Raw genomic sequence first — 44,541 nt, forward strand, 5'->3', positions numbered from 1 at the left:
ATTAGAAGCGACGGTCTACTAGCTACCTCAACGCCAACTACCCCAACGCCAACTACCGCAGCGCTAGCTACCTCAACGCCAACTACCCGCAAAGCACCCACCGCAGAACGACTACCGAGATGACTACCGAGGAGTGAGGACGCAGAACACGCCACCCTCGGGGTCGACGAGCACCTTCCACGGCGAGTCGCCCTGGCCGATGTCGATGTGCTTCGCGCCGAGCGCGACGAGTCCGGCGACATCGGCGTCGTGGTCGTCGCCCTTGAACGGCGCGGTGTCGAGGTGGATCCGGTGCTTGACCACGTTGACGCCATCGTTGCGCAGGAACTCCAGCCACGGTCCCCGGCCCGACGCGTGGCGCAGCGAGACAATGCGGTCCGAGCTGCGCGCCACCGACATTCCGGCAGCGACGGACCAGAACTCGGCCATCGCGGCCGGGTCGGCCGCCTCCACGATCACGGCCGCCACCGACCCGCACTCCCGGTACTCCTCGCGCGGGTCGAGCACGCAGAACTCGTTGCCCTCCGGGTCGGCCAACACGACCCACGGCACGTCGCCCTGGCCGACGTCGATGGGCTTCGCGCCGAGGTCGACGGCCCGCTCCACGATCGCCGCCTGGTCCTCCAGCGACGCGCTGGCCAGGTCGAGGTGGCGACTGTTCTTCGCCACCCTGGGCTCCGAGTTCGGCACGAACGCCACCTCGCCGAGCCAGCCCTCCGCCGACGGGTCGACGATGCAGCACTCGTCAGCCGACTCGTAGCTGAGCTCCCATCCGATCAGCGCCGCCCAGAACCGGCTGAGCGCCGCCGGGTCGGCTGCGTCAACGACAACCTCTGTAAGACGTGTAGCCATGCAAACAGGCTAACCACCCACCCCCGCACGCACCGCCTACTTATCTCTCTCGCATCTTTCTCACACCGCCCACCTATTTCGTACCAAGCCGCAGCAACGCCCACAGTTGCGCCACAGCGTCGGCGTCCCCGTCGATCCGCACGATCTCCGGCCTGGTCGGCAGCCGCCCCCACAGCCACAGGTAGACGTCCCGAGGCTCCCCCGACACGGTCGCCTGCGCCTGTCCCAGCTCCTCTGGCACGGCACGCCAGGCCGCCGATCCGGCCGGCCCCGCCCGCGCCAGCCACGCCTCGCCGCCGGTGCGCACGGCCACCAGCCCGTTCCTGGTCCCGGCCACGCCGAGCACCGAGAGCCGGTGGGTGAACCACAGCGTCAGCACCTCATCCACGCCGTCGATGGCGACGTCGTCGGCGATCGGGTCCGGCGCGACCCCGGCGGCGTCCTGCGCGTCGATCCGGTGCACGGTGGTCTCGTGCGCCATCCGGCGACGCCAGAACCCGTAACTGGTGTCGCGAGGCCACCAGGTCGGGCACGACTCCTCCGGCCGGTGCGCGGCCAGCTCGTCGAGCAACTCTCGCAGCCCGGCGAGCAGGTAGTCGGCGGTGTCCTCGCCGGCCCCCGGATCCTGTTGCCACTGACCGGGTTGGCGTCCGTCGCGCAGCCAGGACAGCACCATCCGGTAGGTGCTGCCGACGTGCCGCGCGGTTTCCCCGAGGGTCAGCCCGGGACAGTTGGGCACCGGGCGGCCCGGCGGCCGCCCGCGCGTCGTCTCGGCCAGCAGCTCGCCCTCGACGGCGAGCACGTCGAGCAGCCGGCCGTACTCCAGCAGGGCGCGGCCGCGACCCGCAGGGGTCACGGCTGCTCCCCCGGCAGGATCTGGTCCCCTGGCAGGATCTGAACCCCCGGCAGGATCCGGTCGATCAGGGACAGGAACTCACTTGCCTGCCGCACCAGGTCGTCGGCCGTCCTCGGGTTGACCAGGCGGGTGACGCCGGCCTGCACGCTGGCCCTCGTCGCGGAGTTGGCCGCGAAGAACTCGGCCCACTCGCGCAGTTCCGGTGCCATCGACGCCAGCAGCACCCAGACGCTCGTCGGGCGGGCGCGCCCCCGGTGCGGCCTGCCGCGCAACGCCAGCACGGCAGCCGAGGCGCGCAGCGCGGCCAGGTAGGCACCGGCGAACCGGTCGGCGGGCTCCGCCGCGCGCTCGGCCTCGGCCAGCCCCTCGTGCGCCTGTTCGAGCAGCGCGATGGCGGTCGCCGGCGGCAACGGCAGCGGCACCGACGGCAGCGCGCGTAACGGCATCCGCCGTTGCCTCGGCACGGGGTGCTCGCCGTGAACAGAGCGATCACCGTGGACGGGGTGCTCGCTGTGGTCGGAGTGGACGGGGTTCTGGCTGTGGATGGGGAAGTCGATCGAAGCTGACATCGGCGGCCTCCTCGCGGCGTCGTGAAATGCGACGTCACCGCCGAGGGGAAGCCGGCGGCTCCCGGTGGTGGGGTGCTTCCCCCACCCCACCACCGGGGCATTGGTGTTCGAACACCTGTTCGAACCGGTTCAGATTAACCCGAGACACCGACAACTCTCAAGCCGCTGCGGGGACCACCCCCGCCACGGGCTGGTGTGACGTGGTCTGATGAACAGGCATCTAGCCCGAGGAGTTCGCGTGAGTTCACTGGATCACCCGGGGATCCGCAAGGTCGTCGCGGCCCTGTCCGAGGCGGGGCACACCGAGGCGGCGAACGGTATCCGCGTGCTGGCCGACGACGTCCGCACGGCCGCGCAGGCGGCCGACGCGCTCGGCGTGCCGGTCGGCGCGATCGCCAACAGCCTCGTGTTCGCCGCCGAGCACCGCGGCGTGCGCAGCGCTCTGCTGGTGTTGACCTCCGGCGCGCACCGCGCCGACACCGGGCTGCTCGCCGGCCTCGCCGGGGTCACCAGCGTCGAGCGGGCCGACGCGGAGTTCGTCAGGGAGCAGACCGGTCAGCCGATCGGCGGGGTCTCCCCGGTGGGGCATCCCGCGCCGATCCACACGATCGTCGACACCGCGCTCGCCGACCACGAGGTGGTCTGGGCCGCCGCGGGCCATCCCAAGGCGGTCTTCCCCACCACCTTCGCCGGCCTGGTCGAGCTGACCGGCGGCGCGCCCGAGACAGTCGCGGAGGACGCCCGATGACGGCACTGCCCGCACCGCGCGGTGACCGGGTGGTCGAGCTGTCCCGCGACGGGCTGCACGCGCGGCTCAGCGAGGCGCTGTCGCTGTACGTGCGGGCCATGGGCTATCCGCCGGCCACGGTGGAGCAGCGGGCGCCGATGTGGTTGGCGCACATGCTGCGCGAGGACTGGCGCTGCGTGGCCGCGCTCGGCGAGGACGACACGCTGCTCGGCGTCTGCTACGGCTACCGGGGCGGCGCGGGCCAGTGGTGGCACGAGCAGGTGCGCAGGGGCCTGACGTCGGTGGCCAGCCCCGAGCTGGTGGACGAGTGGATGCGGGACTACTTCGAGCTGACCGAGCTGCACGTGCGGCCGGACGCGCAGGGTCGGGGCATCGGCGAGACGCTGCTGCGGCGGCTGCTCGACGGCGTCGACGCGGACCGGGTGCTGCTGTCCACGCCGGAAGGCCCGAGCAAGGCGTGGCGGCTGTACCGCAGGGTCGGTTTCGTCGATGTGCTGCGGCACTACCAGTTCACCGGCGACCCCCGGCCGTTCGCCGTCCTCGGCCGCATCCTTCCGGTGTCGTGAGGCGGGGAACCGGTGCCGCAACACCGGTTCCCGCCCACGAAAGGGATCAGAGCTCGGCGAGCCGCTCGCGCAGCGTGTCCAGCCCCATCGCGCCCATCTCCAGCGCCTGCTTGTGGAACTTCTTGAGGTCGAACGAGGAACCGTGCCGCGCGCGGGCGTCCTCGCGGGCGGACAGCCACAGCCGCTCGCCGAGCTTGTAGGACGGCGCCTGGCCCGGCCAGCCGAGGTAGCGGTCGATCTCGTCCCGCACGTGCGTCTGGTCGGTGATCGTCCTGGTGAGCATGAACTCCAGGCCCAGCTCCGGCGTCCAGCGCTCGCCCTCGTGGAAGCCGGTGCCCTTGGGGATCTCCAGCTCAAGGTGCATGCCGATGTCGATGATCACCCGCGCGGCCCGGAACAGGTGCGCGTCGAGCATGCCGAGCAGGTCGCCGTCGTTGTCCAGGTAGCCGAGCTCGTGCATCAGCCGCTCGGAGTACAGCGCCCAGCCCTCGCCGTGCCCGGAGACCCAGCACATCAGCCGCTGGAAGCGGTTGAGCTTGGCGGCCTGGTAGACGGCGGTCGCCACCTGGAGGTGATGGCCGGGCACGCCCTCGTGATAGACGGTGGTGACCTCGCGCCAGGTGGAGAACTCCTCCTTGTCCGCCGGCACGGACCACCACATGCGGCCGGGGCGGGTGAAGTCGTCGGTCGGGCCGGTGTAGTACGCGCCGACGCCGCCGCCGGGCGGGGCGATCCGGCACTCCAGCTTCATCAGCTCCTCGGGGAGCTCGAAGTGCACGTCGCGGAGGTCGACCAGCGCCTTGTCGGACAGCTGCTGCATCCACGCCTGCAACGCGGGCTGGCCCTGCACCAGGTATCTCGGGTCGGCGTCGAGCGCCGCGGCGGCCTCGGCGAGCGTCGCGCCCGGCTTGATCCGCCCGGCGACCTGCTTCATCTCCGCCTCGAGCCGGGAGAACTCCTCCCAACCCCACTGGTACGCCTCGGCGAGGTCGAGCTTCGCGCCGGTGAAGTAGCGCGACCACAGCCGGTAGACGTCCTCGCCGACCGCGTCCTTCTTGGGGGCCTTGGGCGCGAGTTCGTTGCGCAGGAAGCTGCCGAGGTCGGCGTACGCCTCGGCGGCGGCCTTCGCGCCGGTCTCCAGCTCGGTGCGCAGGGCGCTGGTGACGCCCTCGGTCTTGCTCGCGTCGGCGATCAGGCTGGCGAAGAACGACCGGCCGCCGCGCAGCCCGGCCCAGGTGTCGCACTGCTCGGCGACCCTGGTGACCTGGCGCAGCGCGGCCAGCTTGCCCTTGTCGGCTGAGTATCCGAGCGACGCGCGCAGCCCGACGATCGCGTTGGGCATCGCGGCCAGCCGCTTGGCGATCACCGCCCACTGCTCGGGGGTGTCGGTCGGCATCAGGTCGAACACGTCGCGCAGGGCCTGCACCGGGCTCGCGATCACGTTCAGCGCGGACTCGTCCTGGCCGGCCTCGTGCAGCTCGGTCATCAGGCCGACCCGCTCGCGGAACACGGCCTTGGCGGCCCGCTCGGAGTCGTCGGCCGGCTCGGCGGCCTCGATGTCGCGCAGCGCCCGCGCGGAGACCTCGTGTCGGGCCTGGTGGCCCTCCGGGGAGAAGTCCGTCAGCGCGTCGTCGTGCCCGGTGATCCCGAGGTGGGTCGCCTCGATCGGATCGAGCGCCGCGTACTCGTCCACATACTGATCGCTGATGCCGTGCACGCCGGCCCGAGATGAAGACATGCCGGCACGCTACCTGCTGGGCCAGGGACATCGTCAGCCCAATTAGTTCGGCTTCAGATGTGACGCAAACCGCTACGCCGAAGGGTCGACGCGTGACCAAGCTGGCAGGATGATCGCGTGCACGTAGGCCGTGGGCGCCCCACCCGTCAAGCAGCTCTCCTGCTGTCGTTGTTTGTGCTGCTCACACTCACCCTGACCGGATGTGTCCGGCTGCACGCCGCGATGGCGGTGACAGAGGACGACCGGGTGTCCGGCGAGATCGTGGCGGCGACCCCGCCGACGCAGGACGCGGATCCCGGGCCCCAGTTGAAGGTGCCACAGGAGCTTGCCAGCCGGGTCAGCGTCAAGGCGTACAAGGCGGACGGGTACACCGGCACCGAGCTGTACTTCAACGGGCTGACCTTCGAGGAGGTCCGCAGCCTGTCCACCGCGGCGAGTTCGACGACGAGCCACTACCAGCTCAACTTCCGCCGTTCGGGTGATCTTGTCACGGTGTCCGGCTCGGTGGACCTGACCCAGGTGACCGCCGACCGGGCGGACATCCAGGTGAAGATCAGCTTCCCTGGCCCGGTGCTCAGCACCAACGGCAAGATCGATACCGACAACAGCACGGTCGGCTGGACCCCCAAGCCCGGCCAGGCGTCGATGCTCACCGCCACCGTCCAGTACTCCAGCAACCCGACGACGTCCTGGCAGGGCTGGGCGCTGCTGGTCGGCGGCCTGACCGGCGGCGCGGCGCTGATCGTCATCGTGCTGGCACTGGTCGCCCACCGCCGCAGCCTCCGCGCGCTGGAAACCGGCTAGCGCAACGGTGTCCTGGTCTAGGCCCTTCTTGGTCTAGGCCGTTCCTGGTCTAGGCCCTTCCTGGTCTAGGTCCTGGCGGGGACCAGGCCGAGCCTGGCCACGACCTCCCTGGTCGCCTTGGACCGGTTGAGCGTGTAGAAGTGCACGCCGGGCACACCCTCGGCGAGCAGCCGCTCGCACAGCTCGGTGACGTGGTCGATGCCGGCGGCGCGGAAGCCGGCAGGGTCGTCGGCGTAGCGCTCCAGCTTCGCCGCGATGTGCGGCGGTACAGGGACCCCGGCCAGCTCGGCGGTCTTGTGCAGCATCCTGAGCGTGGTCAACGGCATCACCCCGGGCAGCAGCACCGTCTCGCAGCCCTTGGCGAGCACGCGGTCGCGCAGCCGCAGGAAGTCCTCTGGCTGGAAGAACAGCTGGGCGATGGCGAAGTCGGCCCCGGCGCGGAGTTTGCGCACCAGGTGCACGGTGTCGTCGTCCAGGTCGGCCGAGCGCGGGTGCCCGTAGGGCCACGCCGCGACCCCGACGCAGAAGTCGCCGAGCTCCCGGCACAGCCGGACCAGTTCCTCCGCGTAGGTGAGGCCGTCGGGGTGCCTGATCCACTCGCCGTAGGGATCGCCGGGCGGGTCGCCCCGGACCGCGAGGATGTTGCGCACGCCGACCGCCGCGTACCAGCCGATCACGTTGCGCAGCTCGGCGACGGAGTGGTCGACGGCGGTGAGGTGCGCCATCGGCACCAGCGTGGTCTCCTGCGCGATGCGCCCGGTCGTGCGGATGGTGCGGTCGCGGCTGGAGCCGCCAGCGCCGTAGGTGATCGAGACGAACGCCGGGTCGAGCGGCTCGAGTTCGCGGACGGCACGCCACAGAACCTGCTCGTCCTCGGCATCGCGGGGCGGAAAAAACTCGACGGAGAACACGGGACCGTCCCCGCGCAGCCGCTCGACCACCGAACTCATGCCATCAGCCTAGAGGCAGGTCCGGTGCCTGAGAGACGCCGTTCACCTGGTGAGACCAACCTGATTGAGAACGCCGGTGGCAACCCCGGTGCGGCGGCAAACCGGGCGACGACGGACGATAGACAGGTGTCCACACCACACCGACTCCACCCGACCGACCTGGAACTGCCGAAACACGTCGAGCACCGGCTGTTCGGCTATCTGGGTGAGCGGCGGGACGCGGGGCTGCGGATGGAGGAGAGCTTCGCCGGCGCGGTGGACGCGCTCAGTGGCTTCGTGCTCGGCGGCGGCAAGCGCATCCGCCCCACCTTCGCCTGGTGGGGGTGGCGCGGCGCGGGCGGCGACCCGGACGGCCCGCTGGCCGACGCCGTGCTCACCGCGGCCAGCTCGCTGGAGCTGATCCAGGCGTGCGCGCTGATCCACGACGACCTGATGGACGCCTCAGCGGTGCGGCGCGGCTCGCCGACCGTGCACGTGGCGTTCGCGGAGCGGCACCGCACCCAGCGGTGGCTCGGCGAGCCGGAGCGCTTCGGGCTGGCCGCCGCGCTGCTGATCGGCGATGTCGCCCTGGCCTGGGCCGACGACATGCTGTTCGACTCTGGCCTGCCCGACGACGCGCTGCGCCGGATGCGCGAGCCGTGGCAGTACATGCGCTCGGAAATGCTGGCCGGGCAGTACCTCGACATGCTCACGCAGGCGCGCGGCGACTCCTCGACGCAGGCCGCGCTGCGCATCGACCGGCTCAAGACGGCCGCGTACACGGTGGAACGGCCGCTGCACCTCGGCGCGGCCATCGGCGGCGGTTCGCCGGAGCTGATCGCCGGGCTGCGGACGTTCGGCGCGGACATCGGCGTCGCGTTCCAGCTGCGCGACGACCTGCTCGGCGTCTTCGGCGACCCGGAGGTCACCGGCAAGCCCGCCGGCGACGACCTGCGGGAGGGCAAGCGGACGCTGTTGGTCGCGCTCGGCCTGGAACTGGCGCAGGCGAGCGGCGCGCACGCGGCGACCGCGGCCCTGCACGCCGCCATCGGCCGCCCCGACCTGGACACCGGGACCGTGGACGAGGTGCGGGCGCTGCTGCACGAACTCGGCGCGGTCGACGCGGTCGAGCAGCGGATCACCGCGCTGACCGACACGGCGCTGGCCGCGCTGCGCGCCGCGCCCGTCGCGGAGCCCGCGGCGACCAGGCTGGCCGAACTGGCGGTCAGCGCGACGAAACGGAACCACTGACCGTGTCGTCCTTCACCGGCAGGACCGTCCCTGGCCGCACCGACCACGTCGTGGTGGTCGGTGCGGGTCTCGCCGGGCTGTCCGCCGCGCTGCACCTGCTTGGCGCCGGCCGCGAGGTCACCGTCGTCGAGCGGGACGCGCACCCCGGCGGCCGCGCCGGAAGGCTCGACCTGGACGGCTACCGCGTCGACACGGGCCCGACGGTGCTGACGATGCCCGAACTCGTCGAGGACGCGCTCGGCGCGGTCGGCGAGTCTATGGCCGACTGTCTCGACCTGCTGCCGGTGCGGCCCGCCTACCGGGCGCGGTTCGCCGACGGCAGCTCCATCGACGTGCACCACGAGGCCGAGGCGATGGAGGCCGAGGTGCGCAGGGTGGCCGGGCCGAGGGAGGCCGAGGGCTACCGGCGGCTGCGGGACTGGCTGACCGAGCTGTACCGGGTGGAGCGGGACACGTTCATCGGGGCGAACTTCGACTCGCCGCTCGACCTCGCCGGCAGTTCACTGGCGAAGCTGGCCGCGTTGCGCGGGTTCGGCAGGCTGGGGCCGTCGGTCGGCCGGTTCGTCCGGGACGAGCGGCTGCGGCGGATCTTCTCGTTCCAGTCGCTCTACGCCGGGGTGGCACCGCGCCGCGCGCTGGCCGCGTACGCGGTGATCGCCTACATGGACACCGTCAACGGCGTGCACTTCCCGCGCGGCGGCATGCGGGCGCTGCCCGACGCGCTGGCCGGGGCGGCGACGCGCGCGGGTGCGCGGTTCCGCTACGACACGTCGGTGGCGTGGCTGGAGCGGATCGGCAGCAGGGTCACGGCCGTGCGCACCACGCAGGGCGAGCGGATCCCCTGCGACGCCGTGGTGCTCACCCCGGACCTGCCGGCCGCGTACCAGATGCTGGGCCACGCGCCGCGCCGGCCGCGGCCGGTGCGCTGGTCGCCGTCGGCGGTGGTGCTGCACGCCGGCACCGACCGCACGTGGCGGGAACTGGGCCACCACACCATTTTCTTCGGCGACGCCTGGGACCGGACGTTCGACGAGGTGATCGGCGAGGGCCGGCTGATGAGCGATCCATCCCTGTTGGTGAGCCGCCCGACGGCGACGGACCCCTCGCTCGCGCCGGAGGGTCGGCACCTGCACTACGTGCTCGCGCCGTGCCCGAACCTGGCGACCGGATCCCTTGACTGGCAACGAATCGGCCCCGCCTACCGGGACGAGCTGGTGCGCACCCTCGAGGCGCGGGGACTGACCGGTTTCGGCGATTCGGTCGAGATGGAGCGGTTGGTCACCCCGGAAGACTGGGCGGCGATGGGCCTGGCCGCCGGAACCCCGTTCTCGGCGGCGCACACCGTCGGCCAGACGGGACCGTTCCGGCCGAGGAACCTGTTGCGGGGCGTGGACAACGCGGTGCTGGCCGGCTGCGGAACCACGCCGGGTGTCGGCGTGCCGCCGGTGCTGATCTCGGGCAAGATCGCCGCCCAGCGCATCGCGGGCGACGGCCTCGGTCGACGCCGAGTCTCTGGCGGCACGCCAGTTTCCGCCCATCCGACCGGCTGACGTCACGCCCTGTCGGAGGTGATCGTTCCCGTTGGGCTCGTCCGAGATCAGCTGAGCTGGCTTGACACGGTCGCCAAACGCGAGCCTGCGCAAGTCCCGGCCTGGCGGCGGCGGTGGCGCAGGTGGTCCTTGAGCAGCAGGGCGAGCTGCGCAAGGTCGTGCCGGCGCTGCGCGGCGAGATCCCTGCGCTGACGGCGATCGCCACCCGCAAGGGCTCCGGCACGCTGCCGACGTCCGCCCGCCGCCTGCACGCCCTGCTGACGTCGTGAGCACCGCGCTCGCGGTCAGAGGGCGGTGAGGATCACCGGGCCGTCGTCGGTGACGGCGACGGTGTGTTCGGCGTGCGCGGCGCGGGTGCCGTCGATGGTGTGCAGGGCCCAGCCGTCGTCGGCCGTGCGGTAGGCGCGGTGCCCGCCGGCCATCAGCATCGGCTCGATGGCGATCGCCAGGCCGTGGCGCAAACGCATGCCTCGGCCCGGCTTGCCGTCGTTGGGCACCGAAGGGTCCTCGTGCATCTGGCGGCCGATGCCGTGGCCGCCGAAGTCGATGGGCACGCCGTAGCCCGCCTCCCGCGCCACGCTGCCGATGGCGTGCGCGATGTCGCCGAGCTTGGCGCCGACCTTGGCGGCCGCGATGCCGGCGGCGAGGGCGGCCTCGGTGCGTTCGATCAGGATCAGGTCGGCGTCCCGTGGCGTGCCGACGGTGAAGGTGATCGCGGAGTCGCCGTTGAAGCCGCCAAGCTCGGCTCCGCAGTCGATGCTGACCACGTCGCCGTCGCGGAGCCGGTAGTCGTTCGGGATGCCGTGCACGACAACGTCGTTCACCGACGCGCAGATGACGCCGGGAAACGGCGTCGGCGCGAAGTGCGGGCGGTAGTTGAGGAACGGGGAGCGCGCGTCGTGCGCGGCGAGGACCTCGGCGGCGACCCGGTCGAGTTCCAGCAGTGTCACGCCGACGGCGGCGTGTTCGCGGACCGCGCTGAGTGCGCGGGCGACGACGCGGCCCGCCTCCCGCATCAGGGCCAGCTCGGCGTTCGTCTTCAACTCGACCATCGTGTTCTCTCCCGGTAGATGCACCAATAACTATACCGGTATTACTATCACACGTATGGTGCGACCACCGCTGACGGCGGCTGACTGGGAACGCGGCACTCGGCTCGGCGAGGTGCTGCGCGCGGCGAGAGGCGACCGCAGCATGGTCGAGGTCGCCGCGACGGCCGGCATCTCGGTCGAGACGCTCCGCAAGATTGAGACCGGACGCGTGCCGACGCCCGCGTTCTTCACGGTCGTCGCGCTCGCCGAGGCGCTCGAACTTCCGCTGGAAGTGTTGTCCCGCAACGTCGCGGGAGAACCGCCGACCAGCCTGTCGGCCTAGTACCGCACGTGCCGGTTCGGCGGGAGACACCCACCGAACCGGCACGTGACGGCGAACCGGGCTCCGGTCAGCCGTTGACCGGGAAGTTGCCGCGGATGACCCCGTGCGGGTCGCGGTCGGCCTTGATCTGCCGCAGCCGCGCGAGCGCCTCGGGGGCGAACGCGGCGGCGGCGCTCTCGGCCGGGTTGAGGAAGGTCAGCGGCTTACGGCCGCTCACCGCGCCGCCGAGCGAGTCGACGACGGCCTGCTGCTTGGCGGTGATCCCCGCCGCGGCCTCCTGCGTGATCGGCAGGCCGAACAGGTACACCAGGTAGGGCTCGCGCACCGCGCCGTGCGGGCTGTCGCTGGCCTGGGCCAGCGCGCCGCCGAGGTGGCGGATCTGGACGGCGAGCAGCGGGGCGATGGGTTCGGCCAGCAGTGCCTTGACGGTGAGGTCGTCCAGGTCGGTGAGCAGTTCGGCTCGGGAGCTGCCGGGGCCGGGGTCGGTGGGATCGGCGGTGATGGACCCGAGTTCGATCATCGGAAGCACGGCCCGGCTGTCGGAGAGCAGCCCGTCGACGCCGTCCAAAGGAGTCAGCAGCGCACGCGCATCGGCCTCGCCGCCCAGGTAGGTGACGTCCACCGAGACGATGGGCGAGGAGCCGGGGAACTGGAACAGGTCAGCCCACAGCGTCAGCTCCTGCGGCGCGTCGGCGGTGACGGCGCGGAACGCCGCCAGCACCTCAGGGGCCCGCTCAGCCGGCCAGACCATCCGCCCGCCGAACAGGTCGGGCTCGTGGTGCAGGCCGTACTCGATGGCGGTGACCAGCGCGATGTCACCGCCGCCCCCGCGCAGCGCCCAGAACAGGTCCGGGTCGGCGTCGGCGGTCACCCGGGACTGGTTGCCCTCGGCGTCCACGATCTCGAAGGCGGTGACGTGGTCGGCGGCCCAGCCGTACTTGCGGGCGAACCAGCCGAGACCACCGCCGAGGGTGTAGCCGGTCACGCTGACCACGGGGGAGCTGCCGGGCATCCCGGTCAGGCCGTGCGCGGTGGCGGCGGTCTGGACCGCCCGCGAGGCCACCCCGGCCCCGACTCGGGCGGTGCGCGCGGCCGCGTCCACCACGACCTCGTCCAGGCGTCGGGTGCGCAGCAGGATGACTCCGTCGGTGTTGCCGCTGGCGCCGTGCCCGCTGGGCTGGGCGGAGACCGCGACACCGATGGAGCGGGCGTAGCGGACCAGGGCGGACACGTCGTCGGCGTCGGCGGCCTCGACCACCGCGAGCACCGGCTGCTCGATGGCGAGGTTCCACGGGCGCCTGGCGTCGTCGAAGCCGTCGTCGCCGGCCAGCAGAACCGTGCCGCGGACGACAGAGCGTAGGTCAGACATTTCTCCCATGATCAAGAGCCTAAGCCGATACGGAACGTGGTCGTTCACGACTCTTACGGTGAAGATGAGGCCGCCATGACCTTGGCGAACACGCCGTCCGGGTCCTTGAGGAGGTCGTGAATGGTCTGGACTTCGCGGCACGGCCAGGATTCCCGCCGGAACTGCCGCCCGCCGGGAATGATTGAACAGACGGGACAGAATCCTTCCTTGTTCGGCACGTGGCGGGCGAGCATCCCGCGAATTGTCGTGACCAGGCCGGGCACGAGTTCACCGATCAGTCTCAGCTCAGGAGAATCGGCGTCGTCGAGGTCGTTGACCAGGAACTCTATCTCGTCGAGGTAGCCGTAGAGGTCGAAACGCAGGAGTCGGAACGCGTTGGCCAGTGCGGGTGACATGACAGGCATAACGCAAGCAGAAAGCTTCGGAACAACAAAAGCCAGGCACAGTAGGAGGAATCTTGGCCGCGCAACCAGGAAATCTCGACGGCCAACCCTAGAGTTCGACGGGTGCGGATGAAGGAGCAGGAGTCGACGGTACGGGCGCGGGAGTTGGGCGAAGCGCTGCGACAGGCCATGCAGCGGGCCGAACTGAACGGCCGAACCCTCGCGCGCAGGCTGGGTTGGTCCGAGCCGAAGGTCTCCAGCCTGTTGAACGGCCGGCACCTCGTCAGCGAGGTGGACCTGTCCAGTTTCTTGGCGCTGTGCGGTGTGATCGGAGCCGAGCGAGCCGAACTGCTCCGGCTCAATCGGGAGCAGAAGCACAGCGGCGAATACCTGACAACGAAGCTCCGCACGCTGGCCTCCTGCGAGGAGGCCGCCCTCGCGATCAGCAACTACGAAGCGCAGATGATCCCTGGCCTGCTTCAGACACCCGACTACATGTGGGGCCTGATGCGCCGGTCAAAGTTCGTGCGGGAGGAGAACATCGCGCCCCGCGTCGACCTTCGGATCGACCGGCAGACGATCTTCGACCGAACCAACCCTCCCCGGTGCACCTACTTCATCGAGGAAGCGGCGCTGCGTAGCTCTGTCGGCGCACCCGACGTGATGTCAGACCAACTGCACCATCTGCTGCGCATGTCGGTCCGGCCGTACATCAACATCCAGGTCGTGCCAAGTTCGGCGGGCGTGCATGCCGGTCTGTGCGGCGCCTTCGCCTTGATGAGGTTCGACCACGTCAACCCAGTCGTCTACCTGGAAACCTCCACATCCAACGTGTTCATCGAGCGGCCCGAAAGCATCGCGATCTACGAAGCCATTCTCTCGGACCTTTCACGGTTGGCTCTCAGCCCAGGAGAATCGGCGCATCGGGTCGCCACGATCGCAGCCGAGTTCGCCGGAGGGGAAACCGATGACCACGACTGACACAGGCGTCACCACCTGGCGGAAGAGCAGCCGCAGCGGGCCAGTCGAGCAGGGCAACTGCGTGGAGGTGGCGTTCGGGCCGCGCCGCGTGGCCGTCCGCGACTCCAAGAACGCGTCCGGCCCCACCCTCGACTTCACCCCCGCCGACTGGCTCGCTTTCCTGTCAGGGGCGAGCAAGTAGCGCCAGGGGCACGAGTCACGGGGTGCGGCGGCGCAGCGTCGCCGCACCCAACAGCAGCGCGACCAGCGCGCACGCCGCCACGATCACCAGGTTCCGCACCAAGGTCCCGTCGACCACGTTCGACCTGGTCACCTGCGTCAGCGCGTCCACCGCGTAGGACAGCGGCAGCACGTTCGACAGCCAGTGCAGCACGTCCGCCATCTGCCCCCGAGGCATGAACAGCCCGCACAGCAACACCTGCGGCATCACGAACGCCGGCATGAACTGCACGGCCTGGAACTCCGTGCGGGCAAAGGCGCTCGCGAACAACCCCAAAGCCATCCCGAGCAACGCGTCCAGCAGCGCGATCAGCAGCAGCACCCACACCGAGCCGCTGATGGTCAGGCCCAGCCAGCCCAACGCGAACGCCGCGGCGACCGCCACCTGCGCCACGGCGACCAGCCCGAACGCGATCGCGTAGCCGATCAGCAGGTCCAGCTTGCCGATCGGCATGGTCATCAGCCGTTCCAGCGTCGCGGTCAGCCGCTCGCGCAGCGTCGTCACCGACGTGACGATGAACATGATCGCGAACGGGAAGACCCCGAGCAGCGCGGGCGCGGCCTCGCTGAACGCGCGCTCCGAGTTGAACACGAACCGGAGCAGCACCAACAACAACGACGGCAGGATCACCATCAGCACGACCGTCCTCGGGTCGTGCCGCAGCTGTGCCAGGATCCGCCTCGCGGTCGCCAACACGATCGCCGGGTTCATGACCGCACCGCCTCCTCCCGCTCCCGCACCAACCGCAGGAACGCCTGTTCGAGATCCGTCGATTCGGTGCGTCTGCGCAGTTCGTCCGGTGTGCCGTCGGCGAGCAACTGCCCCTCCCGCATCAGCAGCAGGCGGTGACACCGCGCGGCCTCGTCCATCACGTGGCTGGACACCAACAGCGTCACGCCGCGCTCGGCCAACCCGTGGAACAGCGTCCACAGCTCCTCGCGCAGCACCGGGTCGAGGCCAACCGTCGGTTCGTCCAGCACCAGCAGCTCCGGCGAACCGAGCAACGCGACGGCGAGGCTGGCCCTGGACAGCTCTCCGCCGGACAACCGGCCGATCACCTTGCCGGCGTGCCTGCCGAGCCCGACCTCGTCGATCACCCGCGACACGTCCGACTTCGGCGCGCGCAGCACGGCGGCGAAGTACCGCAGGCTCTCCGTCACGGTCAGGTCCGCGTACACGGACGGGCTCTGCGTCGAGTAGCCGATCCGGTTGCGCAGGGCGGCGCTGCCGGCCGGCAGCCCGAGCACGGTGACGACCCCGCCCGCCACCACCTGGACGCCGACGACCGACCGCATCAGCGTCGTCTTCCCGCACCCGCTCGGCCCGATCAGGCCGGTCACCGTGCCCCTTGGCACCGTGAAGCCGAGGTCGCGCACCACCGCGCGGCCTCCCCTGTTGACCAGTAGTTCCTCAACCACGACGGCGTGCGTCATGACGTAATTCTGCACTCGTTGAATTACTCCGTCAACAGGCCATCAGCGTCAGTGGTGGACCACAGCGCGCGACCGCGCGAACACCCACCGAACGGCACTCGACCCCGCGCGACGCGCGTGCGACGATCTACCGAGCCGTTAAGAACACATGACGTGTTCCTGCCGTCGCCTGCTCGCGTGTGCGCGCGTTGTGCGACGATGGTCAACGCGATGCCCGCGACGCCTTCCCTTCCTCGATCTAGCACCGAACAGAGTGAGTCGGTGCCGTCTGCGCCTACCCAGGAGCAGGCTCAGAGCGCAGACATCAACGGTCTCCCCGTCCGCACGATCCTGCTCGGCGTCCTCGGCGTCATGCTGGTCGCGCTCGGCGGCACCGGTGCGGGCGCGACCCTGGTGCACGACCCGGTCCTCGCCGACAGCGGACTGAGCTGGATCCGCTACGGCCACGGCCTCGACCTGGCCACCGCCGTCCTCTACATCGGACTCGGCCTGCTCGTCTGGGCCTGGGTGCGGCTGGGCAGGGGCGTGCGAGCCAAGCGAGTCAACAGCCGGGGCATGCTGATCGCCATCGGCGCGTGGTCGCTGCCGCTGTTGGTCGCGCCGCCGCTGTTCAGCAAGGACGTCTACAGCTACCTGTCGCAGGGAATGCTGGCGCTCAAGGGCTTCGACCCCTACGTCGTCGGCCCGGCCGCGCTGCCCGGCCCGCTCACCGAGAACGTCAGCTGGGTCTGGCAGAACACCCCGGCGCCCTACGGCCCGCTGTTCATCCTCGTCGCCAAGGGCGTCGTGGCGATCACCGGCACCAGCCTGATCGGGGGCGTGCTGCTGCTGCGGCTGGCCACCGCGTTCGGGCTCGCGCTGCTGTGCTGGTCCGTCCCCGGCCTGGTCAGGCACCTCGGCGGCAACGCGGCGCTGGCGCTGTGGCTCGGCGTGGCCAACCCGCTGATGCTCGTGCACCTGATCGGCGGGGCGCACAACGACATGCTGATGGTCGGCCTGCTCGCGGCCGGGGTGCGGCTGATGCTCGACGGACGACATCTGACCGCCATCGCGCTGGTGACGCTGGCCTTCTCGGTCAAGGCGACGGCCGTGGTGGCGCTGCCGTTCCTGGTCTGGGTGTGGGCCGCGCGGCTGACGGGGACACGGCGCAACCGGTTCCTCAAGGCGGCGGGCGGCGGGCTCGCGGTGTTCGTGGTCGTGTTCACCCTGTGCACGCTGGCCGCGGGCGTCAGCCTCGGCTGGATCCCGGCGCTGAGCACGTCCTCGATGATCGTGAACTGGCTGTCGCTGCCCACCGCCCTCGGCCAGTTCACGCACACCCTGGTCAGCCTGGTCTTCACCGTCGACCAGGGCATCTTCCTCGGCATCGCGCGGGCGATCGGCGAGATCCTGCTGGTGTGGATCGCGGCTCGGCAGTGGTGGGCCGCGCGGGACGGTGGGCCGGAGGCCGTGCGCCGGGCCGCCTACACGCTGCTCGCCGTCGCGCTGCTGAGCCCGGCGACGCTGCCCTGGTACTTCAGCTGGCCGCTGGTCATCGGCGCCGGGCTGGCCTGGGGCACGTCCGCGCTGGTGGTCGCGGTGCTCGGCTCGGTGTGGCTGCTGCTGGTGACCTTCCCCAACGGCGACACCGCGCTGTACTCGTGGGGCTACCTCTTCCTGGCGCTGCTCGCGTCCGGCCTGGCCGCCGTGTCGCTGGTGCGGCCCGATCCGCTCCGGCTGTCCATCCGGAGCAAGACCCCGGCGCGAGCCGCCCGGTGAGCGCGCGGGAACTGGGCGCCGCCGGCATCGACGACCCGGTGGCGCGGGCCGCCTACCTGCGCTGCCGCGAGATCAACGCCAGCTACGGCAGGACGTTCTTCCTGGCCACCAGGCTGCTCACGCCGGGACGCCGGCCCTCGGTGCACGCGCTGTACGGCTTCGCGCGGCTGGCCGACGAGATCGTGGACGACACCGCCGTCGGCCACACGCCCGCGCAGCGGGCCGCCGCGCTCGACGGGCTGGAGCGGGAACTGAAGGCCGGGCTGGCCGGCGAGCCGGGCAGAAACCCGGTGATCACCGCGGTCGCGCACACCGCGCGGCGCTACCGCCTCGCCCCCGACCTGTTCACCGACTTCCTCGCCTCGATGCGGCTGGATCTGCGCGTCACCGAGTACCGCGACCTCGCGGCGCTGCGCGAGTACATGTACGGCTCGGCCGCCGTGATCGGGCTCCAGATGCTGCCGGTCTTCGGCACGGTCGGGCCGCGCGAGGAGGCCGAGCCGGCCGCGATCGCGCTCGGCGAGGCGTTCCAGCTGACCAACTTCCTCCGCGACATCGGCGAGGACCTCGACCGGGGACGCCTCTACCTGCCGACGGAGGAACTGGCCGCGTTCGGCGTCGACCGCGCGCTGCTGACCTGGTGCCGGCGCACCGGGCGCGCCGACCAGCGGGTGCGCCGCGCGCTCGCGCACCTCGCCGCCTACACCTACTCGATCTACCGCGACGCGAAGCGGGGCGTCGCCCTGCTCGAACCCGTGTCGCGGCCCTGTGTGGCGACCGCCCTGACGCTGTACCGGGAGATCCTGGACGGCATCGTGGCGGCCGACTACGACGTGTTGGACCGGCGCATCGTGGTGTCCCGTCAGCGCAGGCTCGCGGTGGCACTGCCCAGCCTCGGCCGGGCAGTGCTCGCCCGTCTCTGAGTAGCCCTAGCGGGCTAGAACGCCATGGCCTGCGCCCTTCGCTTCACCTCACGGCCGCGGTCGCCGCGCAACGCCTCGATCGGCGAGCCGGGCAGCGTGTCGTCCTCCGCGAAGAGCCAACGCAGGATCTCGTCGGTGGAGAAGCCGGAGTCGCGCAGCACGGTGATCGTGCCGGCCAACCCCTTCACGATGCCGCCATCGGCGATGAAGTCAGCGGGGATCACCAGGACACCGTCGCGGCGTTCCGCGAGCAGGTGACCGTCGCGAAGCATCTGGTGCACCCTGGTGACAGGGAGACCGAGGCGCTCGGCGACATCGGGGAGGGAAAGAACCTCCAGCTCAGGGGCCAGCACATGGGCAGCAGCAGGAATCGAACTCACGGCGGTCACGATGCCATAACCGCGCCGGACATGCCCTGCGCCAACCGGGTCAACTCGTCCGTACGATCGACGGTTGTGGACAGGCAGGGGACGAACGTGATCGGAGGGCTGCTCGAGCAGCGCTACCGGGTGGACGGCTTCCTGGCGCGCGGTGGCATGTCCACGGTGTACCGGGGCGTCGACACCAGGTTGGACCGTCCCGTCGCCATCAAGGTGATGGATCCCCAGTTCTCCGCCGACCGGTCGTTCGTGGCGCGGTTCGAGCAGGAGGCGCGCGCCGCCGCCCGGCTACATCACCCGAACGTGGTCGCCGTGTACGACCAGGGCGTCGACCGCGCGCCCGGCGGGGACAACGTGTTCCTCGTCATGGAGCTGGTCACCGGCGGCACCCTGCGCGACCTGCTCACCGAGCGCGGCAGGCTGCCGGTGCCGCTGGCGTTGAGCGTGCTCGAACCGGTGCTCTCCGCGCTGGCCGCCGCGCACCGCGCCGGGCTGATCCACCGCGACGTGAAGCCGGAGAACGTGCTGATCGGGCACAGCGGCGCCGTCAAGGTCGCCGACTTCGGCCTGGTCAGGGCCGTGGCGAGCGCCGGGACCACCAGCGACAGCGTGATCCTCGGCACGGTGGCCTACCTGTCCCCCGAGCAGGTCGCCACCGGCGCGTCGGACGCCCGCAGCGACGTGTATGCGGCGGGCCTGGTGCTCTTCGAGATGCTGACCGGCAAGCCGCCCTACACCGGGGACACGGCCATCTCGGTGGCGTACCGGCACGTCAACGACGACGTCCCCGCGCCGAGCACCGTGCTCCCGGACCTGCCGCCCGCCCTCGACCAGCTGGTGCTGCGCGCGACCAGGCGAGACCCCGCCGAGCGGCCCGCCGACGCCGAGGCGTTCCTCGCCGAGGTCGAGCGGGTGCGCGAGTCGCTGGCGGCGCGCAGGGTGACCGTGCCGACGCCGATGCCGGGACAGGACGAGCAGACCGTGCGAGTCGAACCGGTGCGCCTCGGCGTCGGCCGCACCCAGCCCGTGACGCACCAGGCCCCGCCGGAGTCCGCGGCCGAGCGGACCGTCGTCCAGCACACCGCGGCGATGCCGGTGCGGGCCGCGCAGGTCGGCCCGGCTGGCGCTGTCGGCGCTGTCGGCGGCCCTGGCGGCCCGGTCGGCCCGCAGGGCACCAGGGCGATCTCCCGGGAGGAGCTCGGCGCGGCGCTGGCGAAGCGACCCGAGCCCGCCCGCAAGCAGCAGCGTCCCGCCGCGCCGGCCGACCGGTACGCGGCCGAGCGGAACCGCAGCAGGCGCACGTTCATCGTGTGGATCTCGATCGTCCTGGTGCTGGCCGTGGCGATCGGCGTGGTGGCGTGGTGGATGGGCAGCGGCCGGTGGACGGCCGTGCCGCAGGTCGCCGGCCTCGACCAGGCGCACGCGATCAAGGCGTTACAGGACGCGGACCTCAGTCCGCAGGTGCTGAACCAGTCGGACAACACCGTGCCGGCGGGACAGGCGCTGCGCACCGACCCGACGACCGGCGCGCAGGCGTTGCGCGGCGGCCAGGTGAAGCTGCTGATCTCCAAGGGAAAGCCCATCGTGCCGCCGGTGACCGTCGGCAGCGCGCCGGAGGCGGCCGAGCAGCTGATCAGGGACGCGGGCCTGACGCCGAAACGCGACGACGCGGCGAACGTGTTCGACCAACAGGTGCCGGAGGGGAAGGTCATCACGGTCAGCCCCAACCCCGGCGCCGAGCTGCCCCTTGGCGGCGTGGTGACGGTGGTGCTGAGCAAGGGGCCGCCGCCCAAGCCGGTGCCGGACGTCAGCGGACACCTGAAGGACGAGGCGTTCCAGCTGTTGCAGGCCGCCGGCCTGGCGCCCTACGACGCGCCAGCGGAGTTCTCCGACAAGGTGGACGGCGGCAAGGTGATCCGCACGACCCCGGCGGCCGGGAGCACCATCGCGCCCAAGGGCGACAACCGGGTGGCCGTCGTGGTGTCCACCGCGGTCACCGTGCCGAACGTCGGTGGGCAGAAGGGCGAGGACGCCGCGAAGGCGCTGGAGGCCCTCGGGCTGAAGGTCAGCGTGCAGTCGTTCCTGCCGGGCGGGGGCGGATCGGTGCTCAACCAGTCCGTTCCGGCGGGCACGAGGGTGCAGCCGGGCAGCGCGATCACCATTATTCTGTTCATCTGAGGAGATTCGAACCGCACCCAACGATTCCCACGACACGATGGTGTCGGAGGGCTCGACCTGTTGACAGGAGCCGCTTTAGCGTGGCGTCATGGATGTCATGGACGCCGAGCAACACGTCGAAACACACCGCGTGACCATGCGGGAGTTGACCCACAATGCGCACGAGGTGTTCGAGCATGTTGCCGCAGGCGAACGCGTCGAGGTCACCGACGAGGGCGTGCTGGTCGGCACCATCATCCCGCCGGATCTGACCGAGGTCACCCTCCGCGGGCTGATCAGGGCGGGAATCATGTCGCCGGACTGGCGCGCGGAACAGGCTGACGCGCTCGCCTTTCTGCGCAAGCGCCGGACTCCGGCGGAGCCAGGACAGCGGCCGGCGTCGGAAGTCCTCATCGAGATGCGCGAGGAAGAAACCCATTGATCTATCTGGATTCGTGCGCATTCGTCAAACTGCTGCTCGACGAGAAGGAATCGCACGCGTTGGACGCGCATCTCACCGAGCAGAACAAGCGAGGACTGTTCGCGGTTTCCAGTGAGCTGGCCAAGGTGGAGGTGAGCCGGACACTGATCCGACACGGATCGGACGAGAAGAAGCACGAAGAAGCGGGGATTCTTCTGAGCAGGTGCGCGAGACTCCCCATCGCGCCCGTGCTAACCGCCGCGGCCGAACTGCCGGATCCGACGCTGCGCAGCTTGGACGCCATCCACCTGGCGACCGCGCAGTTCGCCGGTTCCGCGCTCGTCCAGTTCATCACCTACGACACGCGACTCGGCAAGGCCGCCCAGGACGCAGGCCTGCCGCTCGTCACACCCGGCCTGAACTGACCACACACGTCGGCCCCGGTAGCGAACGATCCGCTACCGGGGCCGACGTCGTCGTGCGACAGATCAGGAACGCAGCATTTCCGCCACCAGGAACGCCAGTTCCAGCGACTGCTGAGTGTTCAGCCGGGGGTCGCAGGCCGTCTCGTAGCGGCCGGACAGGTCGGCGTCAGAGATGTCCTGCGCGCCGCCGAGGCACTCGGTGACGTCCTCGCCGGTCAGCTCGATGTGGATGCCGCCGGGGTGAGTGCCGAGCCTGCGGTGCACCTCGAAGAAGCCCTGCACCTCGTCGACGATCCGGTCGAAGTGCCTGGTCTTGTACCCGGTGCTCGACTCGTGGGTGTTGCCGTGCATCGGGTCGCACTGCCAGATGACCTGGTGGCCCGACGCCGTCACCTTCTCCACGATGGCCGGCAGCACGTCGCGCACCTTGCCGTTGCCCATCCTGCTGATCAGGGTGAGCCTGCCCGGCATGTTGTGCGGGTCGAGCCGCTCCACGTACTCCACGGCCTGTTCCGGCGTGGTGCCCGGCCCGATCTTGAGGCCGATCGGGTTCGCCAGCAGCTCGGCGAGCGCGATGTGCGCGCCGTCGAGCTGCCTGGTCCGCTCGCCGATCCACAGGAAGTGCGAGGACAGGTCGTACAGCTTGGGCTGGTCGCCGGACACGTCCAGCCGCAGCAGCGCCCGCTCGTAGTCCAGCAGCAGCGCCTCGTGGCTGGCGAAGATCTCCACGGTGTGCAGCGACGAGTCCTGCACACCACAGGCCGACATGAACCGCAGGCCCCGGTCGATCTCGGCGGCCAGCGCCTCGTACCGCTCGCCAGCAGGCGAGGTGCGCACGAAGTCCTTGTTCCAGTCGTGTACCCGGTGCAGGTCGGCCATGCCGGCGCTGGTCAGCGCGCGCAGCAGGTTCATGGCCGCGCCGGCGTTCGCGTACGCCCTGATCATCCTGGACGGGTCGGCGACCCTGGCCTCCGGCGTGGCGACCAGCGAGTTGATGATGTCGCCCCGGTAGGACGGCAGGCCGAGCGCGTCGATGCCAGAGGAGCGCGGCTTCGCGTACTGGCCGGCGATGCGGCCGACCTTCACCACGGGCACGCTCGCGCCATAGGTCAGCACGACGGCCATTTGCAGCAGGGTCCGGATGTTGGCCCTGATGTGCGGCTCGGTGTTGTCCGCAAAGGTCTCCGCGCAGTCGCCGCCCTGGAGCATAAAGGCCTCGCCGCGAGCCACCTGGGCGAGCTGATCACGGAGCCGGTCGATCTCGCCGGGCACCGTGATCGGGGGAACGCTCTCCAGCACCGTGCGCACCCGGCGGACCTGCTCGGCGTCCGGCCACTCCGGCTGCTGCGCGGCGGGGCGGGCGAGCGCGTTGTCCAGGCGGGCGCGCAGTTCGGGCGGGAGCGGAGGAAGCTCGGGAAGCGTGTCCACGGGCACGTCCACTGTCCAGTTCACGCCCCAAGGGTATGCGGTCCACGGTGTGGGAGGGGGGCGGGGCGGCCAGCGCCACAAGGGGACGGCCGTCACTACTGAATCGACCTGATCGGGCAGTTCGTGCTCGACCATGCTCACCTGCCCGAATGCGGAATGAAGCTCGGGCGTTCTGGCTCTGTCTGACGGCGGCCTCGGCCGGCATCATGATCGGATGGTGTGGACCCGATTGGATGACGGCACGGCCGGACGGTTACTCGACACGGCCGTGGCGAACGTCCAGCGCGACTATCCGGTGCACTGGACGCACCTGATCGAATCCGATCGGGACCTGGTGCCGCAGCGGGTGCGACACCCCGTGTTCGCCGGCTCGTTCGACTGGCATTCCTGCGTGCACCAGACCTGGCTGGCCGTGCGACTGCTGCGGCTGCGCCCCGCGATCGCCGGGGCCTCGGCGGCCAGGGACGTGCTCGACGGGCTGATCACGCCGGCCAACTGCGCCGTGGAGGCGGAGTTCTTCGCCAGCCCGGCCGGGCGGCACTGGGAGCGGCCGTACGGCTGGTGCTGGCTGCTGATGTTGGACGCCGAGCTGCGCGGGTGGGCGGCCTCGGTCGCCGACGCCGACGCCGCGCGGTGGTCGGCCGCGCTGCGCCCGCTCGCCGACGCGGTGCGCCGCAGGTGGCTGGAGTGGCAGTCGGGCGCGCGGTGGCCGATGCGGGTCGGCACCCACGGCAACACCGCGTTCGCCACCGGCCTGGTGCTCGACGCGGCGCGCGCCGTCGGCGACGAGGAACTGGAGTCGGTGGGGGTGGCGGCCGCGCTGCGGTGGCACGGCTCGGACGCCGGGTACGGCGGGTTCGAACCGGACGCGGCGGACTTCCTGTCGCCCGCGCTGATCGAGGCCGACCTGATGCGCCGGGCGTTGACCGGGCCCGAGTTCGCGGCGTGGTTCGACGCGTTCCTGCCCGATGTCGCCGCGCCGAGGTGGCAGGTGCTGCGGGAGCCCGTCCCGGTGCCGGACCCGACCGATCCGTACGGCTCGCACCTGGCCGGCCTTGCGCTGTCCAGGGCGTGGTGCTGGCGCAAGATCGCCGCCGCGCTGCCCCAGGACCACCGGCATCGCGACCTGGCCGTGACGGCCTCGGCCGCGCACCGGGAGGCCGGCTGGGGGTACGTGTTCGGGCACGGGTACGCGGCGGAGCACTGGCTCGGCACGTTCGCGGCGTACCTCGACCTCGGGGCGCTCACCGCAGGTTGAGCCGAACCGGCAGGCTGAGCCGAACCGGCCAACGGGCGGTCGGAGGACAGGGCTCGGAGCGACCCGACGGCCGCCCCGAGCCCACCAACGGACCAGTCTGCGAAACGGCTCGGCCAACGGAACAGCTTGGCCGGAACGACTCGAGCCCAGGCCGAAACGGCTCAGCCGAAGAAGACCTCGGCCTCGGCGTAGCGCTCGATCGGCACCGTCTTCAGCTCGGCGGTCGCCTCGGCGAGCTTGACCCGCACGATGTCGGTGCCGCGCAACGCGACCATCACGCCGAAGTCGCCCTCGTGCACGGCGTCGACGGCATGCAGGCCGAAGCGGGTGGCCAGCACGCGGTCGTACGCCGTCGGCGTCCCGCCGCGCTGGGTGTGGCCGAGCACGACCGCCCGCGACTCCTTGCCGGTGCGGTGCGCGATCTCGTCGGCCAGCCAGGTGCCGATGCCGCCGAGCCGGACGTGCCCGAAGGCGTCCTTCTCCCCGGTCTTGAGCACCTCGGCACCGCCCTCGGGCATGGCGCCCTCGGCGACGACGATGATCGGCGCGTACTGCCGCTCGAACCGGCTGGTCACCCACTTGACGACCTTGTCGAGGCTGAACTCCCGCTCCGGCACCAGGATCACGTTCGCGCCGCCGGCAAGGCCGGAGTGCAGCGCGATCCAGCCAGCGTGCCGGCCCATCACCTCGACGACGAGCGCCCGGTGGTGGGACTCCGCAGTGGTGCGGAGCCGGTCGATCGCCTCGGTCGCGATGTGCACCGCGGTGTCGAAACCGAACGTGTAGTCGGTCGCGCCGAGGTCGTTGTCGATCGTCTTGGGCACGCCGACCACACCGATGCCGTCGTCGGTCAACCGCTTGGCCACGCCGAGGGTGTCCTCGCCGCCGATCGCGATCAGCGCGTCGACGCCCTGGTCCGCCAGTACGCCGCGGATCTTCTCCACGCCGCCGTCGATCTTGTACGGGTTGGTCCGCGAGGACCCGAGGATGGTACCGCCACGGGTGAGGATGTCCTCGACGTCGTTCAGCCCGATCGGCCTGGTCAGCCCCTCCATGGGCCCCTGCCAACCGTTGCGGAACCCGATGATCTCCCAGCCGTGGACCTCGACGCCCTTGCGGACCACCGCCCTGATCACCGCGTTCAGCCCCGGGCAGTCACCACCGCCAGTGAGCACACCGATGCGCATCTGTTCGCCTCGTCTTTCCGGTTGCCGCGCCGGCACCGCTGCCGCGCCGGCACCACGTGTCCGGCATCACGCGTCGCAGGGCAGAGCGTGTCACGGACTGGATCGGTGCAGCAACATCCCGTCCACGATGCGGTAACGATCGGGAAATCACCCCCGGTCGGCGGATCAGCCCGATGGATGGGCCGCAACCGGGTCAGCGCACGGGATCAGCGCACGGAGTCAGCGCACGGGGAAGCCGAGGCGTCGGCGCTCGGCCTCGATCACCTTCCAGCGAGCCAGGTTGTGCCGCGCGTCGGCGAGCGCGTCGTGCGCGTCGGTCGGCGCCTGCGGCAGCTTGGGCTTGCCGACGTCCTCCCAGCGCTGCCGGAGGTCGCGGGTGAACCTCGGCAGCTCGCGCGCCAACGCGGGCATCGCGCCCCACAGCTGGGCGAGCGCGACATGGTCGTAGGCGGCGAACCAGGCCCACAGCTCGATGTCGTCCCGGTTGGTTCCCTTGCCACCAACGAACTCCAGCAGGTCCTCGCGGATCCTGGCCCGGCTGCGCCAGGCGGGGTTCGCCGGCGGCGGCAGCTTGGGCAGCACGTTCTGGCGCACCCACGGGCCGGCGCGTTCCGGATCGAACCCGGTGGACACGGCGTAGAACTCGCGGCCCTCCTCGTCGACCACCGCGATCGACACAAGGTCGATGGTCACGCCATCCTCGATGAACTCACAGTCGTAGAAGAACCGCACCACGTCACCCTATGTGCCTGCCGAGATGCGGAACCGCCCGGACCCGCTGACGGACCCGCTCAGCCCGCCTTGGTCTCCGGCAGCCGGTCCGCCCGCGTGGCCTGCTGGCCCGGCACCTTGGGACGTTCCGCGGCGGCCAGATCCTCCTTGGCCTTGGTCGCGTAGATGTCCACGTACTCCTGGCCGGACAGCTCCATCAGGGCGTACATGATCTCGTCGGTGACCGAGCGCAGCACGAACCGGTCGCCGGACAGGCCCTCGTACCTGGAGAAGTCCAGCGGCTTGCCGACCTTGATCCGAATCGGGTACGGCCGCCACATCTTGGAGCCGATCGGGTTTGCCTTGTCGGTGCCGAACATGGCCACCGGGATAACCGGGACGCCGGCCTCCAGCGCCATCCACGCGACGCCGACCTTGCCCTTGTACAGCCGGCCGTCCGGGGACCTGGTGCCCTCCGGGTAGATCCCGAGCAGCTTGCCCTCGCGGAGCAACCGGACCCCGGTGTCCAGCGCGGCCTGCGCGGCCGACGCGCTCGACCGGTCGATGGGCACCTGCCCGACGCCGGACATGAACGTCTTCTTGATCCAGCCCTTGACGCCCTTGCCGGTGAAGTACTCGATCTTCGCCGGGAAGGTCACCTTGCGGGAGATCGTCAACGGCAGGAAGAACGAGTCGGAGACGGCCAGGTGGTTGCTGGCCAGGATCACGCCGCCCTCGGCCGGGATGTACTCGGCGCCCTCGACGATGCGTGGCCGGAAGAACAACTTGAGCACCGGCCCGATCAGGACCCACTTCATCAGGAAGTACACCACCGGGAACAGCGCCTCCTTCCGCTAGGTCAGCTGCCGCCAGACCCATCCAGCGTACGGAGCGTGGCCACCCAGGCACAACGCAGGCGGCGATGCTCGGCAACAATGCCACCGAGAGGCGCACTCGCTCCCCCATCCGGCATGCGACGATGGAAGCGGACAGACGCGCCCGCAGTGGGGAGGGGCATTGACCGGTCGCCAGGGCAATGGCCCGGAAGACGTCGACGCGGCGTTCGCGGAGATCGTCGCGGGGCTGGAGCGCGAGGGTGTCAGCGCGCGCTGGCCGGATCACGTCGACCTGTTCGAGAGTGATCCCCGCTCGGCCGAGCAGACCAAGGAACCCGCGACGCTGGAGACTCCGGTCGAGGCGCCGACGGAGGCCGCGTGGCGGCCGAGCCAGCCGCTGCCGGAGCACTCCGACGACGACCACTTCGTGCCGCCGGAGCCGCCGCCGCTGCCGCCGCTGCGGGCCGGCACGATCGGCGCGCTCGCGCTGTTCGTGATCGGGATCCTGTTGCTGGTCGCGCCGGGACTCATCGGCCTCCAGAGCCGCATCGGCACGCCGCTCGGCCTCGTCGCGATGAGCGCCGGTGTCGGCTGGCTGGTGCTGCGGATGCGCCAGGGACCGCCGTCGGACTCCGGCTGGGACGACGGCGCGCAGCTCTGATCCGCGCCGAGGAACGGCTGGGGCAGCAGGGGTCAGAGGGCCTGGAGGATCTGCCTCGGCACCACGGCGAACGGCCGGCTCATCGTGTCCTGGTACTCGAGGATCTGGCAGTGGTAGCCGAACTGGCCGGTGCCGCCGGTGAACTGCGCCGCCACTGACACCAGCTCGCCAGGCCCGACCCGCACGACGTCCTTCCAGCCCTGTTCGTGCGCGGACAGCGCGCAGTCGGCGGCCCAGGTCGCCGTGGCCCCGTCGACCAGACAGCGCGCCCTGCCAAGGATCTGGAAGCGGACGGGGTGGATGTGCACCGGGAAGGTGGGTTGGCGGCCCGGCCCCCCGAGGTTCACGAAGTCCCACACCTCCCAGCTGCCGTGCGCGACCCGGAACGCGACGGGGTCGCCGGGGCCGCGGCTCAGCCGCCGGTAGAGGACCGGGCGGCCGTCCGCGCGCCGCAGCGTCAGCACGCCGGCCTCGCCTGGGCCCGCAGGCTCCAGCTCCCACATCTCGGGGCGGCCCGTCGTGCCCGGCGGGACCAGCGCGACCAGTCGACGGCGGTGCCCGGCCGGCAGCGACTCCCGGTCGAGCCGCCGGTATCCCGGGGACAGGACGGCCGGGAGCTCGAACCGGCCCCAACCCTGGTGCCGGTTCACCCGGAACTCCATGACGGCGGGCTCGACCAGGCTTGCGGCGGGGTCGGGCTCGCCGAGCGGCGCGTCCTGGCTGGTGTCCAGCAGCCGCAGCGAGTCGCCCCGGAACGCGCCGAAGTCCACCAGCAGGTCCGCGCGCTCGCCCGGCGCGAGCACCAGGTCGTCGCCGACCGGCACCGGCGCGCCGAGCAGCCCGGCGTCGGTGCCGATCAGCCGCACCGCGGCCTCGGGCACCCTGCGCACGCCGGACTCGTCCCGGTGCGTCAGGGCGAGCCGGTAGGTGCGCGCGTTGGACGCGTTGAGCACGCGGAACCGGTACCACCTCGGCTCGACCACCATGTGCGGCCAGATTCCGCCGTTGACCAGGGTGAACGGCCCGGCGAACGGGCGCGTCCCCACGCTCGTGCCGTGGTCGGTCGGCCCGGCCGCCTCGACCTTGTGCAGCAGCCGGCCGGTCAGCCTGCCCTCAGCGTCGGTGTCGAGGTTGCGGTCGCAGATGATCAGCGGGACCTCGCGGCGGCCGGACGGCAGTTCGAGCGCGTCCTCCTCGTCGTCGCGGATCAGGTACAGGCCGAGCAGCCCGCTCGTCATGTTCCAGCGGGTGATCGCCATGGCGTGGTCGTGGTACCACTGCGCCGCCGCTGGCTGGTCGTTGGTGTACTCGGCGAGCTGGGAGTCGCCAGGCAGCACGGCGTTGCCGCGTGGGCAGGGCGTGTCCGCGCCGTGCAACCGCGTGACCGTCCACGGCGGCAGCATGGAGACGGCGTCGGACGCCCGGTACCTGGCGCGGTCGTAGCCGGGCAGGCTCGCCTCGGCCGGGTCGGCTGGCGGGGTGGTCGTGCCGACGACGGACAGGACCGGGTAGCCGCCGCGCAGGGCGTTCACCCAGCTCACTCTGAGCCGCTCGCCGCGCCGGACCTCGATGGTCGGGCCGGGGAAGCGCCCGCCGTAGCCCCAGACGGTGGTCTCGGGCAGTTCGGAGTGCAGCCGCACCCTCGCGGCGGACATCCGCACGACCAGTTCGCCGACGCCGCCGCGCGACCTGGGACGCAGGACGGGCGGGATCCGCAGCGGGTCCCGGAACAGCGTGAGGCCGAACCGGCTCTGGGTCGGGGTCTGCGAGGCGGGGTGCACGACAGGGACGGGGTCCGCGATCTCGGTCATGGTGCCGCCTCCGCGGTGGCAGTAAGTCGGCGGTTCAGCATTCTCCCTCGTCGGGAACCCGAAAACCGCCGCCGATCGATCGCTTCCGGGTACTGCGACGGGCACTACGAGGAGGATGAATTCCCACCCACGGAGACTGCCGTTACGCTATCGCGACCTGGAAGAGACCAATTCGTGATTACTAGTGGCCCCGGCCGTTGCGCACGGTCCGCGCGGCCAGGTCGCGCGCCATCGTCGCCACGCCGACGATGCCGGCGTCGTCGCCCAGCTGGGCGGTGCGGATCCGCGCCAGCGGCCGGTGCCCCGCCCCGGTCACGATGGCCGCGTAGTGCTCGCGGGCGTCGTCGAGGAACAGCGGGGCCGACTCGGACACGCCGCCGCCGATCACCACAACCTCGGGGTCGTAGACGTCCGCGACGAGCGCCAGCCCCTCGCCAAGCCACCTGGCCAGCTCGCCGAAGGCGCGCTGCGCGAGGGCGTCGCCGTCCCGCGCCGCCCCGGCCACCCGACGCCCGGTGACCGCGTTGACGTCCTCGGCGACCTGCGCAGCCAGCAGGCTGGACGTGCCAGGGTACTTCGCCAGCAGCTCGATCGCGGTCGTGCTCAGCGCGGTGCCGCTGCAATAGCGCTCCCAGCAGCCGTTCTTGCCGCACGGGCAGGGCCTGCCGTCCGGCACGACCCGCAGGTGGCCGAGCTCGGGGGCGACGCCGTGCGCACCACGGAACACCTGACCGTCCACGAGCAGCGCGCCGCCGATGCCGGTGCCGATCGCGACGAGCACGGCGACGTGCGCGCCCCGCGCCGCGCCGAACCGGTACTCGGCCAGCGCCGCCGCGTTCGCGTCGTGTTCGAGCACCACGGGCAGCCCGAGCCGGTGCGAGATGCGGTCCGCGACGGGCGCGTCCCGCCACGCCAGGTGCGGGGCGAACCGGACCCTGCGGCGGTCGGAGTTGACGAAGCCGGCCACGGCGAGGCCGACGGCGGTCGCGTCGTGCCGGTCGAGCAGCCGCGACACGGCCGCCGTGATGGTGTCCTCCAGCGCGGCCTCGCCCTTCGGCGTGCCGGCCCGCTCGGTGTCCAGCACCAGGCCCTCGCCGTCGACCACCCCAGCCCGGACGCTCGTGCCGCCGACGTCCACGCCGATGGTCAGCACCCGGTCTCCCGGTCGCCAGGGGTCTCGGCGCGGCGGCGGACCTCGATCCGCTGCACGCGCGGCGAGTCCTGCTGCGCAGCCGTGGCGGGTTCCTCGGCTGGCGCGCCATCGGCCTGCGGGGACCGCGGTTCCCGCGCGGGCTCGCGGAGGGCGGCGCGCAGCACGGTGAGCAGCCCGACGGCGTGTTCGGCGGCCTTCGCGGCCAGCTCGGGACGCTCGCCGCGCAGCAGCGCCATGCCGGCGCACAGCGGACACCAGCCGCAGGTCCGCGCGTCGTGCTGGCCCGATTCGCCCGATTCGCTCGGCTCGGCGGCGGTCGCGACGCGCTGGAGCCAGGGCTGAGCCCGGTCCGCGACGGCGGTCAACAGCAGCCGAAGCTCCTCGGTGAGCCCCTGGTCGGACGGCTTGTCGGTCATGGCGTCACCGAATCCACAGGCTGGGGTCGGGGCGGAACCGCACCACCAACCCGGTCTCGTCGAGGTCCGCCGCCGTCACCACGCAGCGACGCAGCACCGCGGGCAGCGCCACGAGCGTGCGGCGGCCGTCCACGGTCACGGCCAGCTCGTCGCCGACCCTGGCCAGCCCGAGGTCCGCGTCCTCGGCCAGCGGCACGGCGATCCGCAGCAGGTACTCGGCGTCGGCGCTGCGGCCGCCGCCGGACAGTTCCAGCAGCGGGCCCGCGCCGTCGTCCTGCCCGACCAGCGGGTCCCGGCCCCCGTAGAGCTGGCCGCCGACCTCAAGCAGCGCCGGCACGCCGACGGGTTCCGCCGCGCGGTGCTCGACGGCCTGCACGGCGCCGGCGACGCCGGTCAGCTCGGCCGCGGCGCGCAGCTCCGCGAGCACGGCCTGCTGCTCGGCCCGCCTGGTGCGCAGCCAGTCCGCCGCCGCTCCCCTGCCCTTGCCCGCGTCGGGCACCAGCCGGTTGGCGATCACGCCGTCCACCCGGATGCCCTGCAACGCCAGGGCGGTCAGCGTGCGCCGGGTCTCGGCCGCGACCACGCGCTCCGGCGTGCACACGAGCCGCACGCTGGTGGTGTCCCGGTCGGTCAGCAGGCCGCGCAGCGCGTCGAGCTGTTCGGCCAGCCTGCCGAGCGCGTCGGCGGTGTTGTCCCACCGGTCGACGGTGCCGCTGCCGGCCAGCCCGGCGAGCAGCCCGCGCACGACCCTGCGGTGCGTGGGGAAAAGCCGTTCGAGGTAGCCGGCGAACGCCTCGGGCAGGGCGAGCAGCCGCAGCGTCTCCGCCGTCGGGCCGCAGTCGACGACCACGGTCTCCCACGGGCCCGCCTCGGCCAGCCGGTGCACCTCGGCGAGCGCAAGCAGCTCCTCGACGCCGGGCAGCACGGTCAGTTCCTCGGCGTCCAGCTCGTCGACACCGGCGCCGGTCAGCAGCGTGCCGAGGTGGCCGCGCAGGTCACGCCAGGCGTCGTCGGCCAGCCCGCGCGCGTTCACCTGGGCGGCGAACAGCCCGTCCGCGTCCTCGACCTGGGCGGGCCGGTCGGTCAGCGCGACGCCGAGCGCGTCGCCGAGGGAGTGCGCGGGGTCGGTGGACACCACGAGTGCCTTGCGCCCGCCCGAGGCGAGCGTCGCGGCGGTTGCGGCGGCGAGAGTGGTCTTCCCGACGCCGCCCTTGCCCGTGAACAGGAGGACCCGCACGTGTTCTTCTTCCCGGTATGCGCGGTCAGGCCGCGTTCTCCACGCGGCGCTTGAGCTCCTTCAGCGCGGTGTCCATGATCACTTTCTCGGCCTTGCGCCGGAACAGGCCGATCATCGGGATGACCAGCTGCACGGCGAGCGTGTAGGTCACCGTCGTGCTCGCGCCGCTCGGCACGAGCCGGTAGCTGCCCTTCTGGGACTTCTGCATCTGGCCCTTGACCAGCGTCCAGTCCACCGACAGCCCGTCGGCCGCCCAGGTGTAGGCCAGCACGTACTCGTCCTTCACCGGACCAGCATCCAGGTTGAACCGGACCTGCGCCCCTCGACCGTCGGGGCCGGCCTCCAGCACCTCGGTCTTCTTCATGCCGTTCGCCCACTCCGGGTACGCCGCGAAGTCCGCGACGACGTCCATGATCCGCTCCGGCGGCGCGTCGATCACGATTGACTGGGTGGACTCATCGGCCATGCCGGGCAGGTTACCCGGTAGTTGACCGCGCGCCGTTCACCACCGCAGCACGTGGGGTTTGCCGGTGCGCTGGAAGTGCCCGACGTTGACGCACTCGGTCCAGCCGAGCCTGGCCCGCCTGCTCAGCGGCTGGTGGACGTGGCCGAACACCGACCACCTCGGCCGGTCCCGCTCGATGACCTTGAGCAGCGTCGTCGAGCCGAACTCGCTGCGCCGCGCGATCACGTCGTAGGTCAGCTCCGGCACGGCCGGCGGGATGTGCGTGCACAGCACGTCGACCTCGCCGAGCCCGACGACGGCCGCGCCGAACTCCTCCTCGGTGCGCAGGTAGGGATGCCACGGGCCGCCCCTGCGCAGCACCCCACCCGGCGGCAGCAGAGCGCCGCCGACGAAACCGAACCGCAGCCCGCCCAGCTCGGCGACCCCGCCGTCCAGGATGGTCACGCCCTCGCCAGCGAAGTCCGGCCACAGGTCGGGCGCGTCCACGTTGCCCGGGGTGGCGTAGGTGGGCACCGTCAGCGCCCCGAACAGGCGCTCGTACTGCTCGTGCAGCGCCTCCCGCACCACGGCGCCCGCGTCGGCGAGGCTGGCCCACATCGACCGGACGTAGGCGGCGGTGTCCGCGCTGACGCGCCCGCGCCGCAGCTCCGCGAACTTCGCGACCTTCTCCGGCCCGAACACCGCGCCGAGAATTCCCTTGGAGTGATCGTGGTAGTCGACGAAGTCGATCAGATCGCCCAACACCACGAGGGCATCCGCCCCGTCACCCGCCCGCGCCAGCGCCTCGGCATTGCCGTGCACGTCGGACACCACATGGACCCGCACACCTCGAACCTACGCGACGATCGGGTGATCGGTCCCCACCAGTCTCGATCACTCCCACGCGGGCGGCGGGCAGCCGGGGGCCCGGCCGTCCTCGAGCTCCCGCTTCAGCGCCAGCGCCACGCCCTTCGCGGCCCGCTGGCGGCGGCGCACCTCGCGCTGCGCGGCGCGGGGGGTCGGCGTCGCGGGCCTGCCGTCCTCGGCCGGCGGGTCCGCGCGCAGGAAGTAGTGCAGCACGGTGCCGTCGAGCATCGGCTCCAGCCAGATCTCCATCGTTCCGACCAACGCGCCCCGGACCGTCCAGCGCAACCCCGCGATCCCCCGATCGGCGTATACGTCGAGGGTGAGGTCCGGCCAGAACCGCCGCCACGACGACGGCGCAGAAAAGGCCGCGGCTACCACCTTCGGCGGTACCGCGATAAAGGTCTCGTCGACGACGTCCACGGTCGGCACGGCGTGCAGACTGCCACGACACGGTCACGTAACCGCATGGTGGCCTACCCAGTCGGCCGAACGACAAGCTAAGTTGCCTCACCGGTAACAAAAGACAGGCCCGGAGGTTGACGTGCGCGAGTTCAGCGTTCCCGCCACTGCGACGGTGGCTGAGGAGGAGAACCTCACCGACATGGTGTGGGCGAACGCGGAGCGCTTCGGCAACGCCGTCAGCTTCCGTCGCCGGATCGACGGCACCTGGGTGGACGTCACGGCGCGTGACTTCGCCGCGCAGGTCCTCGCCGTCACCAAGGGGCTCATCGCCGCCGGTCTGCACCGAGGCGACCGGGTCGCCCTGATGTCGAAGACCAGGTACGAATGGTCGCTGCTGGACTACGCCATCTGGGCGGCAGGCTGCGTCACGGTGCCGATCTACGAGACGTCCTCGACCGAGCAGGTCGAGTGGATCCTGTCCAACTCCTCGGCGCGGGCCGTCGTCGTCGAGACCACCGCGCACCGCGACACCGTGGACACCGTGGTCGACCGGCTGCCCGAGCTGCTGCACCTGTGGCAGATCGACGGGCCAGCGCCGGACGGCGCCGCCGGGGCCATCGACGAGCTGACCGCGCTCGGCGCCGAGGTCGCCGACGAGGACGTGCACACGCGTCGCCGCTCGGTGCGCGCCGAGGACCTCGCCACGCTCGTGTACACCTCGGGCACCACCGGCCGCCCCAAGGGCTGCGAGCTGACCCACCGCAACATCCTCAGCGAGGTGCGGTCGGACATGAACGCGTTCCCGCAGCTGATGCAGCCGGGCAAGTCGATGCTGGTGTTCCTGCCGATGGCACACATCCTGGCCAGGGCGATCGCCCTGTGCTGCGTGTACGGGCGCACCACGCTCGGCCACACCCCGGACGTGAAGAACCTGGTCGCCGACCTTGGCACCTTCCGGCCGACGTTCGTCGTCGCGGTGCCCAGGGTGTTCGAGAAGGTCTACAACGGCGCGAAGCAGAAGGCGCACGCCGAGGGCAAGGGCAAGATCTTCGACGCGGCCGAGGCCACCGCCATCGCGTTCAGCCACGCCACCGACCGGGGCGTCGTCGGGCTCGGCCTGCGGATCAAGCACGCCCTGTTCGACAAGCTCGTCTACGTCAAGCTGCGGGCCGCCCTCGGCGGCCGGTGCATCGCGGCGGTCTCCGGCGGCGCGCCGCTGGGCGACCGGCTCGCGCACTTCTTCCGCGGTGTCGGCGTGCCGGTGTTCGAGGGCTACGGCCTGACCGAGACCAGCGCGGCGGCCTGCGTGAACACCGCCGGCGCGTTCCGGGTCGGCACCGTTGGCAAGCCGATCGCCGGGACCACGGCCAGGATCGCCGAGGACGGCGAGGTGCTGATCAAGGGCGACATCGTGTTCCAGCGCTACTGGGACAACGAGGTCGCCACCAAGGAGGCCCTCGACGACGGCTGGTTCCACACCGGCGACATCGGCGAGCTCGACCAGGACGGCTTCCTCAAGATCACCGGACGCAAGAAGGAGATCATCGTCACAGCGGGCGGCAAGAACGTCTCCCCCGCCGTGCTCGAGGACCGGCTCCGGCTGAACCCGCTGATCAGCCAGTGCATGGTGGTCGGCGACCAGCAGCCGTTCATCGGCGTGCTGATCACCATCGACCCCGAGTTCTTCCCCGCGTGGAAGAAGCTGCACGGCAAAGCGGCCGAGGCCGACGTCGCCGACCTGATCGACGACGTCGACCTGGTCGCCGAGGTGCAGGGCGCCGTCGACGAGGCCAACAAAGCCGTGTCCAAGGCCGAGGCGATCAAGAAGTTCCGGATCCTGCCGATCGACTTCACCGAGGCGGGCGGCGAGATGACGCCGAGCCTCAAGCTGCGCCGCTCGGTCGTCGCGGAGACCTACGCCAAGGACATCGCCTCGATGTACACCCGCTGAGCCGCCCGACCCAGGACACGCGACAGCCCCCGCCGATCCCCGTGGCGGGGGCTGTCGCGTTGTTCGGGCCTGCGGACGGTCGGACGAGGTCGACGGCGAATCAAGAGCTTCTAACACGATGACTGTTCGGCTCCCCATCGTGTTAGAAGCTCTAAATGGCGGATGGCCCGCGCCCACGTTGCTGGCGCGGGCCATCCGACCCCCAGTGTTCGCCGGACCATGCCGTACGACGTTGTCCGTCATGGACCCGAGTTGGTGGTCCCGGCCCCCCTGACCGGGACATTTGAAAGATTGCCCGAACCCACTGTCGTATCGCTGACGCGGCGGTCACACTTGCTCACCGAGCGCGAATACGCTGGTCGAGCGGGCAGTGGTTGCCTGATCGGGCTCGGTTGGCCAAGGTCGGGACGAGCACGCACCTGCACGGTGAAACCGGTGGGACGACAGGAAGGTCGAGGGGACGTCGATGGCTTCGAGTCCGGAGTTCCGGTTGCTCGGGCCACTGGAGGTACGCCTCGACGGCCGGGTGGCTCCGGTGCGGGCCGGCAAACACCGGGTGCTCCTGGCCGCGCTGCTGCTGCGCGCCAACCGCGTCGTGCCCATCGACGAGCTGGTCGAGCGCCTGTGGGAGGACTCCCCGCCGGCCAGGACGAGGGGCACGCTCCAGACCTACGTGATGCGGCTGCGGCAGACGCTCGGCGACCCGTCGCTGATCAGAACCGTGCCGGACGGCTACCAGATCCGCGTCCCGACCAGCCACGTCGACGTCTACGCGTTCGCCGACCTGGCCGAGCGGGGCAGGCTGGCCAGGAACGCTGGCGACCCGGCCGCGGCGGCCGAGGCATTCACCAGGGCCCTCGACCTCTGGCGCGGACCGGCCCTTGCCGACGTGCCCTCCGACGTGCTGCACCGCGAGGAGGTGCCCAGGCTGGTCGAGCAGCGCCTGCACGTGCTCGAACAGCGCATCGACGTGGACTTCGGCGTCGGCCGGCACGCCGCGCTCGTCAGCGAGCTGCGCGCGCTCACCAGCGAGTACCCGCTGCGCGAGCGGTTCTGGAGCCAGCTGATGCTGGCCCTCTACCGGTCCAGCCGCCAGGCCGAGGCGCTGGACGCGTTCCGACAGGTCGACCGTCTCCTTGAGGAGCAGCTCGGCATCGACCCCAGCGAGGAACTCCGCGAGCTGCACCACGCGATCCTCGTCGGCGACCCCACCCTCGCCGCGCCCCAGCCGCACACCGTGACGGTCCCCGGCGACCAGGACACCGAGGTGCCCGCGCAGCTGCCCGCCGACATCGGCGACTTCGTCGGCAGGGCCCACCTCGTCGACCGCATCATCGACCTGATCGCGCCGAGCGAGCCAAGCACCGCGGTGCCGATCGTCACCCTGTCCGGACCGCCGGGCATCGGCAAGACCGCCCTCGCCGTGCACGTCGCCCACCTGCTGCGCAAGGTCTTCCCCGACGGCCAGCTCTACGTGAACCTGCGCGGTTACGCGAGTGGCCCGCCGCTGACCACGGTCGACGTGCTGGCCAGGTTCCTGCGCGCGCTCGGCGTGCCGCCCGAGCAGATCCCCCTCGACGCCGACGAGCAGAGCACGATGTTCCGCTCGCTGCTGTCGGGCCGCAGGCTCCTGGTGGTCCTGGACAACGCCGCCGCCCCCGACCAGGTGCGCCCGCTGCTGCCCGGCGACCCGAGCTGCCCGGTCCTGGTGACCAGCCGCGAGGACCTGCGCGGCCTCACGGCGATGAACGGCGCCAGGCGGGTGCCCCTCGACGTCCTCGACCCCGCCGAGTCCGTTGAGCTGCTGGCCAGCATCCTCGGCCCCGACACCGTCCGCGCCGAGCGCGCCGCGACGGGCGAGCTGGCCACCCTCTGCGCTCATCTCCCCCTAGCGCTGCGCGTGGCGGCGGCCAACCTGGCCGGCCGCGACGACCGGACCGTCACCGAGTACGCCACCGAGCTGCGCGTCGGCGACCGCCTCTCCGCGCTGTCGGTCGACGGCGACCAGGAGGCCGCCGTCCTGGCCGCGTTCGACCTGTCCTACGCGGCGCTCAAGCCGGAGCTGCAACGCCTGTTCCGGCTGCTCAGCCTCGTGCCGGGCCCCGAGTTCGGCGTGCACGCCGCGGCGAACCTGCTGGACTGCCAGGTCGCCAGGGCACACGAGCTGCTGACCGAACTCGTGTCCGCGAGCCTGCTCCAGGAGCACACGCCAGGCCGCTACCAGTTCCACGACCTGCTCCGGCTGTTCGCGATCGAGCGGGCGGCTGAGCAGGAGTCCGAGCCCCAGCACGCCGCCGCGCGGACCAGGCTGCTCGACTTCTACCTCCAGGCGGTGGACCGCTGCGCCGAGGTCCTCTACCCGGACATGCTGCGGCTGCCATCGACCCGACGGCCCTCGGTCCGCATGCCCGAGATCGACAGCCACGCCGACGCCCTGCGCTGGCTGGACCTCGAACGGCCGAACCTGACCGCCACGATCCAGCACACCGGCGACTTCGGCCCCGCCGCGACGGCGTGGCGGCTGGCCGACGCGATGCGCGGCTACCTGTGGCTCGGCAAGCACGTCACGGACTGGCTCACCACGGCGCGCGTCGGCCTGCACGCCGCGCACACCGAACACCACCGCCCCGCCGAGGCCGCGATGTACCAGAACCTCGGCATGCTGCACTGGACCCTCGGCGACTACCCCGCCGCGTCCGAGCACTACAACCGGTGCCTCGGGCTCTACCGCGACCTCGGCAACGACGACGCGGTGGCGGGCATCCTGAACAACCTCGGCCTGGTCCACGTGGAACTGGGCGACCTGGCCTCGGCCAAGCAGAACTACCTGCGCTGCCTGACGATGAAGCGCGCCGCCAACACCAAGGACGACGGCGGCGAGGCCAACGTGCTGATCAACCTCGGCCTGCTCTCCATCGAGACCGGCGACCTCGCCGAGGCCACCGGCCACCTCACCGAGTCGCTGCGGATCAGCAGGGCCCACGGCTACCGGGCCAACGAGGCGACCTGCCACAACAGCCTCGGCATCGCGGCCCGTCTCCTCGGCGACCCGGCAGGGGCCATGGCGCACCACACGCAGGCGCTGCGCATCAGCGAGGAGCTCGGCTACCACGAGAGCACCGCCCAGGTCCTGGAGAGCATGGCCGCGGTGCACCTCGAACTCGGCCGCTACGACCGAGCCGTCGAACAGGCCGAGCTGGCCGTGGCCGCACTGGCCGAGAACGGCGACCAGCAGATCACCACCAACGTCCTGGTGGTCCTCGGCGAGGGCAACCTGCGGCTCGGCGACCTGGCCAAGGCGGACCAGCAGTACCAGCAGGCGGTGACCAAGGCGCGAAAGGTCGGCTTCCGGCTGGCCGAGGCGCGGGCGCTGCTCGGCCTGGCGATGACCCGCCGTCCGCTCGGCAAGGCGGCCGAGTCGGTCACCCTGTGCCGGCAGGTGCTGGCCATCACCGAGGACGCCGGCCTGCGCGTCACCGAGGGCCTCGCCCGCACCGAACTGGCCTGGGCGAGCCTCGCCCTCGGCGAGCCGCAGCAGGCCGTCGCGCAGGCGGAACTGGCCCTGGCCGTCCAGCGCGCCACGGGACACGTCCTCGGGGAGGCCAGAACCCTGCACGTGCTTGGCGCGGCGCTGGCCCGAACCGAACGCCTCGACCAGGCCAGGCAGTGCCTGACGGAGGCGCTGCCGCTCCTGGATCGCCTGACCGCTCCGGATGCCCCCGCTGTCCGTGCCCTTCTGGGCACGATCTGACTGGCCGCGATCTGACCGGGCACGATCTGAGGGAACGGGCCCGCACAACGAAGGCCGGGCGAGCTGGAGTGGGGATTCGAGGCGGAATACGGTGTGCCGCCGCCAGAACTCGAAGAGTCAGCCGTTAATCAACGAAACTAGGCGGGCCGCCATGTCGTCCCACCGCCAGTTGTCCGAAACCCACTCCCGGCCGGCCTGGCCCATCTTTGCGGCCTGCCCGGGATCGGAGAGCAATCGCCCGACGGCAGTGGCGATCTCGGCGACGTCCTCACCGTCGACGACATTCCCGGTGACGCCGTCCCGCACGGTTTCCGGCGCCCCGCCGGAACTCCCGGCGACGACGGGCAATCCGGCCGCCGACGCCTCCAGATACACGATCCCGAGGCCCTCGACGTCCAGTCCCCTGCCCCGGGTCCGGCACGGCATGGCGAAAACGTCGCCCGCCGAATAGTGCGCGGGCAACTCCGACCACGGCACCGCGCCGGTGAACACGACGTGCTCGCTCACCCCGCACGCCGAGGCGAGCCGCTCCAGCCGCGGCCGAACGGGCCCGTCGCCGACGAGCAACAGCACCGCGTCGGGCACCTGCCGGCGAATCGTCGGCAGCGCCCGCACCAGCATGTCCTGTCCCTTGCGGGAGACCAGCCTGGATACGCACACCACCACGGGACGGTCGCCGAGTCCGTGCCGCACGCGAATCTCCGCGCGCCCAACGGGATCCGGCCGAAAGACCTCAGTGTCCACACCGGACGGCAGGTGCTCGAGCGCGGCCATCGGACCGAACGCCGAGGCGAACCGCGAACGCGTGTAGCGACTGACGAACGTGACGACGTCCGAAGTGGATCCTATGCGCCGCAACGCCTGTCGCGCGCCCGGCAGCATCGACCAGCCGACCTCGTGCCCGTGCGTGCACGACACGATCCGCTGCGCGCCGGCCTCCCGCAGCTTGGGCGCGAGCAGCGCCAGCGGCGCCGCCGCGCCGAACCACACCGCCTCGCACTTCTCGGACCGCACGATCTCCGACGCCCTGCGCAGCACGTCCGACGTGGGCAGCATCAACGAGCTGGAATGGCGCACGACCTGGAACGGCTGGGCCGCGTCGAACTCCGGATGCGAGCCGGAACTGGCCGCCCAGGACGGTGCGTAAACAACAAGATCGTCGGCGGGCAGTCTGGTGGCCAGCGTGTGCAGATACGACTGGATCCCCCCGGGTCGAGGCGGGAAGTCATTGGTCACCAGAAGGGTCCGACGCACCGCCCGAACCCTACCGGCGCTTCCTGAAGGGAAGCTGGAGATCTGAATCCAGGACTGGACAAACCCGTTGGCAACCCTTTCGAGGTCCGCGGCGTAGCGGGTCAGCCCAGCGTCTGCCCGAGATACTCCCGCCACCCGGCCAGCAACCCGGCCCGATCGGTGCCGACCGACTCCCGCAACACCGTGTCGACATCCGCGTCGGCCGCCCGCCCCAACCCGGCCAGCCGGCGATACAACTCGACCAGCCCGTGCTCGCCGACGCGCCCGGCCAGGTAGACGTTCACGGTCCAGGCCTGCTCGTAGGCGAGGTCGATCTTGCTTGCCCCCGAGTGGAAGTCGCCGTCCCCCGGCAGCGCCGTCGGCAGCACGCCGGACCGCACGGCCGCGGCCAGATCGGGCGCCGCCCTCGGCACGGCCAGCCCGCTGTCGCGGTAGCCGACGTAGTCCGCGAAGCCCTCCAACAGCCACATCGGCGCGCCGTCCACGGTCGAGCCGCGCGCCGCGACATGCGTCGTCTCGTGCCGCAGCACCACCCGAAGCGCCGCCGCCGACAGGGCTCCCGTGCTCTTCGGGTTCAACACCACCCGCTGGCCGAACGCCGTGTGCGTCGCCGGGTCGACCCGGTCGGACAACGCGACCCCCGCGATGCCGTCCACCGCGAACTCGGACCCGATCAGCGCCTGCGTCTCCGCGACATCCGTCGGCAGCAGCACGGCCAGGTGCCTGGACCACTCCCCGCCCCACACCTCGCTCACGGCCGCGACGGCCGCGTCCAGCTCGCCGGCCACCCGGTGCGCCATCGCGTCGTTGCCGGGATGCGAGATCACCATGCCCGACGCGGTCCGCAGCACCTGACACGGCCCGAAGTCCCACGGTCCGCGCCACGTGCGCCTGCCGTGCGACTCCAGCGCGGTGTCCGAGGCGAGATACCAGTCGTGGCCGCGCCTGGCGAACAGGTAGCCCATCTGGCGGGTGGTCGGCGCGGTGTCGACACCCGCGAGCGCGTAGTCCAGCTCGACACCGGGCGCCCAGAGCTCGCTCGCCGTCCGCACGCCCGTAGGCGACGAGCCCGGATCCAGCACGCCGGCCGGGTCCAGCCGGTAGGACCACGAGTCGAGCGGCACGTCGGCGAGGTTGTCGAACACGCCGGCCTGCGCGGCGCGGAAGGCGTCGTCGGCCTGCGGATCGACCGTCGCGAGGAACGCGTCCCGGTCCCGGTGCGCCACGGCGTCCGAGCGGCGACGCAGCAGCTCCGTGACGGCGCGCTGCCGCGCGTCGTTCGAGCTGGCGGCCGCCGCGCCGTCGGACATGCCGGACCGGGCCGGCGACTGGGAGACCAGCGCCAACCCGACGATGAGGGCCACGGCCACCGCCGCGACCAACCAGGCCCGGTACCGGGCCATCCCGCTCACACCGGCGATCGTACGAGGCGCAAACGGCTCAGGGCCGGCACCCGGCGCGGGTGCCGGCCCTGAGCCGGGAGAAATCTCGCAATCCGCGGCTGGAAGGAGCCGCGGGCAGCGTGCTAACTCACGATGCTCAACCCACGACCCGCCGGATCACGTTGATCGGCCCGATGCTGTCGATGGTCGCGATCTTGACCGGGACACCCTCGGTGGACGCGTGGATCGCACGCTGGTTGTCGATCGCCAGCGCCACGTGGCTCTGACCGGAGTAGTAGATGAGCAGGTCGCCGGCCTGGACCTCGCTGCGGGACACCGACCGGCCGATTGTCGCCTGTGCGTAGCTGGTCCTCGGGATCGGGATACCGGCCGCAGCGTACGAGTGCTGGGTCAGGCTGGAGCAGTCCCAGGAGGCCGGCCCGTTGGAGCCGTACACGTACGGCTTGCCGAGCTGGGCCTGGGCGAACGCGATCACCGCGCCGATGTCACCGGTCGGGATGGTGACGCTGCCCTTGTCGCCGACGGAGTTCAGCGTGTTCTTCTCGCTGGCGCTGAGCGAGTTGAACGCCTGCTTGGCCTGCGCGGCCTGCGCGTCGACGTCCTTCTTCTGGTTGTTGATGTCCGACGTCAGCTTGGCTGCGGCGGCCTGAGCGTCCTGGGCGCGCTGCGAGGCGTCCTGCGTCTGCTTCTGCGCGTCGGCCTTCTTCGACACCGCGCCGGAGAGCCGGTCGAGGGCCTCCTTGTTGTCGGAGGCGAGCACGCCGAGCGCGGACATGCGGTTCAGGAAGTCCGTCTGCGAGCTGCTGACCAACAGTGCGGAGAGCTGGTTGAACCGCGCGCCCTCGAAGGACGCCTCGGTCAGCTGGTCGACCTGGCCGCGGAACTGCTCCTCGTCGCCCTTGGCCTGCTGCTCGGCCTGGAGCGCCTGGTTGTTGTCGTTGTTGGCCTTGTCCAGCTCGCCGTTCTTCGCGTCGAGGTCGCCCTGGGCCTTGAGCAGGTCCTGGGCGAGCTTCTCGCTCTGCTGGGACAGGTCGTTGTACTTCTTGAGCGCTTCAGAAGCGTTGGCGGGTGGAGCGGGGTCGGCGCTCGCGGGGGCTGGCGTGAGGCTCACTGCCGCAACCGCTACCGCCGTCGCCGTGAGGGCCCCGCGCATGCTGCGCTTGAGTCGTTGCGACGCCACGTCGCGCGTGTCTCCCTTCGTCCTGACACCGCCTACCGGATTGGCTGGCAGATGCGGGCGGAGACTCGCCCTACCAGGCAGTATGCGCGTTCGCAGACCGGCCTGTACCTACGCAACCAACGGGGGGTTGTCCGGTTCGGCTCCCCGACGGGCCGATTCGGCGGCGACCTCGCGTTGCCACCCAGGTTGGATGACTGGCCACCGCGAGATCTCGGCTAGGTTACGAAACGTGAGCCTCGGCGTCCACCACCGGGTCGTGAAAAAAGGCACGAGGGTGGCCTGCCACACATTCGGAGTAGGGCCGACTCCACGTTGTGACCAGCGACGTTGGTCATCCGACCTGTCGCTCGCCCCGCTCGGCGCTGTCTGGCGACCGTTCGGCGCATGGTCGACGATCTGCCTGCGGGGCGACCAGCCGCAGTCTCGGTACCAATCCGGCGTCCGCCAATGCGGTGATCGCCCGTTGCTCCGAACCGTCCAACTCCACGCTGGGTGGCGCGCCCAACAGCACGCTGATGACACAGTCCCGGCACGCGTCGCCCCGGACCACGCAAGTGTCGCAGTCGATGATCATGGCGTCTCCTTTCCATATCACGTCACGTAGCACGTCATGACGGACGGTAGGAGGGACCCCCGACAGTTTTTGGTTGTGCGGCCGTTTGGAGGGTAGGGGCGCTCTGGCTGGCGACTCGCAGCGCTCCGGTCGTTTGATAGGTGAGGACGACGCTCTGGCAGGCGACTCGCTTCGCTCGCTGCCCGGTTTCTGAGCTACCTGTGTTTTTTGGGCCTCGCTTCGCTCGGCCGGCGAGTTCGCCTCAAGTCGGCCCCTTCGGCTTCTCGGGCGACTCCGCTTCGCTCCGTCACCCTCCTGCGCCTCCAGGGACCGACGGCGAACTCGCACAC

General features: G+C 71.2%; 44 protein-coding genes. 18 read left to right on the forward strand and 26 right to left on the reverse strand.

Translation table 11 applies throughout. The annotated features are described in order from the left end of the window. Window positions 1-123: 123 nt before the first annotated feature. From F0L68_RS26140 to F0L68_RS26150, 3 genes are all read right to left on the reverse strand, one after another. Window positions 124-852, reverse strand: a complete 729-nt coding sequence (locus tag F0L68_RS26140) for a VOC family protein (RefSeq protein ID WP_149852462.1) — start codon at window positions 850-852, stop codon at window positions 124-126. Window positions 853-925: 73 nt separating this feature from the next. After that, window positions 926-1,708: a maleylpyruvate isomerase family mycothiol-dependent enzyme gene (locus F0L68_RS26145; protein WP_149852463.1), complete on the reverse strand. Its 783-nt coding sequence runs from the start codon at window positions 1,706-1,708 to the stop codon at window positions 926-928. Then, window positions 1,705-2,277 carry an SAV_6107 family HEPN domain-containing protein gene (locus tag F0L68_RS26150; protein WP_223199141.1) on the reverse strand — a complete coding sequence of 191 codons (573 nt, stop codon included), beginning with the start codon at window positions 2,275-2,277 and terminating at the stop codon, window positions 1,705-1,707. The genes F0L68_RS26145 and F0L68_RS26150 overlap by 4 nt, the downstream gene beginning before the upstream one ends. Window positions 2,278-2,515: 238 nt before the next feature. Here F0L68_RS26150 and F0L68_RS26155 point away from each other — a divergent pair, with 238 nt between their 5' ends. Together F0L68_RS26155 and F0L68_RS26160 are read left to right on the forward strand one after the other, a co-directional pair. Beyond that, window positions 2,516-3,025: a YbaK/EbsC family protein gene (locus F0L68_RS26155; protein WP_149852464.1), complete on the forward strand. Its 510-nt coding sequence runs from the start codon at window positions 2,516-2,518 to the stop codon at window positions 3,023-3,025. After that, window positions 3,022-3,591 carry a GNAT family N-acetyltransferase gene (locus F0L68_RS26160; protein WP_149852465.1) on the forward strand — a complete coding sequence of 190 codons (570 nt, stop codon included), beginning with the start codon at window positions 3,022-3,024 and terminating at the stop codon, window positions 3,589-3,591. Before F0L68_RS26155 ends, F0L68_RS26160 begins: the two co-directional genes overlap by 4 nt. A 46-nt stretch (window positions 3,592-3,637) precedes the next feature. Here F0L68_RS26160 and F0L68_RS26165 read toward each other — a convergent pair whose 3' ends face one another. Beyond that, on the reverse strand, window positions 3,638-5,329 hold the full coding sequence (locus F0L68_RS26165; RefSeq protein ID WP_149852466.1) for a DUF885 domain-containing protein: 1,692 nt from the start codon (window positions 5,327-5,329) through the stop codon (window positions 3,638-3,640). Window positions 5,330-5,503: 174 nt separating this feature from the next. On the opposite strand from F0L68_RS26165, the gene F0L68_RS26170 reads away from it, so the two are divergent. After that, complete coding sequence (locus F0L68_RS26170) at window positions 5,504-6,133, forward strand: DUF3153 domain-containing protein (protein WP_223199145.1); 630 nt, start codon at window positions 5,504-5,506, stop codon at window positions 6,131-6,133. 65 nt (window positions 6,134-6,198) lie between these two features. Here the strand turns inward: F0L68_RS26170 and F0L68_RS26175 are convergent, their stop codons facing one another. Then, window positions 6,199-7,083, reverse strand: a complete 885-nt coding sequence (locus F0L68_RS26175) for a methylenetetrahydrofolate reductase (protein WP_149852468.1) — start codon at window positions 7,081-7,083, stop codon at window positions 6,199-6,201. Between the two features lie 126 nt (window positions 7,084-7,209). Between F0L68_RS26175 and F0L68_RS26180 the strand changes: the two genes are divergently transcribed. The 3 genes from F0L68_RS26180 (at window position 7,210) to F0L68_RS42665 (ending at window position 10,132) form a co-directional block, all read left to right on the forward strand. Further along, window positions 7,210-8,313 carry a polyprenyl synthetase family protein gene (locus F0L68_RS26180; RefSeq protein WP_223199142.1) on the forward strand — a complete coding sequence of 368 codons (1,104 nt, stop codon included), beginning with the start codon at window positions 7,210-7,212 and terminating at the stop codon, window positions 8,311-8,313. Between the two features lie 2 nt (window positions 8,314-8,315). Next, a complete protein-coding gene (crtI, locus tag F0L68_RS26185) occupies window positions 8,316-9,863 on the forward strand; it encodes a phytoene desaturase family protein (RefSeq protein WP_149852469.1) in 1,548 nt (515 codons plus the stop codon). Between the two features lie 113 nt (window positions 9,864-9,976). Beyond that, complete coding sequence (locus F0L68_RS42665; protein WP_188316836.1) at window positions 9,977-10,132, forward strand: hypothetical protein; 156 nt, start codon at window positions 9,977-9,979, stop codon at window positions 10,130-10,132. A 15-nt stretch (window positions 10,133-10,147) separates the two neighbouring features. Here the strand turns inward: F0L68_RS42665 and map are convergent, their stop codons facing one another. After that, window positions 10,148-10,915: a type I methionyl aminopeptidase gene (map, locus tag F0L68_RS26190; RefSeq protein WP_149852470.1), complete on the reverse strand. Its 768-nt coding sequence runs from the start codon at window positions 10,913-10,915 to the stop codon at window positions 10,148-10,150. A 55-nt stretch (window positions 10,916-10,970) separates the two neighbouring features. Between map and F0L68_RS26195 the strand changes: the two genes are divergently transcribed. After that, complete coding sequence (locus F0L68_RS26195; RefSeq protein ID WP_149852471.1) at window positions 10,971-11,237, forward strand: helix-turn-helix domain-containing protein; 267 nt, start codon at window positions 10,971-10,973, stop codon at window positions 11,235-11,237. Window positions 11,238-11,304: 67 nt separating this feature from the next. Here the strand turns inward: F0L68_RS26195 and F0L68_RS26200 are convergent, their stop codons facing one another. Next, on the reverse strand, window positions 11,305-12,606 hold the full coding sequence (locus F0L68_RS26200; protein ID WP_223199143.1) for an FAD-binding oxidoreductase: 1,302 nt from the start codon (window positions 12,604-12,606) through the stop codon (window positions 11,305-11,307). Window positions 12,607-12,659: 53 nt separating this feature from the next. Beyond that, on the reverse strand, window positions 12,660-13,001 hold the full coding sequence (locus F0L68_RS26205; protein ID WP_149852473.1) for a hypothetical protein: 342 nt from the start codon (window positions 12,999-13,001) through the stop codon (window positions 12,660-12,662). 117 nt (window positions 13,002-13,118) lie between these two features. Here F0L68_RS26205 and F0L68_RS26210 point away from each other — a divergent pair, with 117 nt between their 5' ends. Further along, complete coding sequence (locus tag F0L68_RS26210) at window positions 13,119-13,970, forward strand: helix-turn-helix domain-containing protein (protein WP_223199146.1); 852 nt, start codon at window positions 13,119-13,121, stop codon at window positions 13,968-13,970. Beyond that, entirely contained in the window at window positions 13,957-14,151 is a 195-nt protein-coding gene (locus tag F0L68_RS26215) for a DUF397 domain-containing protein (protein ID WP_149852475.1), read from the forward strand. The genes F0L68_RS26210 and F0L68_RS26215 overlap by 14 nt, the downstream gene beginning before the upstream one ends. A 15-nt stretch (window positions 14,152-14,166) precedes the next feature. On the opposite strand, the gene F0L68_RS26220 is transcribed toward F0L68_RS26215, so the two are convergent. Then, window positions 14,167-14,901, reverse strand: a complete 735-nt coding sequence (locus F0L68_RS26220; protein WP_149852476.1) for an ABC transporter permease — start codon at window positions 14,899-14,901, stop codon at window positions 14,167-14,169. Continuing rightward, on the reverse strand, window positions 14,898-15,623 hold the full coding sequence (locus F0L68_RS26225; RefSeq protein WP_149852477.1) for an ABC transporter ATP-binding protein: 726 nt from the start codon (window positions 15,621-15,623) through the stop codon (window positions 14,898-14,900). The genes F0L68_RS26220 and F0L68_RS26225 overlap by 4 nt, the downstream gene beginning before the upstream one ends. A gap of 261 nt (window positions 15,624-15,884) precedes the next feature. On the opposite strand from F0L68_RS26225, the gene mptB reads away from it, so the two are divergent. Further along, window positions 15,885-17,381 carry a polyprenol phosphomannose-dependent alpha 1,6 mannosyltransferase MptB gene (mptB, locus tag F0L68_RS26230; protein ID WP_240543008.1) on the forward strand — a complete coding sequence of 499 codons (1,497 nt, stop codon included), beginning with the start codon at window positions 15,885-15,887 and terminating at the stop codon, window positions 17,379-17,381. Further along, complete coding sequence (locus tag F0L68_RS26235; protein ID WP_149852478.1) at window positions 17,378-18,304, forward strand: phytoene/squalene synthase family protein; 927 nt, start codon at window positions 17,378-17,380, stop codon at window positions 18,302-18,304. Before mptB ends, F0L68_RS26235 begins: the two co-directional genes overlap by 4 nt. Before the next feature lie 14 nt (window positions 18,305-18,318). On the opposite strand, the gene F0L68_RS26240 is transcribed toward F0L68_RS26235, so the two are convergent. Beyond that, window positions 18,319-18,684 (reverse strand): Rv2175c family DNA-binding protein, encoded by a 366-nt coding sequence (locus tag F0L68_RS26240; protein WP_188316837.1) that lies wholly within the window; start codon window positions 18,682-18,684, stop codon window positions 18,319-18,321. Between the two features lie 75 nt (window positions 18,685-18,759). On the opposite strand from F0L68_RS26240, the gene pknB reads away from it, so the two are divergent. The 3 genes from pknB to F0L68_RS26255 all read left to right on the forward strand — a co-directional run bounded on the left by pknB (window position 18,760) and on the right by F0L68_RS26255 (window position 21,687). Beyond that, the gene (pknB, locus tag F0L68_RS26245) at window positions 18,760-20,862 is read left to right on the forward strand and encodes a Stk1 family PASTA domain-containing Ser/Thr kinase (RefSeq protein ID WP_149852479.1); all 2,103 of its coding nucleotides are present in this window, start codon (window positions 18,760-18,762) and stop codon (window positions 20,860-20,862) included. A gap of 97 nt (window positions 20,863-20,959) precedes the next feature. Then, window positions 20,960-21,283 carry a hypothetical protein gene (locus tag F0L68_RS26250; RefSeq protein ID WP_149852480.1) on the forward strand — a complete coding sequence of 108 codons (324 nt, stop codon included), beginning with the start codon at window positions 20,960-20,962 and terminating at the stop codon, window positions 21,281-21,283. After that, on the forward strand, window positions 21,280-21,687 hold the full coding sequence (locus F0L68_RS26255; RefSeq protein WP_149852481.1) for a type II toxin-antitoxin system VapC family toxin: 408 nt from the start codon (window positions 21,280-21,282) through the stop codon (window positions 21,685-21,687). The genes F0L68_RS26250 and F0L68_RS26255 overlap by 4 nt, the downstream gene beginning before the upstream one ends. Before the next feature lie 63 nt (window positions 21,688-21,750). Here the strand turns inward: F0L68_RS26255 and F0L68_RS26260 are convergent, their stop codons facing one another. Further along, window positions 21,751-23,139 (reverse strand): class II 3-deoxy-7-phosphoheptulonate synthase, encoded by a 1,389-nt coding sequence (locus F0L68_RS26260; RefSeq protein ID WP_149852482.1) that lies wholly within the window; start codon window positions 23,137-23,139, stop codon window positions 21,751-21,753. A gap of 190 nt (window positions 23,140-23,329) precedes the next feature. On the opposite strand from F0L68_RS26260, the gene F0L68_RS26265 reads away from it, so the two are divergent. Next, window positions 23,330-24,373, forward strand: a complete 1,044-nt coding sequence (locus F0L68_RS26265) for a DUF2891 domain-containing protein (RefSeq protein WP_149852483.1) — start codon at window positions 23,330-23,332, stop codon at window positions 24,371-24,373. Window positions 24,374-24,534: 161 nt separating this feature from the next. Here F0L68_RS26265 and F0L68_RS26270 read toward each other — a convergent pair whose 3' ends face one another. From F0L68_RS26270 to F0L68_RS26280, 3 genes are all read right to left on the reverse strand, one after another. Continuing rightward, window positions 24,535-25,560 (reverse strand): 6-phosphofructokinase, encoded by a 1,026-nt coding sequence (locus F0L68_RS26270; protein ID WP_149852484.1) that lies wholly within the window; start codon window positions 25,558-25,560, stop codon window positions 24,535-24,537. Window positions 25,561-25,779: 219 nt separating this feature from the next. Continuing rightward, window positions 25,780-26,292: a polyadenylate-specific 3'-exoribonuclease AS gene (locus F0L68_RS26275; protein WP_149852485.1), complete on the reverse strand. Its 513-nt coding sequence runs from the start codon at window positions 26,290-26,292 to the stop codon at window positions 25,780-25,782. A gap of 59 nt (window positions 26,293-26,351) precedes the next feature. Beyond that, window positions 26,352-27,104: a lysophospholipid acyltransferase family protein gene (locus F0L68_RS26280; protein ID WP_149852486.1), complete on the reverse strand. Its 753-nt coding sequence runs from the start codon at window positions 27,102-27,104 to the stop codon at window positions 26,352-26,354. A gap of 184 nt (window positions 27,105-27,288) precedes the next feature. Here F0L68_RS26280 and F0L68_RS26285 point away from each other — a divergent pair, with 184 nt between their 5' ends. Further along, on the forward strand, window positions 27,289-27,768 hold the full coding sequence (locus tag F0L68_RS26285) for a hypothetical protein (RefSeq protein ID WP_149852487.1): 480 nt from the start codon (window positions 27,289-27,291) through the stop codon (window positions 27,766-27,768). A gap of 32 nt (window positions 27,769-27,800) precedes the next feature. On the opposite strand, the gene F0L68_RS26290 is transcribed toward F0L68_RS26285, so the two are convergent. From F0L68_RS26290 to F0L68_RS26320, 7 genes are all read right to left on the reverse strand, one after another. Next, window positions 27,801-29,579, reverse strand: coding sequence for a multicopper oxidase family protein (locus F0L68_RS26290; protein WP_149852488.1), 1,779 nt, complete (start codon window positions 29,577-29,579; stop codon window positions 27,801-27,803). 181 nt (window positions 29,580-29,760) lie between these two features. After that, window positions 29,761-30,717, reverse strand: a complete 957-nt coding sequence (locus F0L68_RS26295) for an ROK family protein (protein ID WP_438672322.1) — start codon at window positions 30,715-30,717, stop codon at window positions 29,761-29,763. 8 nt (window positions 30,718-30,725) lie between these two features. Next, a complete protein-coding gene (locus F0L68_RS26300; protein ID WP_149852490.1) occupies window positions 30,726-31,148 on the reverse strand; it encodes a hypothetical protein in 423 nt (140 codons plus the stop codon). A 4-nt stretch (window positions 31,149-31,152) separates the two neighbouring features. Beyond that, window positions 31,153-32,385 carry an ArsA family ATPase gene (locus F0L68_RS26305; protein ID WP_149852491.1) on the reverse strand — a complete coding sequence of 411 codons (1,233 nt, stop codon included), beginning with the start codon at window positions 32,383-32,385 and terminating at the stop codon, window positions 31,153-31,155. Between the two features lie 25 nt (window positions 32,386-32,410). Further along, complete coding sequence (locus tag F0L68_RS26310; protein WP_149852492.1) at window positions 32,411-32,851, reverse strand: SRPBCC family protein; 441 nt, start codon at window positions 32,849-32,851, stop codon at window positions 32,411-32,413. 36 nt (window positions 32,852-32,887) lie between these two features. Beyond that, window positions 32,888-33,676: a metallophosphoesterase family protein gene (locus F0L68_RS26315; protein ID WP_149852493.1), complete on the reverse strand. Its 789-nt coding sequence runs from the start codon at window positions 33,674-33,676 to the stop codon at window positions 32,888-32,890. Between the two features lie 48 nt (window positions 33,677-33,724). Continuing rightward, window positions 33,725-34,135 carry a polyketide cyclase / dehydrase and lipid transport gene (locus F0L68_RS26320; protein WP_149852494.1) on the reverse strand — a complete coding sequence of 137 codons (411 nt, stop codon included), beginning with the start codon at window positions 34,133-34,135 and terminating at the stop codon, window positions 33,725-33,727. 103 nt (window positions 34,136-34,238) lie between these two features. On the opposite strand from F0L68_RS26320, the gene F0L68_RS26325 reads away from it, so the two are divergent. Both F0L68_RS26325 and F0L68_RS26330 read left to right on the forward strand, forming a co-directional pair. Further along, the gene (locus F0L68_RS26325; RefSeq protein ID WP_149852495.1) at window positions 34,239-36,050 is read left to right on the forward strand and encodes an AMP-dependent synthetase/ligase; all 1,812 of its coding nucleotides are present in this window, start codon (window positions 34,239-34,241) and stop codon (window positions 36,048-36,050) included. A gap of 466 nt (window positions 36,051-36,516) precedes the next feature. After that, a complete protein-coding gene (locus F0L68_RS26330) occupies window positions 36,517-39,801 on the forward strand; it encodes an AfsR/SARP family transcriptional regulator (RefSeq protein WP_149852496.1) in 3,285 nt (1,094 codons plus the stop codon). A 117-nt stretch (window positions 39,802-39,918) separates the two neighbouring features. Here the strand turns inward: F0L68_RS26330 and F0L68_RS26335 are convergent, their stop codons facing one another. From F0L68_RS26335 to F0L68_RS43700, 4 genes are all read right to left on the reverse strand, one after another. Further along, a complete protein-coding gene (locus tag F0L68_RS26335) occupies window positions 39,919-41,055 on the reverse strand; it encodes a glycosyltransferase family 4 protein (protein ID WP_149852497.1) in 1,137 nt (378 codons plus the stop codon). Between the two features lie 101 nt (window positions 41,056-41,156). Continuing rightward, window positions 41,157-42,458, reverse strand: a complete 1,302-nt coding sequence (locus tag F0L68_RS26340) for a basic secretory family protein (protein WP_223199147.1) — start codon at window positions 42,456-42,458, stop codon at window positions 41,157-41,159. Window positions 42,459-42,594: 136 nt separating this feature from the next. Further along, the gene (locus F0L68_RS26345) at window positions 42,595-43,569 is read right to left on the reverse strand and encodes a C40 family peptidase (protein WP_223199144.1); all 975 of its coding nucleotides are present in this window, start codon (window positions 43,567-43,569) and stop codon (window positions 42,595-42,597) included. A gap of 400 nt (window positions 43,570-43,969) precedes the next feature. Next, complete coding sequence (locus F0L68_RS43700) at window positions 43,970-44,212, reverse strand: hypothetical protein (RefSeq protein ID WP_149852499.1); 243 nt, start codon at window positions 44,210-44,212, stop codon at window positions 43,970-43,972. Window positions 44,213-44,541: the final 329 nt, after the last annotated feature.

The organism is Solihabitans fulvus (genome assembly GCF_008386585.1).
In the GTDB taxonomy this organism is placed as follows: Bacteria; Actinomycetota; Actinomycetes; order Mycobacteriales; family Pseudonocardiaceae; genus Solihabitans; species Solihabitans fulvus.

What these genes read in the sequence shown, in the direction of transcription:
- F0L68_RS26330 (WP_149852496.1), top strand. Translation starts at nt 36,517, where the DNA reads ATGGCTTCGAGTCCGGAGTTCCGGTTGCTCGGGCCACTGGAGGTACGC.
- F0L68_RS26200 (WP_223199143.1), bottom strand. Translation starts at nt 12,606, where the DNA reads ATGTCTGACCTACGCTCTGTCGTCCGCGGCACGGTTCTGCTGGCCGGC.
- F0L68_RS26225 (WP_149852477.1), bottom strand. Translation starts at nt 15,623, where the DNA reads ATGACGCACGCCGTCGTGGTTGAGGAACTACTGGTCAACAGGGGAGGC.
- F0L68_RS26160 (WP_149852465.1), top strand. Translation starts at nt 3,022, where the DNA reads ATGACGGCACTGCCCGCACCGCGCGGTGACCGGGTGGTCGAGCTGTCC.
- map (WP_149852470.1), bottom strand. Translation starts at nt 10,915, where the DNA reads ATGGTCGAGTTGAAGACGAACGCCGAGCTGGCCCTGATGCGGGAGGCG.
- F0L68_RS26210 (WP_223199146.1), top strand. Translation starts at nt 13,119, where the DNA reads ATGAAGGAGCAGGAGTCGACGGTACGGGCGCGGGAGTTGGGCGAAGCG.
- F0L68_RS26310 (WP_149852492.1), bottom strand. Translation starts at nt 32,851, where the DNA reads ATGGCCGATGAGTCCACCCAGTCAATCGTGATCGACGCGCCGCCGGAG.
- F0L68_RS26340 (WP_223199147.1), bottom strand. Translation starts at nt 42,458, where the DNA reads ATGGCCCGGTACCGGGCCTGGTTGGTCGCGGCGGTGGCCGTGGCCCTC.
- F0L68_RS26205 (WP_149852473.1), bottom strand. Translation starts at nt 13,001, where the DNA reads ATGTCACCCGCACTGGCCAACGCGTTCCGACTCCTGCGTTTCGACCTC.
- F0L68_RS43700 (WP_149852499.1), bottom strand. Translation starts at nt 44,212, where the DNA reads ATGATCATCGACTGCGACACTTGCGTGGTCCGGGGCGACGCGTGCCGG.
- F0L68_RS26270 (WP_149852484.1), bottom strand. Translation starts at nt 25,560, where the DNA reads ATGCGCATCGGTGTGCTCACTGGCGGTGGTGACTGCCCGGGGCTGAAC.
- F0L68_RS26140 (WP_149852462.1), bottom strand. Translation starts at nt 852, where the DNA reads ATGGCTACACGTCTTACAGAGGTTGTCGTTGACGCAGCCGACCCGGCG.
- F0L68_RS26300 (WP_149852490.1), bottom strand. Translation starts at nt 31,148, where the DNA reads ATGACCGACAAGCCGTCCGACCAGGGGCTCACCGAGGAGCTTCGGCTG.
- F0L68_RS26215 (WP_149852475.1), top strand. Translation starts at nt 13,957, where the DNA reads ATGACCACGACTGACACAGGCGTCACCACCTGGCGGAAGAGCAGCCGC.
- F0L68_RS26195 (WP_149852471.1), top strand. Translation starts at nt 10,971, where the DNA reads ATGGTGCGACCACCGCTGACGGCGGCTGACTGGGAACGCGGCACTCGG.
- F0L68_RS26290 (WP_149852488.1), bottom strand. Translation starts at nt 29,579, where the DNA reads ATGACCGAGATCGCGGACCCCGTCCCTGTCGTGCACCCCGCCTCGCAG.
- F0L68_RS26165 (WP_149852466.1), bottom strand. Translation starts at nt 5,329, where the DNA reads ATGTCTTCATCTCGGGCCGGCGTGCACGGCATCAGCGATCAGTATGTG.
- F0L68_RS26175 (WP_149852468.1), bottom strand. Translation starts at nt 7,083, where the DNA reads ATGAGTTCGGTGGTCGAGCGGCTGCGCGGGGACGGTCCCGTGTTCTCC.
- F0L68_RS26265 (WP_149852483.1), top strand. Translation starts at nt 23,330, where the DNA reads ATGGTGTGGACCCGATTGGATGACGGCACGGCCGGACGGTTACTCGAC.
- F0L68_RS26250 (WP_149852480.1), top strand. Translation starts at nt 20,960, where the DNA reads ATGGACGCCGAGCAACACGTCGAAACACACCGCGTGACCATGCGGGAG.
- F0L68_RS26220 (WP_149852476.1), bottom strand. Translation starts at nt 14,901, where the DNA reads ATGAACCCGGCGATCGTGTTGGCGACCGCGAGGCGGATCCTGGCACAG.
- F0L68_RS26150 (WP_223199141.1), bottom strand. Translation starts at nt 2,277, where the DNA reads ATGTCAGCTTCGATCGACTTCCCCATCCACAGCCAGAACCCCGTCCAC.